A 56,571-nucleotide genomic window follows, 5' to 3' on the forward strand; every position below is an offset into this window, starting at 1 on the left:
GTGTGTCAGGCGACATCAATGTTGATTGTTGGACCGCTATCGCCAGCAAGCCGGCTCCTACAGGGGACTATGTCGATCCAACTACCCCTTCCCCGTGCATCTGCCGCAACAACGCCGCTCCGCTGTCGATGAAACCCTGCGATCCCGCCGCCCCCGCTTCGACGGCCAATCCTTCCAGCTGCTCACGCCCGTTCAGTTGGGGAAACTCGTCGATCCGCTGCAACAAGCGCCAGGCCAGCGGGCTCAGTTCGGAAAACTTCACACTCCAGTCCTCCGCCCGACGAACCAATAACAACGTCGGCTGAGCCGGAGGCGTTTCAGGCTGATAGTCCGGCCCCACCAACTGCACCGGCCAGGCATACGCCAACGGCCAGGCCAGTGGTGAAATCTGCAACGGTCGATCCAGCAGCAGCCCGACATCACTCGCTGGCAATGGCTCGGCGTCGGACTGTTGCAACACCATCTCGATCCACTCGTAATGCGCCAGTTCCACCAGGAACGGCGGCCACGCCCCCTCGTGCAACGCAGGCGGTTCTGACGCGAGAAAGTCGACAAACTCCCTGGCGATCTCACCGAATTTCGGCGTTTGTGCGCGGTGGTCCCGCAGGAACATGCGCACCAGCGAACCCCAGCGCTCATCGCCAAGAATCTTGATCAACACCGGAAAAGTACCGCTGAGCAAGATCGAGAGGTTATTGAAAACAAGGTCGCGATAAACCTGTGCCCGCGCCACGTCCATTCCGGCCGGTGGCGCGCAATGATCGGGGTCTCGCAGGTAAAGCCCCAAGGTGTTTTGCTGCTGAAACAGGCCTGAGTTATCCACGGTTCACCTCCTTGGCCTGCAAGCGGCGGATGGTCTGCAATTCAGCCACCAGTTCAGAGAACGCCGGGAAATTGAAATCCCGCTCAAGCAACGTGGGTTGCGCGCCAAACCGCGCATAAGCCTGGGCCAGCAACGACCACACCACCGGTTTCACCGAGGCGCCGTGGGTGTCGATTTTCAACGTGTCGGATTCATCGAAATGCCCGGCCACGTGCATCGCCACCACCCGGTCCGAATCGATGCCGGCCAGAAAAACCTGCGGATCAAAATCGTGGTTGATCGAGTTGACGTACACATTGTTGACGTCCAGCAACAGGTCGCAATCGGCTTCGCGCAGCACCGCATTGGTGAACGTCAGCTCGTCCATGTCCTGCTGCGGCGCGGCGTAATACGAGACGTTTTCCACCGCCAGGCGCCGACCGAGAATGTCCTGGGACTGACGAATGCGCGCGGCGACGTGGTGCACCGCTTCTTCGGTAAAGGGCAGCGGCAACAGGTCGTACAGGTGACCGTCATCGCTGCAGTAGCTCAGGTGTTCGCTGTACAGCGGCACGTTGTACTGATCGAGAAAAACCCGCACTTCTTGCAGAAAAGCGATGTCCAGCGGCGCCGGCCCGCCCAATGACAGGGACAAACCATGGCAGGACAGCGGATAGCGCTCGGCCAGCCCCCGCAGTGCCGCGCCATGAGCGCCGCCGATGCCGATCCAGTTCTCCGGCGCGACTTCCAGAAAGTCGAAATCGCCCACGCGGGCGGCTTGAAGGTCTTTCATTAAACCGCGACGCAGGCCAAGTCCGACGGTGGCCTTCGTTGATGTGTTGGAAGTCTGCATGATGTCGATCTCAAAGGTTGTCAGAACGTAATCACAGTTAACCGAAACGGTGTATCGGGCCTGTGTTGCGTTCCGGCAGAAAATCGCGGCGGTTGTATCGCCGGCGGGTCTGTACACACTTCGGTACAGAGCCGCCGTTGGGCGTTACGCCAGGTCGTATTTCTCGCGCACCAGATGGCCGATGCCGATGCGATCAAGCACGTTCATCGGGCACAGGAAGGTCACGCGCACGGTGCCGGGCAAGCGGCTGATGTCGATGGAACCGGTGATGGTCGCGCGGTTGAGCACTTCGTCATACGGCAGGCCCGTGACCGAAGCGGCACGTTTCAGGCCGTTTTCCACCGCCACGTTGAGGTTCTCGCCACTGCCGATGAAGGTGATCGGGCCGCTCTGCTCGATCTCGGTCTGGCCCCAACGCTCGCCCAGTTCGCGGACTTTCTGCCGTTGCAGGGCATTCATCGGCCGCGCCATCGGCGGCAGATCGTCGAGGTTTTGCAGGAGGATCGGGCCTTCCAGTGTCAGGTGCTTGATCACTTCGACCTGCACTTCGGTTTCCCCGGAGCAGTCGGTGGCATGCCCGGCGATCTCGCCGTTGCCCTGCTGGGCGTGCATGTCGCCCATGTACACACCGGCGCCCGGGACTTTCACCGGGCAGATCAATACGCAGCCTTCACGTATCGAGTTGGTGTCCATGTGACCGTCAGTCTTGGCCGCGTGCAGTTCCTCACGCGTCATGCCGAAACGGTGCGGTGCGCCGATCAGGTATTGTCCGAAATCGCCGCAGTTGTGCGAGTCCGGCAAGTCCCGCGACGGCGTGGTGCCGATGTTGCCGAGGAACGGCCGCATGTGCGCGGCAACGCCGGGGATGTCAGCACGGGCCAGGGACAGGATCGAATGCTGGGCGGCGAACTCCGGCAGTGCCGACATCTCGGAGGCGTTGCCCGCCAGTTGGTTGGCGATGTCCTGATTGACGGTCAGGCTGACCTGATTCTGCGCATCGAACACGATCACGTACCCGTGGCTGAAGCGGAAAGCGCTGACTTCGGCGCCGCAATTGCTGCAACGAATCGAATCTTCGCCGATGCCTTCGACGTAGCTGGCCGGGTGCTCGGTGCCGCATTTGCTACAGAATTTCGCGACGAACGGATCGCCGTTGTAGCGACCTTCAACGAAGCTCATCACGCCGGACGAGGTGGCCAGCGAGGTGACGCGCATGCTTTTGATCTTGATCGCCACGGCGTCGCCGATTTCGGCACCGGCAATGGCCACCGGTTGGGTCACTTCATGGCCGCCCTCGAAGGCCGGCGTAATCATCGGCCCCCAGCAGCCCGGCGGCGTGCCGGTGATCAGGGTGCCGCCGTCGGCCAAGGGGCCGAGCATTGGCTGGCTTGGGCCGATGAGGCCGCTGGTGTACTGGTCGACGCGCAGGCGATCGACGGGGGTGGATGTCAGGTCGGTTTCAGGCAGGAGCGTGGTCATTGTTGTCCCCTTCACGGTGTATAGGGTGCCAAGCGGCCTGTGCAGTTCATCGCAGGTTTGTATCTGGGCTGTGTTCGGCAACGCACCGGTATTGCGGGAAATGTATCGAGCAGGACGTTAGATACACTCCGATACACACACGTACCCCTGTAGGAGCGAGGCTGGCCCGCGAAGGCGGCGTAACAGTCAACGAGGATGTGTCTGAAATACCGCCTTCGCGGGCAAGCCTCGCTCCTACAGGGGGATGTGTGTGTGTGTGCGAATCAGGCAAATGCGGGCTTTCGTCGCTCCGCCCGGCAGCCCACGGCCTGCGGACTAAACTTACTGCACGCAGGACGCACTCACCGTCCTGATCATTTCCACGACCACTGCCCAGAGGTGAATGCCTCGACAAAGAATGCCCCTGGACCGTGATCCAGCCGAAGGAGCACACGTGATGGACGAGGCCAGACTCAACGATTTCATGGGCAAACTGGTGAACGACATGGGCGGCGCGGCGATGCTCGCCAACGTCATCCTCGGCGAAGAGCTCGGGCTGTACCGGGCGATGGCCGACAGTCAGTTGATCAGCCCCGAAACACTCGCCGAGAAAACCGGCTGCAACCCCCGCCTGCTGCGCGAATGGCTCAGCGCCCACGCCGCGTCCGGTTACATGGAACACCGCGACGGCCAGTTCCGTCTGCCCGAAGAACAAGCCCTGGCACTGGCAATCGAAGACTCACCGGTCTACGTGGCGGGCGGTATCGGGGTGGTCGCGTCGTTTTTCCATGACAAGGACAAGCTGGTCAAAGCCATGCGCGGCAACGGCGCCCTGCCCTGGGGCGAACACCATCCGTGCATGTTCAGCGGCACGGAACGGTTCTTCCGGCCTGGCTACAAAGCGCACCTGGTCGCCGAATGGCTACCGTCCCTTGAAGGTGTCGTCGCCAAACTGGAGGCTGGCGCCAAGGTCGCGGACATCGGCTGCGGGCATGGCGCATCGACGGTGATCATGGCCCAGGCGTTCCCCGAATCGCGGTTCGTCGGCTTCGACTACCACGCGCCGTCCGTCACCGTCGCCACCCAGCGCGCCGAGGAAGGCGGTGTGTCCGGGCGGGCGCGGTTCTTCCAGGGCACGGCAAAAAGCTACCCCGGCGACGACTACGACCTGATCTGCTATTTCGACTGCCTGCATGACATGGGCGACCCGGTGGGCGCGGCGCGGCACGCCTATGAGTCGCTGAAGCCGGACGGCACGGTGCTGCTGGTGGAACCGTTCGCCAACGACAAACTCGATGACAACGTTACCCCGGTTGGCCGGTTGTTCTACGCCGCCTCGACGTTCATTTGCACCCCGAACTCGCTGTCTCAGGAAGTCGGCCTCGGGCTCGGCGCCCAGGCCGGTGAGGCGCGGTTGCGCAAAGTGTTTACGGAAGCGGGATTCAGCACATTCCGACGGGCGACGGAAACACCGTTCAACCTGATACTCGAAGCGCGCAAGTAAACGTTGACCTTGTAGGAGCGAGCGGTGCGGCGATCCGACTTGCCCGCGAAGGCGGTATCTCAGGCACACCGTCGTTGTCTGACAGGCCGTCTTCGCGGGCAAGCCACGCTCCTACAGGTGAATCACCAAATGCTACGCTGCAAACACCCCTGGCCCATCGGAGTGTTGAACATGCTCGACAGCCGCACCCGCGAACAACTCGACCGGCTCCAGCAGTTCATGGCCGACCAGCCGTTCATGGTCCTGACCGGTGCCGGCATCAGCACCCCGTCGGGCATTCCGGACTACCGCGACCACCAGGGCGTGCGCCGTGGCCGGCAACCGATGATGTATCAGGAATTCCTCAGCGCCCCCGAATCCCGGCGCCGCTATTGGGCGCGAGCGATGCTCGGCTGGCCGCGGGTGCGTCAGGCTCAGCCGAATGTGGCGCATGAAGCCATCGCCAACCTGCAAAGCACCCGGCAGATCAGCGGGCTGATCACCCAAAACGTCGACACCTTGCACGACCAGGCCGGCAGCCACGACGTGATCGAACTGCATGGCAGCCTGCACCGGGTGCTGTGCCTGGATTGCGGGCAGCGCAGTGAGCGGGATTCGATCCAGCAGTTGATGGAAACGCAGAACCCATACCTGGCTGGCGTGGATGCGGTGCAGGCACCGGACGGCGACACGCTGCTCGACGCGGCGTTCGAAGCACGGTTTCAGGTACCGCATTGCCCGCATTGCGCGGGCGAGCGAATGAAACCGGACGTGGTGTTCTTTGGCGAGAACGTGGCGCAGGTGACGGCAGCCAAGGCAATGGCTGCGGTGGAAAAAGCGGCGGGATTGCTGGTGGTGGGGTCTTCGTTGATGGCGTATTCGGCGTTTCGTTTGTGCCGGGCGGTGGCGGATCAGGGCAAGCCGCTGATAGCGATTAACCTGGGCAAGACGCGGGCGGATGACATCCTCGATCTGAAAATCGAGGCATCCTGCGAACAACTATTGCCGTTGCTGACCCAGCGCCTGACACCTTAGCAACAACGCATACCTTGCCGGCGATGGCGGCGTAACGGATACACCGCGTCGCCTGAATCGCCGGCAAGCCGGCTCCCACAAAGACCCGTGGGCGATTACAACAGCGACAATGTGTAGTTGATGATAAAGCGATTCTGATCAACGTTGCGGCCCGCATCGGTATTCGACTTGCCGTTGCGCACGCTGAAACCAAGCCCCTTGAGCGACCCCGATTGCAGCACGTAGTCCAGGGTCATATCACGCTCCCACTCGGACTGATCGCCCGCGTTTCGAACCTTGATGTCAGTCCCTTTCAGATACGCGATCGAAGCTCTCAGGCCCGGCACGCCCAAAGGCGCGAAGTCATAGGAATATTGACCGAAGTTCGTCTGCTCGCCCGCACGTGTAAAGCTCTGGATCATGCGGTCCGTCGGCAGGTAAACACTGCCACCACCCGCCCCTTTATCAACCAGGCTACCTTGGTTGGGCTGCACGAAGTTGCTGCCGTCACCCACCTGTTGATGCCCCAGCGACACCGAGTGGCCACCGTTCACATAGGTGATCATCGCCACCCAGGTGTTGTTGTCGATTTCACCGTTGTTGTCCTCGGTGTAACCCGAGGTGCGGTAGCCTTGTGCGCGGCCGGCGGCGGAACTGTTGGCGCCCGTCGATGTGGTGTTGAAGTAACGCAGATCGGTGGTGAACGAGCTTTTGCTGTCGATCGGCAGCACGTGGGTCAGACCGAAAAAGTTCTGGTTGTAGAAGTCTTCCAACTGCGCGAAGTAATACTGCGCCTTCAGTTCCTTGGTGATGTAGTAGTCACCGCCGGCGAAGTAGAACTTGTTGCTGTCCTGGGTAGCGCCCGGCACCGACAAACCGGTCCGGTCCGTCGAGGCGCGGCCGACCGCGTGTTCAAGCACGCCACTGGTCAGCATCAAGCCATCGATGTCATTCGAGGTGACCTGCGCACCGGTGAACGACTGCGGCAATACGCGGGCATCGTTCGACAACAGGATCGGCAATTTCGGCAGCAAGGTGCCGTAGCGGAACTCAGTTTTTGAGATGCGCATCTTCGCCGTGGGGCCGAAGCTGCTCCAGGTATCGGCAGCACCGTCGCCGTCACTCGGGATCATGCCGCTGCCGACGTGGCGACCCGCGCCGCTGTCCAGCGTCACACCGAGCAACGCTTGCGCATCCAGCCCGAACCCGACCGCTCCCTGGGTAAAACCGGACTCATAGCGCAGCACAAAACCCTGCGCGGCCTCCTCGGTTTTCGACGGGTCTGCCGTGCCATCGCGGTTATCGCTGTTGAAATACAACGTGCGCATCGACAGCGTGGCTTTGCTGTCCTCCAGAAAACCGTGCGCGGCAGAATCGGCTGCCTGTGCGCACAACGAACCGGTGGCCAGCAAAAGTGCGGTGGGGATTGCTCGCTTGAACATACGGTGCTCCTGGGTCATTTTTTTATGTTTTTTTTGAGTTTTTGCCGACCGCTGTCCGCCACGGTCACTCAACCGCGGCGCGCACGATGCCGCGCTCGATGAGTGACCATGAGCCTTGAGGAAAGCGATCGGAGTGTTCGAGCTAGATCAGGTAAGAAAGACCCACGGTCAACGCGAAGGCGACCAGCGAAATAATGGTCTCCAGCACGGTCCAGGTCTTGAACGTCTGGGTGACGCTCATGTTGAAGTATTCCTTGATCAACCAGAAACCGCCGTCGTTGACGTGGGAAAAGATCACCGACCCGGCGCCGGTCGCCAGCACCAGCAACTCCGGATGCGGATAACCCAGACCGATGGCCACCGGCGCGACAATGCCAGAGGCGGTGGTCATGGCCACGGTGGCGGAACCGGTGGCGATGCGCATCAACGCGGCGAACAGCCAGCCCATCAGCAGCGGCGATAGGTGAAATTCGTGGGCCAGGCTGACGATCTGGTCGGTGACCCCGGCGTCCACCAGAATCCGGTTCAAACCGCCACCTGCGCCGACCAGCAAGGTGATGCTGGCGGTCGGTGCCAGGCATTCGTTGGTGAACTTGAGGATCGATTCACGGTTGAAGCCCTGGGCGAGGCCGAGGGTCCAGAAGCTCAGCAGGGTCGCCAGCAGCAGCGCGATCACCGAGTTGCCGATGAACAGCAAAAACTGGTTGAAGCCACTGCCCGGCGTAGAAATCAGGTTGGCCCAACCGCCGATCAGCATCAACAGCACCGGCAACAAAATGGTCGCCATGGTGATGCCGAAACCCGGCAGGCTGTCGCGCGGTTCGCGCTCAAGAAACTGTCGCTCCAGCGGGTTTTCCGCCGGCAGTTGAATGCGCGGCACGATGAATTTGGCGTACAGCGGACCGGCAATAATCGCCGTCGGAATGCCGATCAAAATCGCATACATCAACGTCTGCCCGACCGACGCCTGATACACCTGCACCGCGAGCATCGCCGCCGGGTGCGGCGGCACCAGCGCATGGACCACCGATAGCCCGGCGACCATCGGCAAACCGACCATCAGAATCGACACACCGACGCGGCGCGCCACGGTAAAGGCGATCGGCACCAGCAACACAAAACCGACCTCGAAAAACAGCGGCAGCCCGACCAGGAACGCGATGCACACCATCGCCCAATGCGCGTTCTTCTCGCCAAAGCGGTCGATCAAGGTGCGCGCCACCTGCTCAGCGCCGCCGGACTCGGCCATCATCTTGCCGAGCATCGTGCCCAGCGCCACCACCAGCGCAATGTGCCCCAGGGTCTTGCCGACACCGGCCTCGTAGGCGCCGACCACCCCGGACGGCGGCATGCCGGCGAGCAATGCCAGGCCGATGGACACCAGGGTGATGACGATGAAGGGATTAAGCCGGTAACGGGCGATCAGAACGATCAGCGCGATGATGGCGATGGCGGCATATACCAGCAGCCAATAGCCGAAGGACAGGGTCATGCGGTACTCCTCGAAAGGGTCACGTCGAATGGGTTGTGAAACTCATAAAACATTTCGAGAGGTGATTTTCAAACGAGGCGAAAGTAATTTTCGTAGAGGGATAAGGGTTGTCGTACAGAGGTATGGGGGGTCGTGTTTTTTGAAACTGGGCCAGGCGGATTTTCATCGCGCCTGAGCCATTAATGTTGAAGTACAGCTCGCGTTTGAATCGCTCTGCGCAGTCGGTGAAATGTCGGCTCGCCGCAGATGACCGATTGGCTCAGTCGTTCATTTCCGCAGCAAGCACATTCACCAGCGCAGCGGCCGGCATCTCACGAATCAGCGGCGCCCCCTGCCCCGCCCACTGCACGGCAAACTCCGTGTTTGCCTGGGCGGTGGCCGCGGCGTTGAGCGCTTTGTTGGCGTCATAGGCGCGCGGATATTCTGGCAGCGCCGCGCCAGCCTTTTCGAGGCAGGTGAAGTTGCGATTGACCATGCCTCGGGCAGGACGCCCGGAGATGACGCTGGTGACGGCAGTCTGGTGCGCGCGCGGCCCCTTCAAGGCCTCGCGATAGGCGCTGTTGGCGGAAGATTCCGGGCAGAGGATAAACGCCGTGCCCAACTGTGCGGCACTGGCGCCCAACTGCATGACGGCCTTGATCCCCGCGCCGTCCATGATGCCGCCCGCCGCGATCACCGGCAGTCGGCAAGCCGCCACCAGTACACGCACCAACGCAAACGTCCCCATTTGCGAATCCTGTTTTGGATCGAATACCCCGCGATGCCCCCCGGCTTCGTAACCTTGTGCGACCAGCGCATGTACGCCGGCGCGTTCCGCACTCTGCGCTTCGGCCAGGTTGGTCACGGAACACAACAGGATGATGCCCGCAGCCTTGAGCGCATCGATTGCCGGTTGTGGCGGCAGCCCGAAATGGAAGCTGACCACCGCCGGCCGTTCTTCCAGCAGCATCTGCAACATGTCCGGGTCTTCGACAAAAGAGGTGTAGATCTCACGCAGCGCCGTCGGTGCAGCGGCCCCGAACTGCGCAAAGAACGGCGCCAGAAATGTCAGCCACTGCGTCTCGCGAGCGCTGTCGTGGACAGCAGGCTGGTGGCAAAAAACATTCACATTGAACGGCTTGTCTGTCAGCGCGGCCGTCTCGCGGATCATGTTCCGCGCCTGCTCGACGTTGCTCGCCCCGATGCCAATCGCGCCGAGGCCGCCGGCGCTGGACACCGCTGCCGCCAGTCGGGGCGTAGAAACACCCACCATCGGCGATTGAAGGACGGGCAGTCGAATGTTCAAAAGGGACAGCAGTTGAGTGGACATGGCATCACCTGAAAGACAGTTGCACAGAGGTAAAAACGGACCCTTTGGCCCACGCGGCGAACCCTAAAGTTCGCCGGTCAGAAATTGCGCCCTTCCACGGCCGAAGGACCAGTCCGCATCGGTGTTCTCCACCAGCGAAACAATCAGGTCGTCGGGTGACAGGCCACACTCGGCTTGCAGCCTCTCGGCCAGCAAGCGGTAGAACGCAGTTTTCTGCGTCTGTAAACGTGGTCGCGAAATCACCGTCAGCAACACCACGCTGGTCGTGCGCGTGTAACCCAATCCCGTGTCGTGCAGCACCAACTCCCCCGGACGATGTTGCGTGACGCTTTGGTAGCGATCACTGTCGGGCACCTCAAAGGCCTCGACCATCGCCTGATGGGTCACGTCCAGCAGGGTCTTGAGTTGTTGGTCATTGCGCCCCTGAATGAGGTCGAACTTGAGCAGCGGCATAGCGGTTCACCTGTGCGGAAAAAAACGGGAGCGAGGTGTTCGCTCCCCCTGGGAAAAAACGATGCCGTGCAAGCCCGCGCCAACACGTCATCCACCCCAAACCTGTGGAGCAGAAAGCGGTGCTTACTTGGAGGTCGGCATGGCGAATTCCGCGCCCTTGGCGATGCTGTTCGGCCAGCGCTGCATGATCGACTTCTGCTTGGTGTAGAAGCGCACGCCCTCTTCGCCGTAGGCGTGTGTGTCACCGAACAGCGAGCGCTTCCAGCCGCCGAAACCGTGCCACGCCATCGGCACCGGAATCGGCACGTTGATGCCGACCATTCCCACCTGAATGCGGCTGGCGAATTCACGTGCGATGTGACCGTCGCGGGTATAGCAAGCGGTGCCGTTGCCGAACTCATGTGAGTTGACCAGATCGACCGCCTCGGCAAAGTCCTTCACGCGCATGCACGCCAACACCGGACCGAAGATTTCCTCTTTGTAGATTTTCATCTCGGGGGTGACATGGTCGAACACCGTGCCGCCGAGCCAGAACCCTTCGGCGCAATTCGCGCCAGCCTGGGCGCCGTCAAAACCACGGCCGTCGACCAGCAGTTCTGCGCCCTCCTCAATGCCTTGCTCGATGTAGCCGGTGATGCGTTGCAGCGCCACTTGCGACACGATCGGGCCCATCTCGGCGGCCAGGTTCATGCCTTCGAGGACTTTGAGGGTGCGGGTGCGTTCCACCAGTTTCGGCATCACTTTATCGGCGACATCGCCGACAAACACCGCCACCGAAATCGCCATGCAGCGCTCGCCGGCAGAGCCGAACGCGGCGCCGATCAGCGCGTCGACCACCTGATCGATGTCGGCATCGGGCATCACCACCATATGATTCTTCGCGCCGCCCAATGCCTGGACACGCTTGCCGTGGCGGGCACCGGTCTCGTAGATGTAATTGGCAATCGGCGTCGATCCGACAAAGCTCACCGCTTTGACGTCCGGGTGATCGATCAGCGCATCCACCGCTTCTTTATCGCCCTGCACCACGTTGAACACGCCATCCGGCAGCCCGGCTTCCTTGAACAGTTCGGCGATCAGCAGCGAAGGCGACGGGTCGATCGGGCTCGGCTTCAGCACGAAGGTGTTGCCGCAGGCGATGGCCACCGGGAACATCCACATCGGCACCATCACCGGGAAGTTGAACGGTGTGATGCCGGCCACCACGCCCAGCGGCTGGCGCATGGTCCAGTTGTCGATGTTGGTGGAGACCTGTTCGGTGTAATCACCCTTGAGCAGTTGCGGGATGCCGCAGGCGAACTCGACGACCTCGATGCCGCGCGTTACTTCGCCCTGGGCGTCGGTGAAAACTTTGCCGTGCTCGGCGGTGATCATGCGCGCCAGTGTGTCGCGGTGTTCATTGAGCAACGCCAGGAACTTGAACAGGATGCGGGCGCGACGCAGCGGCGGCAGCGCCGACCAGGCGGGAAACGCGGCCGCGGCCGACTTCACTGCCGCGTCGACTTCAGCGGCATTGGCGAGGGCCACTTTGCCGATGACGGAGCCAATGGCAGGGTTGGTGACGTTCTGCGTGCGGCCGGAAGTACCGTGCGTCACGCGGCCGTGAATGTAGTGTGCGATGTCTGCTGGCTGGTTGCTCATGGCGGGTGTCCCCTGGTGGTGGATAAGAGCCATCTCTTGTTGTTGTCGGGAGTGCGCCAGGCGGCCGATGGCTCGCCTGCCAGGGTCAAAGTAGGCCAGCCGAAGGATCATGTAAAATGATGATTAATGATCTTATGGATCAGAAATGGTGAAGGTGTTTGAGGTGTTAAACAGCGCTGGAGAATGCTTGTTTAAGCGCGCTCGTGGTTACGAGATGAAAGCTACAAAACCTTGCGCCGTTGCCTACGGGTACGCCAGAATCCGCCGGCTTGTGCGCTTTGGGGGTGCCCGGTAACTTGATTCGTGCCACTGCTCATCAGTGGTCGGGTTTAGTCGCTCGTGGTAACCCAGTTGTGCGTGCATCTGTCATGCAGGTCATACATTGCCTGTACTTGATGGTGGCTGTACGTGGGGCGCCCTCGGGCGCGCCGGATTGCTGAGTTACCCGGTCGACTAACCTGCGTACAGCTGCCTCCCCTTTCGTTTAGTCGCAAGAGGGGTGGCACTCCATTAGGTAACTCAGCATATGATCAAGCCTTCACCGAACCCACCGGATACTGATCCGGCATCCCCATACGAACCCGACTCAAACAAACTCAACGAGGCCGCCGAGCGTGCCCTCGACTACCACTTCCCGTCGACTGCCGACATCAAAGCCAAGCCGCGCACACCCAGCACCCTGTTTACTGTGGACCCAGAGCTCACGACCGAAACCCTGATGGTTTATCTGGTCGAGACGCTGGCCTCGGTCGATGTGATGGTCCATCACTTGGTGGACCTTCTGGACGGTGGGTCGCGCAATGCCCTGCTGGGCATTTCCAACAGCATCATGCTGGCGGAGATCACGGCGAACCGGGTGCTGGATCAGATTGATCCGCGAGACTGAACACCGCTAAGCGGAGCTTTTGTGGCGAGGGAGCTTGCTCCCTCGCCACAGTTGGATGTGTGTGCAGCTTCAGACCTGAAGCGATTTCTGCAGCCACTTCGCCCGCTCCGACAGGCGCCGCTTCCAGTCTTCGGCCAACCCACGGCTTGCCGCCAGCGCCAGCAGATCGTCGATCACCGGCCGGTGCGACAACTGCACCTGCCAGAATTCATCGATGGAAAAGCGCTCCGTTTGCCTTTCCAGCAACTCGATCCTGTCGCCCGCTTCAATGAAGCCCGGTTGAAGCACCCGGTAATACCAACCGGTGATTCGCTCCTTGGCGACATGCATCGACATACGCTCGGCGTCGAAACGATGATTGATTTTCCAGCACGGGCTGCGCGGTTGAGAGACCTGCAACACCGCACTGCCCATCTGGAATACATCGCCGATGTGCACGTTGCGCTCCGAGAGTTCGAGCGCAGAAATGTTCTCCCCCAGGCTGCCCGGAAGCAGCTCATGGGCGCAGTGCGCAAAGGCCTGTGCCAGGTGCTGATAATTTTCGGCCGCATAGTGATGAACAGCCTTTTCCGGACCGCCGTGAACCCTGGTGTCGCCATGCTGGTCACCGACAATCCCGTGAAGCTCGACGCGAACGGGGCCTGAACGGCGCTGTTTGAAGATGCCCGTACGCTGCCCTTCAGGCTTCAAGAGCCCCAGGCCGCCGGCGAAGACGTGGTCAATTTTCGAAATGAGTGTCATGGGTCAATCCGCATCTTTTACCGGGTTTCGGCCACTTTACTAACCACCGACAATGACCGTAAAGTGATCGTTAAATATGTCCATAATCACTTTTTATGATGGATGGTGACGATCATGGAAATGCGCCAACTGAAGATATTCTGCGCGGTTGCCGAACTCGGCAGCTTCACCGCAGCCGCCGTCAACGTGAATACGGTGCAGTCCAACGTCACCATGCGGGTGAAGGAGCTGGAAGCCGAACTGAATCGGGAGCTGTTCATCCGCAAGAAATCCGGCGTGGTGCTCACGTCGGCGGGCGAGACCTTCCTCGGTTATGCGCGGCGCATCCTGCAGCTGACAGAAGAGAGCCGCAGCGCGTTGACGGACACCGGTGTTCCGACCGGCCTGCTGCGGCTGGGCTCAATGGAAACCACGGCGGCCATTCGCTTGCCGCAGGTGCTGACGAAGTACCGCGAGCAATACCCCGAAGTGCAACTGTCGCTGCTGACTGGGACGACGGTCGAGCTGATCAAGGCGATTGAAGCCCATCGACTCGATGGCGCGTTTGTCGGTGGATTTCACCAGAACCCGGCGTTGGCGCAGGAAGAGGTGTTTCAAGAGGAACTGGTGCTGGTCAGCAGCAACCGCTTCGAGTCACTGCCCGCGCTCATCGAGAAAATCCCTCAGCAAACCGTGCTGGTCTTTCGCACCGGATGCTTCTATCGCTCCACCCTGGAAAACTGGTTCTACCAGGTCGGGCTGGTGCCTAACCAGATAATGGAACTGGGCACCCTCGATGGCATCCTGTCATGCGTCGCGGCGGGCATGGGCGTGACCTTGCTGCCCAAGGCCATCGCAGAGAATTGCAGCGTGCGGCATGCGATTCGCTGCCACACGCTACCGGCCGAATTCGCCAACGTCTCGACCGTGTTCATCCGCAGGAACGATTCGATGATCACCTCGGCGATGAGCGCGTTTATCGGTCTTGCGCAGGAGCAGATTGCCCGGCCGGCGACGTAAAACACTCAGCTCGACACTGTAGTTGCGAGCGGTGCGGCGTTCCGATTTGCCTGCGAAAGCGTCAGGACATTCACTATTGAAACTGAATGCACTACCGCCTTCGCGAGCAAGCTTCGCTCCTACAGGTTAATCGAGGAGCGACTGACTACAAGCCAAGGGCAAGCTCCGCCACACGTTCAGCAGCGGGGACGACGCTGTGGATCTTGCCAACGCCCTGCCCCGCGTACAACGACAGCTTCTTGGCCATGCGCGGTTTGTCGATTGCGCGGGCGCCACCGCCGATGAAGCGCAGCAGGTTCCACTTGTCGCGATTGGGAATCACCCGGTGCGGCGTGCCGTAGGTCCAACCGAACGAATACCCGGTCCGGTACTCGGTATCATCCGTCGTCGCCTCGACAATCTTTTGCTTGTAGAGCGGATGAGCGTTCGACTCGTCGGTGGCAATAAACGCGGTGCCCACCACCACCCCAGATGCGCCGAGCGACATCAGCGCCCGAACGTCGTCACCGTTGGTGATGCCACCGGCCGCCAGCACCGGTCGCCCCTCGGATACCGCAAGGATGGACGTCAACAAAGGCATGATGCCGATGGTGCCTCGATTCAAATGTCCGCCACTTTCACTGCCTTGCGCCACGATGATGTCAGCGCCTTGCGCGATGGCGATTCTCGCCAGCTCCACCGAGCCCGTTTGCACCATGACCACCAGCCCCGCGTCTTTGGCCCGGGGAATCATGTCGGCGGAATAGGCCTCGGCGTAAAACAAGGACAGCAGGCGCGGTTTTTCTTCGAGCACGACCTGGAATTGCGCTTCAAACACGTCAGGGCCGCCGAACTGCGGCACCAGGTTCACCCCAAAGGGTTTGTCGGTCAGCGCGCGGGTTTCCTGTATCCATCGGCGCAAGGTCAAGGGTGGCAGGCGCAAACCGCCCACCACGCCCAGGCCTCCGGCGTTGGCGACGGCCGCAACGAGCGGCGGGCCGGAAATCGCTGCCATCCCGCCGAGAAAAATCGGGTATTTCACGCCACACAATTGAGTGATGGCGTTACCTGCAAAATCGAATCTGGCTTCGTTCATGGCTCACAGCTCCACATGTTTTCCAAGCATCCGCTTGAGCGTGTTGTTCTTCAGGAGAAAGTGATTCTTGAGCGCACCGAAGACATGCAAGGCCAGGCCGGCCAGGAACGCCGACGCCCCGATATCGAACAGCACATCGACCACCTGCTTCAGCGCTGCATTGGTGGGCAACAGCGCCGGAATCGAAAAGCCTCCGGGCAGCCCCACCCCCTCGCCGGCAGCCGCCCGCGAGGCCCACACCGCGACCGGCAGCAGCACCATCGCCAGGGCGAGCGCCACCGCAACGGAACGGCTGATGATCACTTCAATAGGATTGGGCGTGCCCACCGGCAGCGGGTGGTAAGCGGTGATCCTGGCCCAGAACCGATAGATCGATACGAGAAACAGGATCAGCCCCATGAGGTTTTGCAGGTGTACCAACGACATCCGCCCGGCCTCACTGGACGCCTGGCCGATCATCACCTGCAAGCCGAGGATGGCGAGCAGCGACAACGCCACGACCCAGTGCAGCACGACCGTGATGGGGGAAAACCTTAAGCCATTGTCTCGAAGTTGCATGGCTGACTCCTTTTGCAGAGAGCACAAATCAGGGTATGGAAATGACCGGCACACCTTCATCGCGATGAAGGTGTGCCGCGTCTCAGTGGCTGACCGCTTGCGATGCGCCAAGGCCGGTGCGGGCGCGTATGAGCTGATCATCGAAACGCTCGCGTTCAAGCGCTGCCCCGCGACTGCGGTCGGTGACCGAGCCGAGCCAGGTGAACAAGAACGCTACGTTCATCGAGATGATGGCCGGGTAGTCGAAGGGAAAGATCGCGTCGGTATTGCCCAGCACTTTGACCCACACCGCCGGCGAGAGAATCACCAGGCTGACCGAGCTCACCAGCCCGGCGATGCCACCGATCAACGCCCCGCGTGTGGTCAGCCCTTTCCAGTACATCGAAAGCACGAGGATCGGGAAGTTGACCGAGGCCGCCACGCCAAAGGTCAGCGCGACCAGGAAGGCGATGTTCTGGTCCTTGAACAAAATGCCCAGCACCACCGCAACGATGCCGATACCGACCGAGGCGATCTTCGACACACGCCGCTCGTCTTTCGCATCCGCACGGTTTTTGCGGAAGACCCGGACATAGAGGTCGTGTGAAATCGCCGAGGTCCCCGCCATGGTGAGCCCCGAAACCACGGCCAGGATCGTGGCAAACGCGACGGCCGAGATGAAGCCCAATAGCAGGTCGCCGCCCACGGCTTTTGCCAGATGCATCACCGGCATGTTCCCGCCGCCGATGAGCTTTCCACCGACAATGCCGGACTCGTAGAAGGCCGGGTCTTGGCCGACGATCACGATGGCTGCCAGCCCCAACACCGCAACGATCAGGTAGAAGAAGCCGATGAAACCCGTGGCGACGAATACCGATTTGCGCGCTTGCTTGGCGTCCGGCACGGTAAAAAAGCGCATGAGGATATGGGGCAATCCTGCGGTACCGAAGACCAGGCCCAGTGACAGCGAGATGAGCGCCAATGGGTCGGCCACCAGCTTGCTGGGCAGCAGGATCCGCTCGCCATCGTGATGGGCGGCAACCGCTTTTTCGAACAGCAACTCGAACGAAAAACCGAACTTGCTCAACGCCAACACGGCGAGCAATGTCCCGCCCACCAGCAGCAATCCTGCCTTGATGATCTGCACCCAGGTGGTGGCAACCATCCCGCCAAACGTCACGTAGATCGCCATCAACAGACCGACAGCAATCACCGCGTAGTTGTAGGGAAGACCGAACAGCAACTGGATCAATTGCCCTGCCCCGACCATCTGCACCACCAGATAAAAGCAGACCACGGTCAACGAACCGAACGCGGTCATGGTGCGGATCCGGTTTTGATCGAGCCGGAACGAGGCGATGTCCGAGATGGTGATGCGCCCCAGATTGCGGATGCGCTCGGCAAACAGGAACAACAGCAACGGCCAGGCGACGAAGAAGCTGATCGAGTACAGCACGCCATCAAAACCGTTGAAGAAAATCATGCTGGTGACGCCCAGTAACGCCGCCGCCGACATGTAGTCCCCCGCCAGCGCCAAACCGTTCTGGAAACCGGTGATGCCGCCGCCGGCATTGTAGAAATCGTCCATCGATTTGGTCTTGGAGGCAGCCCAGTAAGTGATGCCCAGAGTCGTCAACACGAAGACCAGAAACATCGCGATTGCGGTGATGTTCAGCGGCTGTTTTTCCACCGCCTGCAAGACGTCGGCGGCCGAGGCGCATGTCGCGACCGCGCCCAACAGAGAAGGCGCAATGAGGTAGCGAAGAATGGGTTTCATACGATGGCCCCCTCGCGAATTTCTGCGGTGAGGTCATCGAACTCGCCGTTGGCGCGCAGGATGTACAGGCCGGTAAACAACCAGGCCCCGACGATGAAGGCGACGCCCAGCGGCCAACCGATATTGATGATGCTGGTCGCGGAGAGTTTCTGCGCTAGGAGGTGGGGCGCGAACGCCGCGACGAGGATGAACGTGAAGTACGGGACAAGGGTGGCGGCAGTAAGACAAGCGACGAATCTTCGCTGCCGTGATACCAAATCCTGGTACCGGGGATGGTTGCGAATTCTGGCTGACTCGGATGCATGGTTCACGTTGACTCCGTGTAGCAGTGGACAGTTATTGTTGTTCCACAGCCTCAAATTCGAAGACTCGATTTGCCACTGGCTGCGGTGTATTTGCACCCTCAACCTATGCCCGGCCAAAGATCATGTAAAACGATCATTAATGATGCGTATGATCTTTTTTGATGAATTCAATCGCTCCCTATGTCGGCCATTGCTTGCCTTTGCCGCACACGAAAACTAATCTGCTGAACGCTGTTTATTTGCGCTTGGTTATTGGTTTTAGAGATAGGTGAATTCGATGGATGTCACGGATCTGAAGGTGGTCGATGCGGTTGCGCGCCACGGCAGCATGAACAAGGCTGCGAGCGAGCTGAACACCGTGCAGTCCAACGTGTCCGCGAGGATTCGGTCGCTGGAAGACGAGCTCGGAGTGGCGCTGTTTCAACGCAGCGCCAGAGGGGTTCAGGTCACGCCGGCTGGACGGCGGATCCTGCCGTTCGCCGCCCGCCTTTCCCGGCTCCTGTCCGATGCATCCTGCGCCGCGCGCGATGATGGGCATCCAAAAGGTGTCTTCGAGATCGGTACGCTCGAGACGACGCTGGCGCTGCGCCTTCCACGGCTGATCGCAAAGTTTGCCAAGGCCTACCCGGAGGTTCGCCCGGTGATTCGCACCGGCACCACCTGCAGCCTCATCCAGGGCGTCATCGACTGTAAGCTCGAAGGGGCGTTTGTCGTGGGCCCGGTCAATCATCCGGAATTGATCAGTGAACAAGCCTTCCGCGAAGAGCTCGTGCTGGTCACGTCCTGTGCCATTGACACGCTGGACGCGGTCGCCGCGGTCGACAATCTGAAGACGGTGGTTTTTCGAATCGGTTGCTCCTACCGCCAGCGCCTGGATTCCCTGCTGGCCAATCTGGGCATCCTGGCGCCTGAGCCACTGGAGTTTGGCTCGATTGAAGCGATCATTGCCTGTGTGTCGGCGGGCGTCGGGGTCACGCTGTTGCCCCGAGGCGTTGTGGCGAACGCTTTGCGCGAAGGGTTGGTCAACGTGCATGAGCTCGCGCCAGACATCGCCGAGGTAGAGACGGTGTTCGTCAGGCGCCTTGATGGCTACTTTTCCAGTGCGTTATCCACTTTTCTGGACAGCGTTCGTCTGGACGGTGTCGCCCAGGTAGCGATTCCTCACCCAGCCGTTCATCAAGGCGCATAACACCAGCAATGCCGCCGTCACCAGGAACACATGATGCAAGCCGAGATGGGCGCCAATCTGGCCGCCAATCAATGGACCTATCACCTGCCCTGAGAACTGCGCCGATTGCAGGTAACCGAGGATTTTGCCGGTGTTGTGCTCTTCGACCGAATGCCGGATCAACTTGGCAATCGCGGGCAGGAGCCCGGCAATGGTCATGCCCATGACGCCGCGCAATACCGCCAGTTGCCACCATTGCGTGACGAACGCCTGGGGCACCATGACCACGGCCGTCAGCAACAGGCAACCGACAATCACGCTCCAGCCGCCCACCCGATCGGCCAGCGCCCCCAGTCTGGCGGCGGTCAGGATACTGCCCAACGCGGAACATGCCATGACCACGCCGGCAATCCGCGCCTGATGATCAACCGGTACGCCGAGGTCGCCGATGTAGACGGTGATGATCGGCTCGATCGACATGTTGGCCAACAGCACCATCATCGCAGTCATGAGCAGTGCAGCGATGACCGGCCATTTCGAACCGGCCCCCTCAGGCCGGTTTTTCCTGTCCCGTTGCCTGGCGTCCGACGCTCGGTCGAAATCCTCACGAACGAACAGGATGGTGGTCATGGCGGCGAGCGCAATCATTGCTCCACCGACGAAAAAGGTGCCGCGAATACCGACGAGCTCAGGTAAAAAACCACCAACCAGTGGCCCGATCAGGTTGCCGGACAAGGCCCCCGTGGACAAGACACCGAGTGCCCAACCCGCCCTTTCGCGCGGGACCTGCGACCCGATCATGACGATGGACGCCGATGCGTAGCCACCGATGAGCCCGGCGATGAGGCGCAGTGCAACCAGGTCGGTAACGTCGCGGGCCAGCCCGATCAACGACATCACAATGGCCATCCCGATGGCCGCTCTGACCAGCATGGGTTTTCGGCCATAGCGGTCAGCCAGGCGCCCCCACAACGGCGCGGTGATCGCCGTGCCGAAAAAAGTCGCGCCGAATGCCACGGCCGACCATTGCACCACGTCCGCCTGCGACGTCACGCCCAGTTGTTGAACGTACAACGGTAAAAAGGGCAACAACATGCTCAGGCTGACCAGGGTCGTGAACGATCCGAACACACAAACGGTCAGGTTGCGGCGCCAATACATCGCGTTTCTATCGGAGTAATTCACGGTGTCAAAGGCTCCGGGAATCGCTGGAGCTTTTCGCACCTGCGAACACATCAATCACAAACGCAAGCAGCATGGCCGAGGTCCCCATGATGAACAGCACGCTGTAGTTCCCGTCGCTGTAGGAAAACAGGAACGACAAGCCATAGGCGGCGACCGCTTGGAACAAGGCAAATCCGACGGTGGCTGTTTGCCAGGCCGAACTGTGTTGGGCGGGATGGTGGGCGAGAATTTCATGGACCCGCCCCAACACCAGCGGCACGGTCCCGGTCACAAACGCCCCGACGACAACGCTGGAGGCCATCAACCAACCGGCTCCGAGCCCAAGGACAGGGACAATGACGGCGAAGGCCTCGACGATGAACGACAGCCGCAATGCGCGACCAAACCCGATCCGGTCCGCCAGTGCGCCGGCAAGCAGTGGCCCGACAGTCGCGCCAATGCCGAAAAGAACCCAGTACTGCGCCCCCACTTGAAGACCTTCGCCCCTGCCCCGGGCAACGAAGTCCACCAGGAAAATCATGTGCGGCACCCAGCCGGCAGCGTTGAGGGCGTACTCGATGTACAGCGCCTTGAGTGTCCCGTTGCGTGCCGGGCGCGGGTGGTGCGTCGTTTCGGCGGCCGGCGCGGGTTCTTTCGGCCAGCCCCGCCAGGCAAGGGCTGTGAGCAGCAGGGATATCAGGCCAAGGCCCAGCCATGTTTCGCCCAGGCCCTGTTGAAGCAAGAGCGGCACCAGCGTTCCGGAAAGGGCAATGCCAACGCCCACGCCCATGAATATGACCCCGGCGACCAATCCGCGCCTGGACAGCGGGACATGGGCCAAAACGGTCGGAGCGGCCAACACCATCAACGCGCCACCGGCGGTGCCGGACAGGAATCGCCACGCGAAGAACCACGTGAACGACACGGGGTAGGCACACGCGAAAAACGCCACACTGGCCAGCAGCATCATTGCTCTGAGCATGAACACCGTTGAGGTTTTCGCCGCCACGGAACGGCCGAAAATGGCGCCGCCCAGATACCCGGCAAGGTTGGCGGCACCCAAGTAAGCGGCCTTGGACGGATCAAACCAGTGGGCGCCGATAATCGCTGGAAGCAACGGCGTATAAGCGAACCGCGCAAGGCCGATGCCGACCAGGCTTGCAGCAAAGCCTGCCACCGTTGCCCAGCCTGCGCTGGCTGGCCGCAACGCGGGCTGCGCATTGGCGATCGTTGTGTTCAACCTGTTCATCATCCGCCCTTCTCTACTTCAGACAGGGCAGACACTACGCGCGCGGGATATATCTCAAGAAGCGAATTAATACGATCGCGGTTATCTCCAACAGAGATACCCAGCGCTACGGCCGGTGGCGAAATTCAATCCTGCGCTTAATCCACAATGAACAATTTCGCGCCGCTGGTGGTGAACGACCGATGCCCTTCAGCATTGTTCCCCACCTGATAACTCATGCCGGCCGTCAGCGTGAATTGTCGACCGTCCTCCAGTTCCGTGTGCAACTCGCCTTCCAGGCACAACAGGATATGACCTCTCCAGCACCAATGATCGGCGAGGTATCCGGGGCTGTATTCAACCATTCGCACACGCGTCGAACCAAACTGACAGGTTCGCCAATAGGCGTTTCCGGTCTGGCCGGCATGGGTGACAGGTTCGATCGTCGACCAGTCGGTCGTCCCGAACGGGATGGCGGTGAGATCCATTTTTACCTCATCGAATACGGTGGAGGCGCAAACGTAACAACCTCGCGATGTGGCCGATAGACACAGATGGCCCGCATTTACGGGATACAGGGTTCAGTGAAGACTCCCATGCAGCCAGGTGATCTGCGAAACTGCCGAATGGCTGAACAGCCTTTGAATGGTTTAACCCTCCCGTAGAAGAGAGCGAACACATGGTCACTTGTTACCTGAAGTACGTGCTGGACCCGTACCAGATCAGCGCATTCGAACACTACGCAAAGTTGTGGATTCCACTGGTGGAAAAATTCGGCGGCCAGCACCACGGCTATTTCCTGCCGTCCGAGGGCGCCAACAACATTGCGTTGGCGATGTTCACTTTTGCGAGCCTTGCCGAGTACGAGCGCTATCGGCAGGACTCCATGAAGGACGCGGACTGCATCGCGGCGTTCAAGTATGCCGAGGATAAAAAATTCATCCTCAGCTATGAGCGGAGTTTTTTCCGGCCGGTGTTTGGGGATCAGGCGTAAACCCGTTCGGAAAGTCTTTTGCCGGGGTTCCCTCAGGCCGTCATGACGGGAACAGGTCCAGTGTGCGCTCGACCTCTTGAATGTCGATTTTGAAGCCGTCGCCCTCTGGCGTTCCGACCACGAAGCCGAAATTCTGCCTGTCGCGATCCGTCAGGAACTTGTAGTAGCTGACGAAACGGTTCGGTGGCTGCAGTGCCAGCAACGAACCGCCCGGCTGGAGCACATTGACGCCGTGCACCAGCTGACTGCCTTCGACCCCCACCACCGTCCGCGCCCCGGCGCAGGTCGCCACGATGGTCGGCACATCGGTTTTCAAAGGATCGAGAACGCGGAACCCCCTGCTCTTGCGCAGGTGTTCAGCGACCTCGAGCTCATTGCGCAAAAAGCGCAAGTCACCGTCGCCACCGCGCAGAATGAACACGCCGGGGTGAGCCTCATGTTTGACGTGCGACAGCAGTTTTTCCCCCATGGCCCGGTAACGCAGATGCCTGTTTCGATTGTTGCTCAAGTCGTCGAACAGCACGAGTTCACGAAAAAACGCACTGTGCAGGCGCACCGGTTTCATGCCAAACCAGTCTTCGTAAGCGGGAGCCTGGGTAAACAACGGAAACCTGGCGGAGGGCGCGGTGGTCACCGGCACGCCTTCATCGCAGGCCAGGGAATAGGTCGGGCAGTCTTCCATCAACCAGGTTCCAAACCAGGTATTGCCGTTTTGCGTGCAGTAGACGGCGGCGCGATCGATCTCGGTGTCCACGGTAATGCGCGGGAACATACTTGGCTTGAGCGACAGCCACAGACTGGCGTTGTCCTTGTAGAGCGCGCCATCGATCATCCAGACGTCCTTGAGCAAGTAGCCACGGGTCGGCCCTTGTTCTACGTCGCCCAGCCCCTGCATGGTGCGGGCGGGATGCTCGAAAGGATAAAAACGCTTCGCCTCCCACCCTGTCACGCGGTCCATTTGACCGGGCAGGAAGAACGCCGACGGAGAATGGGTCGTCTCGCCCGGCGCAATATCCCAACTTTTCAGCGCGATGCTTTTCAAGTTGATATCGGCTTTGCGTGCGAGTCTTTTTCTCGCCATGTTTTTGTAGGCAGCCAGGGTCCATTTTTTTTGATTGCCAGCGGTCGACGTGCTGATTGGCGAGAGATCGCTTTCCATGAAGAGTCCTCCCTGCAGGCAGGGTCAAAAGTCAGGTGCGAGCGCTGTCATTATTCAGTCCTGGAAATGGCTCAGCTGGATGGAATCCGTTCCATGACGGGTGGTGTCTGCAAATTGGCATAGCGATTGCGCAAGGTGTCGAGAAACTGTTCGCCCGAGCTCTTGGCGCAATACAGGTAAATTTTGTGCAGCCCGCCAAACACCATTTCGTGATAACGGCTGGCGACTTCCTCTTCGCTTGGCCCGTCCGGCAAGCCAAGGTGCAAGGTTATTTCCTTGCCTTCGACAGCAAACAGCGGCGTGTCCCAGAGGAATCTGGCTCTCCCGGTCTTGGGCAGCCGGACGAACATGTACGCGTGGTTTCCCAGGGAATCGATATCACCGCCGCGCCGTCTTTTCCATTTCAGCAGCCCGTCATCCGGACGGGCCACGCAAAGACCGATGTCGTAATAATCGAAGCCATTATCGATAGCCCATTCAAGTGCCATGAAGGTGGTAATCGAGTTGACCTCGCGCAGTTTTTTCGCATCTGAAAAAATCGGCTCGACGTACCCGAAACGCAGCGTGCTCCAGTAACGCTTGCCGCCACGAGTGACGACGCAACCCAGGTGGCAGGCAACCACCTCGTCTTCCAGCATGATCAGGTCGAGCCGGCCGACGGTCTTGGCGATTCTCAAGACTTCCTGAGAGGGAAACTGCGCAGCGTGGATGCCTTGCCGTGCTTCGGCATAAGGTCGAAGCATTTCCCTGTCGGCCTTTTCGATTTCGTCATCCAGCAGCGTCTGGACCATCCGGTAGCGCGGTCGGTTCTTGCGGATGTTTCGACGCAACTCGCTATCGTATTTGGCGGTGATGTCTTCGATGGGACGCCCCAGCGGTACGACGGCACTCAGGTAGAGGGGCACATTCAAGGCCCCCGGGGACGGTGCTTCACTGACTACCACCACATGATTCGACGCAGCAGGTGCCGATTCGTCGTCGACCGTATCGGACGGCTCCTGGGACTTCCCGCCGATGAGCAGCTTGGCCATTTCCCGCTGCTTTTTCCTGCCGATGTAAAGGAATTCGTAAGGACTGTCCTTCTGCAGCCTGAAGCGGGCAATCTCCCACTTCCAGAAACACGCACGCCCCAGGATGTCCCGCAGCCAGGTTGCCGCGTTCCTGATTTCATAGCGTAATGAAGGAGAAATCAGTTTTCGGATAACGGCCGCCAGCTTCTCTTTCATTTCGTCGTCATCCTTTGAGCTATCTGTCGTGAAATCAGAGAAAGATCCAGGCGGGACTTGATACTTTCGCTTAGCCCTTGATATTTAAGACATATTTGATGGGATTACGCGTCCTCCATCAGTAACTATTAAAGATCAAGGCAGGGACTTTGCAAGCGGCGTATCGGCAGCGTAACCGTATATTTCATGACGCCAAAATTTCTACTTTTCTGGACAGGCACGGGTTCAAAAATGCCCTCCCGGCAACTGCCCCCAAATACGCCAAGCCGGGCAAAGGGCAGACGCAACAGCGTCTAAACTGCAGGATACAAACACGCCTCTTTATACAGGGAACACGGGATGACCGGAAAAACCGCGCGCCCATGCGGGTCATGGGTCTTGCCCGCCCTGCTCGCCATCAACCTGGCGCTGACAGCGGGCTGCGCACGCAACACCGCCACGCCTCGCACTTGGGCCTCAAACGCAGGCTCACCTTGCTACGCCAAAGCGCTGCCCACTGTCGGCGAAGGTGGCCTGGCCTGGGGTTCCACCCTCGACATGGCCCGCCAGAAATCCATGGACAATTGCATTCGTTACGCCGGACGCTCCGGTGGCGCGCCGGATACCTGCCAGGTGGTGTTGGCAGAGTGCAGAAAATAATGCAGCGTCACTGACAGGGTCCGCACCACGCGCACTTGCCCTATCCTTCTCTCCAACCCACAACTCCGGACATCGACATGCCCGCCCCCGAATCGACCCTTCTCGATAGCTGGCACCACAACGCCCAATCCTGGATCGACGCGATCCGTACCGGCGCCATCGAAAGCCGCCTCAAGGTCACCGACCAGGCGATCCTGCTGGCAGTGGCAAGCCGTCAGCCCGAACGTGTGCTCGACCTGGGCTGCGGCGAGGGCTGGCTGTTGCGGGCGCTGGCTGAACGGGCGATCAATGGGGTCGGTGTGGACGGCGATGCGACGCTGGTCGAGGCGGCGCGGGCGGCGGGTTCTTCGCCGGTGCATCTGGCGAACTATGAACAGTTGGCGCAAGCCACAGTCGACATCGGCAGCGACTACGACCTGATCTGCGCCAACTTCGCCCTGCTGCACCAGGACATCATCCCCCTGCTCACCGCCATGAACGCCTTGCTCGCCCCCGGCGGCGCGCTGGTGATCCAGACGCTGCATCCGTGGAGCGCAGCGGCCGGCGACTATCAGGATGGCTGGCGGCAAGAGACTTTCACCGGGTTCAAGGGACAGTGGCAACCCATGCCGTGGTACTTCCGCACCTTGTCCAGCTGGCTCAATGCGCTGGACATGGCCGGCTTTCAACTGACCGGCCTGCAGGAGCCACAGCACCCGCAGAGTCCTGTGCCGCAGTCGTTGTTGCTGGTGGCTGAAGTGCGGCGGTGAGTTCGTTTGATGGATGTCGGCGGGGGGGTGTTTGGTTGAAGACTCACTAGCGGATCTCAGGTGATTGCTGCCCTTTACGGAAGGCGGCAATTGGCCAATAGCGGACGCTCGCCCTCAGATACTCGTAGCGAGCAACCAATCGACAAGCTTGCCCCTTGGTCAACTGCTGATGCGCTCACCAGTAGGCCGGTTTTTATTCACGCGGATATTCCAAGACGCTTACGTACCATTCTCAAAAGCTGGCTGGCCACATCGGACATTCCCTTGTTCTGAGCCACGACCTGCGCACCCTCGAGTAGCAGGGTCAGCTCCTGAGCTTTGTCGAGTGGGTCTGCCAGCCGCGCCTCCTCACACAATTTTGCTACTCGCTGAAACTGACGCCGTTTATGCGCCTCGATCAACAGCCGAGCAGGATGCAACTGGTCCGCGAGCTCAGCCAGGCTATTAGTGAACGGGCAACCGCGATAACCCGATTTTTCTAGATCCGCCGCGATGAATTCGGCAAATCCCAATAATTGCATAACGGGCTGACCAGGCAGTTGTTCTGCGAGATCGTCAAGTACCGCGCTGTACTGCTCAGTGAGAAGCCGCAACCACTCCAGTACCAGCAAATCCTTTGTCTCGAAATGCCGATACAGCGTCATTTTTGTTGAACCCGCCAAAGCGGCAATGGCGTCCACTGTCACTCGGGAAATGCCCTGTTCGAAAAATAGCGCGTGAGCGGCATCGATGATGCGCTCACGGGGTGGCAACTGTGCGATGCGTTCAGGACGTATGGGCTTTTCCACGGCTAACACTCTCTGGAAATCGAATTCTGCTTGACATCGATACTACACAGTATCGCATGATACTAACAAGTATCGCTCAATACCGATCAGTATAGATCACTCATCACAGGAGATATTTATGAATCTTTCCGAGTACGCTGAACATGACGCCGTGGGCCTGGCAGCCCTGATTGCCGACCGCCAAATCAGCGAAGTCGAAGTTCGAAGCGCTGCCCTTTGCGCAATAAAGGCGCTTAACCCTCACATCAACGCGGTAATCGAAACCTGGGAAGACGAGCCTCAGGCCCAGGCAGGCCCACTGCAAGGTGTGCCGATGCTGGTTAAAGATCTGGGGCTGACTGCGCGTAATCGTCGCAATGAGTTGGGTAGCCGGCTTGCACAGGGCTGCGTTGCCGATTCAGATTCAGAGTTGATGAGTAGATTCCGCCGTAGCGGTCTTCTCACACTTGGCCGCACCACCACTCCAGAACTGGCCGCCAGCACGACTACAGAAAACCGTGTGGACGGTCCGACCCGCAATCCATGGGATCTGACTCGCAGTGCCGGTGGCTCCAGCGGCGGTTCGGCGGCCGCCGTGGCTGCAGGTGTAGTGCCGGTGGCTCATGCGACTGATGGCGGCGGTTCGATACGAGTACCCGCAGCGTCCTGCGGGCTGTTCGGCTTGAAGCCAAGTCGTGGCCGTTTACCCATGGGCCCTGATGTAGATGAAGTGTGGGCTGGGCTCGCTGTGCACGGTGTCCTGAGTCGTTCGGTTCGGGATACCGCCAGCTTGCTGGACGCTTTGCACGGTCCAGCTGTGGGCGATCCTTTCCACATTGCACCACCGAACCAAGCCTACATGTCGCTGCTGAATCGCGAGCCCGGGTCTCTGCGCATTGCCGTGCAAGAACATGCCCTGAACGGTCTGTTGACATCACCCGAAGTGAGCGCCAGTTTAAAAATGGTCTGCCAGACACTTGAAAACCTAGGCCATCATGTCACGCCCGTAATCGCTGATATCGGTCTGAGCTGGGAAGCGTTTGTGGAACTCAATGCACGATTCTGGTCCAGCAACACAGCTGCTTGGGTTGACGCGATTGCGGCTGTAACTGGCCGAGGCATTGATGAGTCCACACTTGAGCCCGCAACACTCGCTCTATACCGGCTCGGCCAGGAATTAAGCGCGACCGAACTGTTGGACGCGATGTACCAACGCAATATCGTGACCCGGAACATGGGCCAACTGTTCAGCAACTACGACGTGCTTCTAACCCCGACACTACCCAATGCTCAGCCAGTTATTGGCCAATACAATGCAGGCCAAGAAACACTTGATGGGCGCGGCTGGATGACGAGAGTGTTCGATCACTCCCCATTCACCGCAGTTTTCAACGTCAGCGGATGCCCAGCCATGTCGATGCCTCTGGCGCACGACTCGACGAATGGCTTGCCTATTGGTATGCAGTTCGGGGCAGGCTATGGCCGCGAAGATCTGTTACTGCAACTGGCTGCGCAGTTAGAGCGTGCTTTGCCTTGGAATGCCCGGCGTCCAGGAATCTGGGCAGGGAACTACTAATCGTCGACCCTAGACATTGCTAAGAACCCGAGAGCGCAGGCCGCATACGGGGTATGCGGCCGACATTCGTTGTGCCGTAAAGAGGTGAAACTCCAAACGCCATCCCTGTTAATTGAGCATGATTAAAGAGTCTCACCGATTCGGCGGCTGACCTGAACGACCACTTTTGGCCGATTTCCTGTCTACCGCCACGGTCTGCTTTGGGTCGTTTTCTGCCCATCGTGACAGGAAGAAATCGGCCAAGAATGGTCACCGGGATGCGCCGGGAAAAGTTGTTGGTTTAATGGGCATCAGAAATGCAGAAATGACTGTATGCCGACGCGATGGCTGATATCTTTCCCGCGCTCCAAATCGCGTCCAATCGACGCCGACCCCATCAAGGAAGATAAAAACAATGAAAATATTATTCATCGCTTCGCTAGGAATTTTATCGCTGACTCAAACATCACTATCCTTCGCGGATAATGCTAATGGAAAAAATCTCTATCTACAGCGATGCAGCATGTGCCACGGAATGGATCTCAAGGCAACAGGACCGCTGGCCAATAAAAGCAATCCGCCTACACCTGATCTAACAACGTCCGCTTTCAAAAAACGATTAAATGATTATCCGGGCGTGATTGTATCTTCGATAATACTTCGCCCAAATGGCGACTTAATTCCAAGAACCTTGCATGAGAATGGAGTAAAGCTATCGCCGCACTCATGGAGCGTTAAGGATTTTCGCGATTTAAATCAATACATGGGTGGTGTTATTTCACAAAACCAATGACCTTTGAAGTGCCTGGTCCTGTGCCGTCACCTTCGATTGACATGACGCCAGCGCTTGACTCTGCCCCTTGGGGCAACCCGTAACTGCCGTGGCGCTGAGGGCCCAGCAGGCCCAGTTGCTCATACAAACGAATGGCTTTGGGAGTGCACCCCGACAACCTGGCAAGTTCACCTATGCACATATGACGCTCCTCCCCGATCCAGCTCCGGCCCGCAGTTTACTGGCTGTGGCCGGATGCTGTCCTGGTGCTCACGGTGTTCATGCAGAGTCGGTCAGCGACACCGCGACAGGCAGAAAGCGGCCAAAAGCTGCCTCTAGCCCTTATCCGCGCATGCGCCGCCCGCTGCCTGATGTCCCTCACGGAGAGAGTGATAACAATCAGCGCTGATGCAGACGGTCGCGGCGCACATTCAGCCAACGCATCGCGGATAAATCCGCTCTTGCAACAGCGCGTGCAACTGCCGATCAGGCAGAGCAGCTGTCTTGCGACTAGCTTTACCTCGAACACTAAAATCTCAGTCCACAGCTCAATCAGGTGAAGGTTCGTTATGACAAAAAAAATCGATCTGACGATTACCCACGATTACCTCAATCCGTTTGCCTCGCCGGACAACCCCAAGCTAAGCCCCGAGCTGGTGGACTACCTGTCAGATAGCGCCTGGTACCACTCCGAACTGTGTCTGCACATTCGCTGCCCGGAAGATGAGCGAGAACGCCTGCAGCAAGCCATCAGCAATACCTTTGCGGAAAAGAGCGAACAACTCAGAGGGGATATTCGCACCCACCGGCTGGTAGCGCTGACACTCCTGGGCTTGGCACTAGCCTTGGTGCTGGCAGGCACGGCTCTGGGCATTGAAGGCACCATCCCCGTGGGAGTCGTTACCGTCACCGCGTGGATGCTGCTCTGGCGTAGCGCAGAGATATTTTTTCTGGATATCCGCAACATTAACCGACAGCTGCGTAAGTACCAGCGCATTGCCAGCGCATCAAAGCAGTTTTGATTGAGGTTGATCGTTCTCACGCTACGCGTGGAAGTCATGCCTGAGTTCTGGCGGGCTGAAGATCCGACTTTTTCAACTGATGACCCATTGCTGCCCTGCATGAAGGGCAGCAATGGGTCGGCTGCTGCCCTTCGTAACTGGTCGTTATCGACCTGACGATGCCAGCCGCTCGACAGAAGTCGCCATTCAATCCCGAGCAATCTTGTCATTTGCCAAGGCTTAAGGCAGGGTCGATACCACGGACATCTCTGCCAAAGGAGTCACTCCATGTCAAAGCTATATCCCAGTATCGATCCTGAGGGGCTGGTCGAGTACTCAGTGGTCTACACCGACCGCTCGCTCAACCACATGTCGCAGTCATTTCAAGGCGTGATGAAGAACATTTCCAAGACCCTGAAACAGGTCTACAACGCCCAGGCTGTTGCGGTGGTCCCGGGCAGCGGCACATTCGGCATGGAAGCGGTGGCGCGACAGTTTGCCACCGGCCAGCAATGCCTGGTGATACGCAACGGCTGGTTCAGTTATCGCTGGAGTCAGATCCTTGAGATGGGCAACATCCCGGCGGCCACCACGGTGCTGAAAGCCCGACCGGTCGACACGGGTCGCCAGGCTGCGTACGCCCCACCCCCTCTGGACGAAGTGCTGGCAGCCATTGCGGCGCAGAAGCCGCAGATTGTCTTCGCCCCCCACGTTGAAACCTCATCAGGGATTATCCTGCCCGACGAGTACCTGCGGGCCGTCGGCGACGCCGTGCATGCGGTGGGTGGCCTGTTCGTGCTGGACTGCATCGCCTCAGGCACGATTTGGGTTGATATGCACAAATGCGCCGTCGACCTGCTGATCAGCGCACCGCAGAAAGGCTGGAGCGCCTCCCCTTGCTGCGCCCTGGTGATGCTCAGTTCCCTGGCCCTCGAACGCATCGAGCAGACGCAGAGCAGCAGCTTCGCCTGCGACCTGAAAAAGTGGCTTCAGATCATGCAGGCCTACGAACAGGGCGGACATGCCTACCATGCGACCATGCCCAGCGATTCCCTTGCGCGATTCAACGAAGTGATGAAAGAGACGCAAGCCTACGGTTTCGACAAGGTCCGCGACGAACAACAGGCGCTGGGCGATCGGGTGCGCGCCATGTTGACCGGCAAAGGCATCAAAAGCGTGGCCGCAGCCGGCTTTCAGGCCCCTGGCGTCGTGGTGAGCTACACCGATGATGCCGACATCAAGAACGGCAAGAAATTTGCCAGCCACGGCCTACAGATCGCCGCCGGAGTGCCGTTGCAATGCGACGAGCCGGCCGACTTCCAGACCTTCCGCATAGGCCTGTTCGGACTCGAAAAGCTGAATAATATCGAGCGCACGGTCAGCACCCTCGAACAGGCACTGGATGAGGTGATGGTGAACTAAGCCTGCATCTTGCCTGGGCACTGCCGGCCCATGGCGTTGATCTTCGACGAATATGACGCTGGTCGTCCGGACGTCATGTCAGAACCACAAGGGAAAGCCCGTGCACGCGTCTTACTGACGCGTGTGCCACGGTGGAAGAGCCCCTTCGAAAAGTGAAAAGGCTCGACTCAGGAAACTGTTGAAACGAGCAGCATCACGCCGCAGCCCTGCCTGTTGACCACCAATCAGGCACAGATGGGCCACTCGACCAATCACTTCTGCTTCGCCTGGCATAGGGACCAAGCGGCGGCACGTCCGTATCGCGAAGTCCAGTCGTCTTGTGTCAACACGCTGCTGAAACTCGCCTACCAACGGATCGTGCAGCGACCAGGCGCGGATGGAAACTTCCCGCCCAGGTTGTTTCTCAGCGGCAATACTCAAGTAGCGTTTCAGGATTTCGCCCGCGCTACGACCCTGCGCCGCATAAGTGAGCATGCGCTCCGTGTAGTCTTCTTCCCAAGCGGCCAGCAAGGTGCGGACAAAGTCTTCACGATTGCGAAAATGGTGATAGAACGATCCGCGGGTCACATTCAATCGGCGCGATAGACTCTCGGCCGAAACACCACTATGTCCTATTTGGTCGAGGGCCTCAAAACCAGCCGCGATCCAATGGTTGCGAGTTAATTTTCCCACCCGTTATTTCGCTCCATGTTTAGCGCCATACAGACTGTGTATGGCGCGCAACCGATTGATACGCTGCGAACACCAGCAAAGATAGCCGTTGCGTTTTGCACGCTAGCACTTTTCATGGAGCTCGCCTTGAAGAAAATCGTTCTGGTTGCTTTCGACCAATTCACTGATATCGACCTATTCCTGATGTGGGACATTTTGGGTCGCAACACTGAGGACTGGCACGTCCGGATATTGGGTTCCAGCGCTATCGTGCGATCGGCGCATGGCCTGCCTGTTTCGGTGCACGGTCCGCTTTCGGAGGCCAATAGTGCCGATGCGGTATTGTTCGTCAGCGGCAAGGAAGGGATACCCGCTGCACTTGCCGACCCGGATTTCCTGCCGTCGTTTGAACTTGACTCCAGACGCCAGCGAATCGGCTCGATATGCGCCGGAGCGTTCATTCTCGAACGGCTTGGGCTACTCAGCGGCCAAGCAACTACACATCCGGATGCACGATCGAGCTTGCAAGCTCTGGGACTTGAACCCGTGGACCAGCCTCTTGTTTGCCAGGGGAACGTTGCAACGGCTGGCGGATGCCTTTCGGCGCTCTATCTGGTGGGATGGTTGGTTGAATCCTGGTTTGATGTCGGCAAGCGCCGTGCGACGTTGCTCCCTGTTTTGCCAGCTGGGCAGCAAGAGCTCTATGATGCGTTGATCGGGCTCAGCATCCGACAAGGAGCGTTATACGACAAACCATCGCAACAAGAAACGCGACATGGCATGTCATCTAATTGGTAGTTGGAACTCAGGAGAGATCCCCGATGCCCCGAGAATTTGAGCTCATTATGTCCGTGCCAGTGCCTTCGAGGTCCGGCATCACCCACCTTTACAAGTCGATGAACCTGGCGGACGCTTTTGCGATTCGGCTCCCGGCGGGCACCTCCAGCAATCCGGATGTGCTGGCTCGATTCATCCTTTCCCACCAGCCATCCTGGATCGGATGGCTCATGAAAGTCCGAGACACTATCGTTGCCTGTTTTGGTATCAAGACAGCCAGACATTTGGCAACGCTTGCTGATCGGATTCAAATCTTCAAGGTCTACAGCTCGAACCAGACTGAAATCGTGTTGGGAGAGGACGACAAGCATCTCGACTTCCGGATATCGATCCTGTGTTCTGGAGAGGCAGAGCCAGAAGGCAGTCGCCAACTCGTTTTTTCAACCGTGGTCCAGTGCCACAACCGCCTAGGCCGGGCCTACATATTCGTTATTGCCCCATTTCACCGCTTGGTTGTTAAGGCCAGCCTCCTCCGTGCAGCGCGCATCGGTTGGCCTCTGGCTACCGGCTCCGAAGGCTGAGAGCAAGGTCGCGTAGTAGTACTGGGTGGCAAAAAGGCAGGACGACGCTATAGAAAGAACGACACCTTTGAACAAGGGGGCGTCCACTTATCAGGGGAGAATTGAAGATCAGCCAGTCAAATGGCCCAGGGGGGCACTGGGATGAACTTTGACTCGATCCATTGTTTGAAGGCGACGACCACGGCGCTGGGAAATTTGGCCGATGGCCTGACCAAGTAGACTCCACCAGCGGTGTCCAATTGCCAGTCAGGAAGAACATGCAGCAGTTTTCCGGCTGCAATATCACTACTCATCAACCAGTCACCGGCGCCCAGTATTCCCGCATCCGCTCGGGCCGCCGCAAGTAACGACTCGCTATCATTGGCCGTCAGGTTTCCTTTGGGTGAAACCGTCTGAAGCTCATTACCTCGATGAAGTCGCCACTGAGGAAAAGACGCAAGGCCGCTGAAGCGAAGGCAATTGTGCTTGACCAGATCCTGAGGCGTTTCAGGCATGCCATGCTCTCTGATGTAAGCAGGCGACGCACACAATATGCGGCGATGATCACTCAGTTTCCTGGCGATCAACCTGTTGTCTTCCAACTCTCCAATTCGGATGGCAGCGTCAAAACCTTCATCAATGATATCGACCAGCCGCTCGCTATAGTCTGCAAGGATTGAGACGTGAGGGTAAGCCTTGAGAAACTCCGGCAGCATCGGGCCAAGCCAACGCCGTCCCATGGCTGCGGGCAGCGCAAGCCGCAAAGTTCCTCGAATTTCGCTGGCCCCCTCCGCTGCTTGCTGCTGCGCTTCATTCATCAGTTCGATGGCGGAGCGAAGACGCTGCTCCAGCTTGGCACCTACTTCAGTAATTCGAACCTGCCGGGTTGAACGCTCCACGAGCCGAACGCCAAGGCGCTTTTCCATTGAGGCGAGTCGTTTCGAGACGACCGTAGGGTGTCGCTGCAATAGCCGACCAGCCCCGACAAATGAGCCTTGCGAGGCAACGGCCAGAAACGCAGCGATTTCGTCACTGTATTGATTATTCAGAACATCAAGATTCATGGTTTTAGAATGATCGCCCCGGATGAACGCCCCGACTCCAGGTCGGCATGCGCCAATGCTGCGTCAGCCAATGAATAGCTCGCCCAGATCCGGGGTTTGATAATACCCGCAGCTATGGCGGCCAAGACATCCTTTGCTCGTTCCTGGTACTCAGCGGCACTTGCCGTATGGGCTGCCAACGAAGGACGCGTCAGGTACAGCGAGCCTTTGGAATTGAGTGTTGATAGCTCCACGGCAGACGGTGCACCGGTTGAAGCTCCAAACGAGACCATCAAACCCCGTGGCCGCAGACTATCCAAAGACGCCTGGAAGGAAGCGCGCCCTATGGGGTCATAGACCACGTCGACCTTTCTACCCTCGGTGATACGAGCGACGTCCGATGCCAGGCTGTCAGCGTCAAACACCAAGACTTCATCACAGCCCAACGCCTTGGCTTTTTCGACACTGGCCGACTTTGAAACTACGCCGATTACGGTCGCACCTAAATGCTTTGCCCACGGCACCATAATTTCCCCCAGTCCTCCAGCCACACCATAGAGGAGGATGGTTGTGCCATGCCCTACGGGATAGGTGGTCTTCAAAAGGTACTGTGCTGTGAGGCCCTTGAACATGACGGCTGCGGCATCATCAAACGACAGGGCATCCGGAATTTTGACCAGTCGCGCCGCCGGATAAAGACGGGCCGAAGCATACGAACCAATAGGCCCGGTGGCATAAGCGACGCGATCCCCAACTTGCACATTGCTGACACCGGCACCCACAGCGGCGACACGCCCGGAGCCTTCCAACCCGAGTCCAGATGGCAACGCGATGGGCACTGCGCCCTTACGTTGGGTTACGTCGAGAAAGTTGACACCAATCGCTTCTTGCTCAAGCCAAACGTCACCTTGCCCTGGCAATTGTTCGCTCAGGGTCTCCAGGTTCAGTACTTCAGGATTGCCAAACTGGTTAAACCGGATCGCAGATACCATGGTCATTTCCTCTTCATCCAGAAGCTGCCTTCACATTGATGCCTCTAGTGTGAGAACTGCCCCCGCGATGAACAAGACTGGTTTATTGCAGATCATTAATGCACAGATTGCAGCAATAAAAGCGATAACACCATGCGCTTTTCGCGTAGATCGATGGGGGGTGTGTAGCGGTTGTAGAGACGCCAAAGGTCATTGCAGAGCGTCTGCTTCGGGAAAACGTGGTCAGACCATGTTTAGGCCGGTTTCCCCACGGGGCGCATGATTGGCGGCTGTATGATTTGGATCGACTCAAAGGTGACTGTGGGGACAGGCAGAAATCGGCCAGAAGCGGTCGGTGAAACAGGGTCGCTACGATCTCCATAAATGGGGAATTACACCCACGCAACCGGGCGTTTACCACCTGATTTGAGGATTATTCCCCACTCACCTTTTCTCTAACTCGAAACGCCCGGAAGCAGTTTATTAATTAAGTTGAACTTTTTTCGCTCTATTGAAATGGCTCATTAGTTGCACCGCCCCCTCGTACCCGCAATAGCTGTCGTCCCGGACATCATGCAGACGACAGGGCTTGGCAGATTCGGCATGACAGGAGGGGTGAAAAATGAAACGCGCGACACCACCATGCCGCTCCGTCGCCTTGCTGCTCGGGTCAAGCCTGCGCTGTCCGATGCGCCTTACCCTGACCACCGCCAACGCCATGCCGCTGGATGATTTCGGTCCGCCACCACCGACGGCCCCTTCGGCATCTACTAACCCGCCGGCCGCCCCCAAGGCCGCGCCGGATGCCTTGCTGACCTTGCTGGCCGGACATCATCCCGCCATCCGTCAGCCTGTGGGCGGCGACATCACCGGCCACCAGTTAGCTGTTCACCTTGATTGGCACGCTGTTCATTCTGCCGGTGATTCTGATGTACACCTTCAGGAACTTTGGGTGTTCTGCGCAAAAGTGAGGATTGGTGATGTCTTCCACTGTTAAATCAATTGCTCGAATCACGAATAGGCCGATACCCCGTTACAAGCAGGTCGCTCATTTGAGCCTAATGTTTATAGCGTTGCTGATTATGTTGGCGTTGAGCACTTTCGTAGCGATGGAGTTGCCCCTCGGAACGCTCTGACGGTGGATGAGGCCGATCGCCCTCCGGACTGAACCATAGTGTTACCCGTAACGACCCGAACCGAAGTGAGAAAATCCCACTTCGCTCAACCAGAAAGCCCCCACACTTGAGCCGAGTGCGGGGGCTTTTCTTCGAGCACGAAAACCAGTCGCGCCTACCCGGTCTACCTAGACCTGCGTCACTAGTTTGAGACCTTGAGCTCAACACGCAGCTATCGGCCAATTTGAGCCAATGCTGACCGACAGCCTGGGCTGCTTGAAGACATTCGGGTATGAGCAAAGCGTGGCACAGTTTCCGGGGATATTTCGACGTCGTAGCGTCGCCGCGGCAAGGAGTTTTAGTGAGTTGGCATGGCTGGGGGATAGCAGTTGCGAGAGAAATAAATCTCATTCGCCATTTTTATGACGCTCGTCTGAAAATCGTCGGATAAATGGCGCTCCGCGTTGAGCTTTTACCTTCCTGACCTAGGCTCAAGCCATGTGGGAGGAGGTGCAGTCCATGCGCAAATTATTGATTGGCTCGTCGATGCTGGCCTGTCTGATGGTGCTTGGCGGCTGGTTGAGTCGACCACAGCCGTTGCCGGTCAGGCTGCTAGAGGTTGAGCGGGGGCCGGTGGAGACGCTGGTGGCCAACACTCGCGCGGGTACGCTGAAGTCCTGTCGACGCTCGCATCTGTCCTTCAATGTCGGCGGCCAGGTTGCCGAGTTGCTGATCGGCGAGGGCCAGCGGGTTCAGCCGGGGCAGGTGCTCATGCGCCTGCGACAGGACGAGCAACAGGCCCGGCTGCAGGAGGCCGAGGCGCGGCTGGAGGCCCAACGCAACGCCCGCGAACAGCGCTGCCAGCAGGCTAATCTGGACCGGCGCGACCTAGATCGCCTGGGCCTTCTGGCCGACCGCAAGTTGGTTGCCGCCGATCGCCTCGATCAGGCCGAGACCAAGGCTCACCTGGCGAAGCTGATGTGCAGTGCCACTGCCGTGCTGATCCGCGAGGCCGACGCCAGCCTGCAGTTGCAGCGTTCACTGCTGGAGCAGACGACCCTGCGTGCGCCATTCGCCGGCATAGTCGCAGAAATCAACGGCGAACTCGGCGAGTTCGTCACCCCTTCGCCGCCGGGTATTCCCACGCCGCCGGCGATCGACCTGATCGACGACAGCTGCTTGTATGTCGAGGCGCCGATCGATGAGGTGGACGCTGCCCGGGTTCGCCCCGGAACCGCCGTGCGGATCAGCCTGGATGCCTTCCGTGGCCAGCATTTCGCCGGCCGCGTCAGCCGCATCGCGCCCTATGTGCGTGAACTGGAGAAGCAGGCGCGCACCGTCGATGTCGAGGTGCGCTTCGACCAGCCGCCGGCCGATCTGGTCCTGCTCACCGGCTATAGCGCCGATGTCGAGATCCTCTTGGAGCAGCGCGCACGTGCTTTGCGCATCCCCACCGAGACCCTGCTGGAGGGGCAGCACGTGCTGCGATATGACCCGACCACCCGGGTGTTACGCGAGGTGGAGGTGCAAACCGGGTTGAGCAACTGGCGCTGGACCGAGGTGCTCGCAGGGCTGGACGAGGACGCACGTATAGTCGCCAGCCTCGAGCAGGAAGGGCTCAAGGACAACGTGGCGGTGATCCCGGTGGATGCGGCGGAGACTGAGCAATGATCCGTCTGCGCGGCGGTAGCCGCAGTTTCCAGTTGGGCGAGCAGCAGGTGATGGGGCTGGACGGCCTGGATCTGGACATCGCCGCCGGTGACTACATGGCGGTGATGGGCCCGTCGGGCTCGGGCAAGTCGACCCTGCTGAACATCCTCGGTTTGCTCGATGCGCCGAGCGCCGGCGAATACTGGCTGCAGGGCGAGGCCACGGCGACGCTGAGCGAGGCGCGGCGCGCCCAATTGCGCAGCCAACTGATAGGTTTCGTGTTCCAGTCCTACCACCTGATCGCACGGCTGACGGTGCTGGAAAACATCGAGCTGCCGATGGTCCTCGCTGGCATCGGCGCGGCGCAACGGCACAAGCGCAGCAGCCAATTGGTGGCGCGCCTGGGGCTGGGCGAGCGCATTGCCCACCGCCCTGCCGAGCTGTCCGGTGGTCAGCGCCAGCGCGTCGCCATCGCCCGGGCGATGGTCATGCAACCGGCGCTGTTGTTGGCCGACGAGCCCACCGGCAATCTCGATAGCCAGGCCGGCGCCGAGGTCTTCAGCCTGCTGGAGGAGCTCAACGGCGAGGGCCTGACCCTGATAGTGGTGACCCACGACGCCAGCCTGGGCGCCCGCGCGCAGCGCCAGTTACACATGCGTGACGGGCGGATCCACACTGCTGCGCCGCAGCGGGCGCTGACCTGATGCGCGCTGCCGATGCCCTGGGCTTCTGGCTCGGCGCCTTGCGTGGGCATCGCTCGCGCAGCTTGATGCTGCTGCTGGCCATCTCTATCGGAGTGGTTGCGGTCAATCTGCTCACCGGTCTCGGCGCAGGGGCGCGGGCCTTCGTCCTGAACGAGTTCTCGCTGCTCGGGCGCGACATCCTGATCGTTTTCCCGGGCCGCAAGGAAACCACGGGGCGCATGCCGCCGCTCACCGGCCTGACGCCGCACGAATTGACCTTGCAGGACGTCCAGGCCATCACCCAGTTGCCGGGCATCCGCCGGGTCGCGCCGCTGCAGGCCGGGCAGATGGAGGTGATAGTCGGCAACCGCAATCGTGAGGTGCTGACCCTGGGCACCACCCGGGACTTCTTCGCCATTCGCCAACTGACGGTCGTCCAGGGCCAACCCCTGCCGGCGCTGGACCCTGAGCAGGCCGAGGCCGTCTGCGTGATCGGCGGCAAACTCCGGCGCGAGCTATTCGGTGCGCGCCCGGCCCTGGGTGAATGGTTGCGCGCCGGCGACCGGCGCTTCCGGGTGGTCGGCATCCTCGGTGAGCGGGGCGAATCCCTGGGGATGGATTTCGCCGAGATGTTGATCATCCCGGTGGCCAGTGCCCAGGCCTTGTTCAATCGCGAGGGGTTGTTGCGGGTGTTTGTCGAGGTGCGTGGTCCGAGCTTTCTCGACCGTAGCAAGCGGCTGATACTCGCCGCGCTCAAGGAGCGCCACGAGGGTAAGGAAGACATCACCCTGATCAGCCAGGACAGCCTGCTCAGCGCCTTCGACGACATACTCGCGGTGCTGACCCTGGCGGTCGCCGGGATTGCCGCGATCAGCCTGCTGGTGGCAGGCATCCTGATCATGAACGTGACCTGGATTGCGGTGAGCCAGCGCAGCGCCGAGATCGGCCTGCTCAAAGCCATAGGTGTGACGGCGGCGCAGCTGCGCCTGCTGTTCCTCGGCGAGGCGGCGTTGCTCGCCCTGACAGGGGCGCTAGCGGGGCTACTTCTGGCCGAAACCTTGCTCTGGCTGGGGCGCCTGACGTTCGATTTGCCGCTCTATGCACCCTGGTGGGCGCGGGCTAGCGCAGTGCTGCTGGCACTCGGCACGGCGCTGCTGTTCGCCTGGCTGCCGGCCGCTCGGGCCTCGGCGCTGGAGCCGGTGGCAGCGCTACGCACGCCGGGAGCGCACTGATGCGCTGGCAAGATGGTTTCCGGCTGACCAGCTCGGCGCTGACCTGTCGACCCTTGCGCAGCCTGCTGACCCTACTCGGGGTAGCGATCGGGATAGCCGCCGTGACGCTGCTCACGGCCATAGGCGAAGGCGTGCGCGGCTATGTGCTGGAGAACTTCTCGCAGTTTGGTACGCGGATCATCACTGTGCGCCCGGGCAAGACCCAGACCAGCGGCCTCGGCGGTCTGCTCGGCAGCGTACGGCCACTGACTATCAGTGATACCGACGCCCTGCGGCGCTTGCCGCATGTCGAGGCGGCGGTGCCGATCATTCAGGGCAGCGGGGATATCCAGTTCGGTCAACTGAGCCGGCGCAGCGACATTCTCGGTGGCGGCCATCAGCTGGCGCAGGCCTGGCGCATGCAACTGAGCCTGGGCGAGTTCCTGCCCGTGGCCCGTGACGGTCGTTCGCCGCCCTATGTGGTGCTCGGCCATCAGTTGCGTGTCGAGCTGTTCGGTGAACGCAATCCGCTGGGCGAGCTGATCCGCGTCGGGGGCGTGCGTTTCCGGGTGATAGGCGTGATGGCGAAAAAGGGCCAATTGCTCGGCTTCAACCTCGACGATATCGCCTACATCCCGGTGGATTGGGCCGAAAGCCTGTTCAACCGCACCGGGGTGGTCAAAGTCCATGTGGTGTTCGGCGCCGGCACCACTTCGCGGGCGTTGAGTCGGCAGATTCGCCAGGTGCTCGGCGAACGGCACGGCGTGGAGGACTTCAGTCTGAGCACCCAGGACGACATGCTGCGCAGCTTCAACCGCGTTCTCGGCACCCTGAGCCTGGCCATCGGTGCCTTGGGGGGCATTTCCCTGTTGGTCGGCGCCGTCGGCATTCTCACCATCATGACGACCACTGTGGGCGAGCGCACGGCGGAAATCGGCCTGTTGCGGGCGATTGGTGCCAGTCCGCGGCAGGTGCTCGGGCTGTTTCTCGCCGAAGCGACACTGCTGTCCCTGGCCGGTGGTCTGCTTGGTCTGCTGTTGATGGGCCTCCTGCTCGGGCTACTGCACCTGGCCATGCCGAGCCTGCCCTTGGCGCTGCAGCCGCTGTTTCTGCTACTGGCGCTGCTGCTGGCGGCGGTGCTCGGCATTCTCGCCGGCATGGCTCCGGCACTGCGGGCAGCCCGCCTGCATCCGGTGGCGGCTCTGCGCAGTGAATAGCGGCCAGGCCAATGAGCCTGACGGGCTAGCTGTACGCTGCGTGACGATAACGCCGGCGCTGGGCCGGTGATTTTAATTGGTTGGCAGCGGCAAAAACTGAGTGCAACACCTGACCGCTTCGGTAGGGTGTTGCCATGTTTTATCACGAACTCAGCGTTGAAGAGCGCGTCACGATCCATTTCGTTAACCTGGGCGACATTTCCTATTGGTTTGCCTTGTGGTCGGGTAGCAGTGTTTGATAAAGCAGGTAGACAGTGGGGGGCGAGTCCATACATAAATAAGGGCAGGATTTTCACCCGCCCTCCTCCGGTTGCCTAACCTCGCAGGAATGCGAGCAAATCGGCGTTGATCGTATCGGCGTTCGTTGTAGGCATTCCGTGTGGGTAGCCCGAGTAGGTTTTCAGCGTGCTGTTCTGCAAGAGTCTGGCTGACAAGGGCCCGGAGTTTTCATAAGGCACGATCTGATCATCATCACCATGCATCACCAGCACGGGGATCTTGATGCTCTTCAGATCGTCGGTAAAGTCGGTCTGGGAAAAGGCTACGATCCCGTCGTAATGTGCCTTTGCACAGCCCATCATGCCTTGGCGCCACCAGTTCAGGATGATGCCCTCAGACGGTTTGGCGCCCGGGCGGTTGTAACCGTAGAAAGGTCCCGCTGGAACGTCGTGGTAGAACTGTCCACGGTTGGCTTTGAGCTGTGCCTGCAAGTCATCGAAAACCGACTTCGGCAAGCCACCTGGATTAGCCGGGGTCTGAACCATCAGCGGAGGCACGGCGCTGATGATGGCGGCCTTGGACACTCGGTCTTCGCCGTGGCGAGCAATGTAATGAATGACTTCACCACCGCCGGTGGAGTGCCCCACATGGGCTGCGCCCTGCACGCCAAGATGGTCGACTACGGCCGCGACGTCATCGGCATAATGATCCATGTCGTGCCCGTCCCAGACCTGGCTGGATCGCCCATGACCGCGTCGGTCGTGTGCAACCACCCGGTAGCCGTTCGCCAGGAAAAATAGCATTTGCGCATCCCAGTCGTCCGCGCTGAGCGGCCATCCGTGATGGAAAAAGACCACGGGGGCATCGCGTGGTCCCCAGTCTTTATAAAAGATCTCAACACCGTCCTGCGTAGTGACATAACCCATGTTCGCATCTCCCGAATGAAATGGAGGCCATGACCAGAATCGTGTACTGATCGTGCCCCTTGTTGAGCAAGTGCAGCCCACCCCATAGGCGGTTCTGAGACGGGTCCTGGTCCGGCTTTCGCCTATCCCTGCATTCCATGGCGTTTGAGCAACGCATGACATCCGCGCCGCTTGGCCACCAAATCACTTTAGGTTTAAAGTCAACTTTAAGGTCAATGGTTTTCTGGGGGGAATATGAGAATAGGCGAACTGGCGAAAATCAGCGGATTGGCGCCTTCACGTATCCGTTTCTACGAAGCGAGCGGCCTGATTAAATCTGTCGTGCGCAAAGCCAATGGGTATCGGGACTACGCACCGGACACGGAGTGGGTTCTGGAGATCATCACGGGCGCTCAGGCGGCGGGGTTTTCATTGGAAGAAATCCGACAATTGCTGCCGATGAATGCGAACGGTTGGCAGCATGAAGAGTTGCTCAGCGGGCTCAAACGCAAGGTTGAGGAAATCGAAGTCCTGCAGCAACGGCTGGCCCAGAATAAAGCGCAACTTCTTCTGGTTATCGAGGGCATTGAAAGCAAGCCGGAAGGCATGGGTTGCGTGGACAACACGCAGTTGTTATTGCATCGCCTGCGCGAGGAAGGTGTGGCGGCAACGCCGCGCGGCCGTGATACCGCATCGTCCAAGTAAGGCGTCACCTGTCAGGCTTTTGAGGCCTGACAGATTTTTGCCGGCCGGTTAAATCAGTGCGTGTCAGCCAGTGCCGCTAATGGCTTCGGCGCGTAGAGCGCACTTTGGAACGCTGGCACGTATTCGTACTTCATCATTTTCCCCAGCTTCAAGGAGCGGATGTAGTTCGACAGGCTGCCGTCGCCCAGCGTGAGAGTTGCCGAATCCTCGTTTCTGCTGGAGCCGTGGCTGAGCTGGCGGGAAATCGCATACCCATAGGCTAACCGGCCTTGGTAATCGAGATTGGTGAAACTGCTGGTGACGATATCGACGTCACTGGACAGGTCGTCGAGCTTCTGCGCTTTGAAGGACACGTCCACTTTGCCCGTCTCGCTATCGGTAATGTCATAGACCACCGATTGGGCATCTTCTTTGCGGTCAATCCCCGTCAGCCATTTCGGCAGGTTGTAACCGACGACACCACGAACCCTCGCAAGCTCTGTATTGACCGGTAACTTGAGTACATAACCCCAGAAGTCTCCAGACATCGACTGGCCAATCAGCGTAACCGGCCCCAGATTGGCTTTGCCCGGTTTGTTGGTGATGATCGACACCGCGACTTCGTTATAGGCGTCGTTATCGCAGTGCTCATAGGTGTAAGCGGTAAACGCAATCAGGCCTCGACCAGGCCAGATTTGCAGAGGCTGGACGGTTGCCAACACTTCGGGTGGCATCAGTGCCCGGAGCTTGTCCAGATCTGCCGTATAGACAGCCGTTACGCGACTGTTCTGGTAGTAAAAGTTTGGCGAGAACGATTCGAAGCCTATGTCGACCTTGTTCTTCTCCAACCCTTTGAACCAACTCAAATCAACGCCCGGTACTTCTGCTGCAATCACCGACAAAGGAGGGTTGGAGCGAAAGCGATCGTACAAACCGCCCTTGACGACGGGCACCTGGTGACCGGCGATATCGATCATGGCTGTGTCGGTCGAGCTGGGCATTTCAGGCATCCCCGCCAACGCATGGTTGGCGAACGTGTTGAATAGCAATCCTGTTAAAACGGCGCTTGCGAGTTTCAATCTGTCTCTCTCCAGGTGATTGCATCTGCTTGATGGCGTCGGCCAGGGCAGGCTTCTGAGGCCGGCTTGAAATCACCTTAACGTTAAACTGAACTTTAAGGTCAAGCGTTGGAAAGGCAGATTTTCAGTTTGTTCGCAGCAGCGTTTTCAACGTGACATCGAGCAGGATTCAGCGATTCGAGATTGAGGGTTTTGACCCTTCATCGGTGATGGCAAAGCTCACCCTCCTGTCCTCAAATGAGTCCATATACGGTCACCCAGAAGCTCAACCGCGGACCAAATAGGCCCCTGGCGGAACCCGATGTCGCAGCTTCTTGCATTTGCCGGGTGCGGGCTGGTGCCCCGGTGGGCGATCCGGGAACCAGATTCGGCATTTGCCCGGCGGCGGCCAATGGCCCCGGGGAATCTCGACCGCATCGTTTGTACCCGCAGGCTCGGTGGAAGCCATTTGCATGTTTCCTTCGGGTCCCGGCCTGCCAACCATAGGCGAGTCCAATACCGGCGCAGCCTCTGCGCGAGCGAAGCTGCCAGCGTCGCGCCCAGCATTCTGAGCGGGGTGTTCAGCAATGCTGCTTTCTTCTTCGCTGCGCCTTTGGGTCTCCACTTCCGGCTTGTTCAGTACGGCGACCCTGTCTGCGTTGGCACTGGGTGGGATACCGGTAGCCTGGGCCCGCTGCGCAGCCTGTATCAATTGCAAGTTGCGGTTACGTAACTCGACGTTACGCCCCACCCGAATGTTCGAGCGCATCCCCAAGGTTTCAGCCTGCTGGTACTGCCCCTGCTGAAGACGCAACACACCGAGGTAATGCAGCGTCGCGGGATTGTTCGGCTGAATATGCAGGGCCCGCTCCAGCGTGGCAGCAGCCTGATCCAACTGGCCATTTTCATACTGCCGCGAAGCCGTTTCGATCAAGGTGGTTGATGCGCTGTTGCTTTGCGCTGTCGCTCTTCGCTCAGCAGCCACCGAATAAAGCGACGCGCTGGCGCAGAACACCAGAATGAAACCTGTCAGAAAACGTTTGGCTGGCATCAGTGGGCGAACTCGATTGATCTCTCGTGGCACGATCGTACAACCGACCACAGCACTCGATACAGGGCTCCAACTGACCTGCCCGGCCCCCTGAAGTTCCCGCTGCAACGACCAGCGTAACCCGTGTTTTTTTTGCCACCCCATCACTAAGCGTGAGGGTTGATGCAACTTAAAAGCGCTGGTGATATCGATCTTGAACTGCGCACCGATCCCAGGGGGCGGCACCTAAAGCGGACTGGCTACCTAGACATGACACCAATCCCTTGTAGGAGCTGGCTTGCCGGCGATGGACGTCAACGATAACGCGGGGTGTCTGAATGAACGCGTTGTCCGGTCGTTTTTCGCGGGCAAGCCTCGCTCCTACAGGGAATCACGTACGCTTTTGATTCCCACCACTCATCAGGCCGAGCGTTAGCTCGCCTTCCGCTTTTGATCTAAGCGCCCCCTCGAGAGGCCGAGCGCAGGTTCTGCGCAGTGGGCAACCCGGCATGGATGCCGGGTTAGCCGCCCCCGGCCATGGATGGCCGATGGCGGCGGGCCCACGGAGCAGGACCGGAGCGAGGGCATGCCGAGCATTAGCGAGGCACCGAACGAAAGGGGCAAGAGCCCTTGGTTACTTGGGGCTCTTCCAAGTGACTCGCCGTAAGGGCGAAACCACTAGCCGCCATCACCGCAGCAACGGATATGCCCCCATCCAATAGACAAAGCTCACCATCAAGCCACACGCTCAACCGTATCCGAACCGCTCTTCTTGCCTGCGCCACTCCAGCGCACCAAAACGAATCGAACAACTTTGTTCCACCCATACGCGACCCCGATGCCACCTACAACGGCAAAGACCACCGCGAACACAGGCAGGTCAACAATATGCCGGGCCAGGGACTGGAATTGAAAATGCGTCAGATAAATAAACAGCGTTGACGATGCAACTAGCGCAAGCCCCCGGGCGATGAGACCCGGCACCGGAATTGACTTGACCCAAATCAGAGAGAGAACTGCAGGGATGGCGATATCAACATAGTCCTTCGCAACTTCCTGCGCCCCCGTCCCGAAGATTGCCAGAAGATCCTCCCCACCCATCACAACCACAGCAACCGCACTGACGATCCACTTCTGGGCACTTGAATGGGCATAGTGAACGGCCATTCCAAGCACCATGACCGCAAGATAATGCTGTGGCACGCGGTTATAGAGCGGTGACGCGTCAAACAGAAACGCACTGATCACAACGTCGGCCACGGCCAATGCACATGCCGCCAGAACAAGGCACCGAAACGGGTTCGCAACAATGATGTTCCTGACGCGCTCGAACGACAGAACAAACCCGATGATGACAATCATCTGCAGGAGCACTTCGACATACCAGTAGGCAAAGCCGCCCATCATCGTCGGTGGAAACCAGTTGGAGATCAGCAACATCGTTTGCCAATGAACCTGGCCGAACAGTATCTGATTCAAAAGTGTGTAAAGGATGGTCGGCACCGCAATAAAGACCACTGACCTGACCAGCGTACGCACATTGCCGCGTTCATTGATGGCTTGAAGCTGGAACCTCGCCAGACTGATACCCGAGATCAGAAACAATACCGTCGTCTCCCCGACCACTGACCAGGTCGAGAACAGATGAAGATGCCCAATGACAATCAGGATTATCGAGATAACACGTAAAAGGACAGGGACTTCCATTGCCCTGATGGACAGCTTTGAACTGCTGGTTTTACCGGCCAACCCACACAGTTCATGTACCGGTGTCATTTCCCATTGATCGGGCAGATGGCCGATCAGTTCTTCAAGCACCATTGAGGCCTGAACGAACGACAGCGAATCCCCACCCAGTTCGACAAACGTCAGGTTTGCGTCGATGCGCGGGACCTGGAGTATTTCGGCCCAAGCCTGCGACAGTTTTAACGCCAGCGGCGATAGATCCTGATCGCAATGGTTGGACGCCGCCTCCGTGTTGGCGGCTATCCGCGGCAGCGCCCGCCTATCGATCTTTCCGTTCGGCGTCAGTGGAATCGCATCCAGAAAGACGAACAACGCCGGCACCATGTATTCCGGGAGCCGAGTGTTGAGGTGCTCACGCAGTTCACCCGTTGAAACAGCGTTGATTGAAACGCAATAGGCCACCAGCCTGACCTGCGCGTTGTCATTGACGGCAAGCACAACGCACTGCTTGATCAGCGGATGTTTCGAAAGTGCGCCTTCGATTTCAGCCAGCTCAATACGATGTCCGCGAATCTTGACCTGACTATCGCCCCGCCCCAGAAAGCTGACTCTGCCATCTGAAAGATAAGTCCCAAGGTCGCCGGTTCTATAACAAATGTCGTTCTCGACATTCGTAAACGGATTCACCACAAACTTTTCCCGGGTTTGCGCGATGTCCTCCCAGTAACCCTGCGCCAAGTAAGGGCTGCGTATCAGGATTTCTCCGACCTCACCTTCATGCACCAATTGACGGGTGTCATTCACGACCAGCAATTGCGCGTTTTTAATGCCTCTACCCAGTGGAATCCTGGAATTGTCGGCTTCAGGGTCGACGTGGTGGTACGCCATTGCCTGAGGCGTTTCCGTCGTACCGTAAAAATTGACACTGACGGCATTGGGGGCGATCACGCACATTTGCTCGAACAGCGAAATGCCTAATGCATCGCCACCCCAGAACAAGTATCGAAGCGCGTTGAATCTTGCACCCTGAAGTGTTGCGCCGGTTCCTATCAGCCTTCCCAACGGCGGCGTCAGATGAATAATCGAAATGGCATTTTTTTGTATCCACGCCGCCAATGCCACAGGGTCTATGACGGTCGACTGTGCGGGAACGATAACTTTTGCGCCAATCGACAGCGGGGTAAATACATCCCGGTACACAGGGTCATGCCCCAGCCCGGACAGCAGCGAAAAGCAATCGTCTTTTGACAAGGAATGGCGCTGGGTATGCCACTCAATGAAATGCACCAACGGCGCATGAGTGGCCACGATGCCCTTCGGTTCGCCGGTGCTGCCCGATGTGAAGCTGATATAGGCCGGCTGCGCAGGGTCGACTTGCGGCAAGGCATGTTGATGAAAGGCGAACTCACGCAATGAGTCGGCGGGGTTTTCCGCAATGCTGACGATCCGTGGAGCCGAACGCCCTGCCTCCAGGTGTTCGGAATCGAGATCGACGGTGGCCCCACCGCAAAGCAGGACAAAGGAAGGTTTTAGCATTCGGATGATTTGCCCGATGCGCGCAGGTGGATACGCGACGTCGGCAACGGTGAACGTCGACCCGGCACGCAAGGCGCCGAGCATTGCATAGACCAACCCCGCACAGCGATTGGAAACAATAACCACCCGGTCGGATTCAGTCGCGCCATTGGCCTTCAGGAAGGACGCAATGCCATGGCTTATCTGTTCAAGCTGACGATAACTGCACGTCGCGTCGTGAGAGACGACCGCAATGGCGTCAGGCGAGCGCTGCGCCTGTTGCAAGAAGTCCATGAATATCGGGCGATCGGCACAATACTCCAGATTAAGCGTCGGATTTGGGCGATGATCCTGCATCTTGGATTTATGCTCCGCATGATCTGTACGAGGTTAACGTCGTGATCCGGAAATGCAGACTGAGGTTAGTCCCCCTCACCTCAGTCTGCTACCTTTCCCCCGTTCATTGCGTACCCGGAATTCTGGAGACATCGCATGCGCCCTCTTCGCACCATCGCCCGCCCCTGGCTGCAATCGCTGCTGTTGCTGGGCAGCGTCCTGGCGGGCATGTCCAGTGCCGAGCAGCGGCCGGGGCACATGGTCTATCTGCGCACGACTGATCCGAGCATCGAGCAAGACATTCGCTACGCCAGCCCCCACAACTTCACCGGTCACCCACTCGACGGTTATGCCGCCGCCGAATGCCTGTTGACGCTGGACGCTGCCAGGGCGCTCGCCCGGGTACAAGCGTCGTTGCGTGCGCAAGGCTACGGTTTGAAGGTGTTTGATTGTTATCGACCGAATCGGGCGGTGGCCGATATGGGCCGCTTTGCCACCGAACCGGGCGACCCACGCAAGGCCGAGTTCTACCCGCGTGTGGACAAGCAGGACTTCTGGCGCCTGGGGTATGTGGCGCGGGTGTCGAATCACTCCAGAGGCTCGACCGTGGACCTGACACTCACAGGGCCCAAGGCGTTGCCCGCCAGCGCCTGGACGCCCTCGGCCACGCAGGTCGATTGCACCGCCCCCTACGATCAGCGCTGGCATGACGGCGCACTCGACATGGGCACCGGCTTCGATTGCTTCGATGAGCGGGCGCATACCGCCAACCCGACGATCAATGCGACCGCGCAGGACAATCGCCAGCGGCTCGGCAGCGCCATGGCAAAAGAGGGTTTCTCCGGGTACTCGAAAGAATGGTGGCACTTCACTTATGGCAGCGCACAGGCACCGAACAACGTGATGGATTTCCCCATTACGCCGCTCGACGCCAACGCAGCACTCGACGCCAGCCATCAGCTGATTGTGGTCACCACAAAAAACTGGGATGACCTGCAAGGCAGCGCCCAGCGCTATGAACGCGACGGGAACAGCTTCCGCAAATATGGCGAGGCGTTTGCGGTGGTGGTCGGCAAAAACGGCATGGCCTGGGGCAAAGGGTTGGACAACGTTGAGCCAGGCGCAGAACCCGTCAAACACGAAGGCGATGGAAAAGCGCCGGCCGGGATTTTCAAGCTGGGAACAGCGTTCGGTTACGAGACCAGCGCCGACACGAAACTGCCCTACCTCGCCCTGACAGCGACCACCGAATGCGTGGACGACAGCCATTCCGGACACTACAACACCCTGGTCGACGGCGCCGCGATGCCCAAGGACTGGAACAGCTCAGAACGCATGCGCAGCGAAGAAGGCTATCGCAAAGGCATTGTCATCGAGCACAACACACCGGCATCCCCCGCCTCGGGCTCGTGCATCTTTTTCCACATATGGCGTAGCCCGACATCGCCGACGGCGGGTTGCACAGCCATGGATCAGGCGGACATCAGCCGATTGTTCGACTGGCTCGATCCGCAGCAGTCTCCCCTGCTGGTGCAAATGCCCGAGGCGCAATACGAGCACGTTCGCGAGCGCTGGAACCTGCCGGAACGGTGATCGCTCAGCCCTGCTTCAAATCCAGGCAATAGGTGTAGTAACCCGTATCGCGCACATAGCCCAAGGCTTCATACAACCGCTGCGCACCGTGATTGTCCGTGGCGGTTTCCAGCACCAGGCCTTTGGCGCCGCTCAACACCGCGAAGTCGCGCGCGGTGTTCATCAGCCGCGTTGCGACCCCGCGCCCTCGGGCGGCAGGCGCGGTAAACAGGTCACCGAGCAGCCAGGTGCGATGCGCGTCGATGGAAGAAAAAGTCGGGAACAACTGGACGAAACCCAGCGCTTCGCCGGCGGCGTCCCGGGCGAAGAAGATCACGGATTCATCCCGGGCAATGCGCTCGGCGATAAAGTGGCGGGACTGATTCAGGTTCGAGGGCTGGCCATAAAACCCCCGATAGGCGTCGAAGAGGCTGGCGACTTGATCGATGTGCGTTGCGTCGGCGCGATGTACCTGAACATCCATCTCAATGGTCTCCGTGCGGTTCACGACTCATGGTAGTAGTACAGTTTGTTGATGATGACCCAGCGATCATCGATCTTCAGTAACGACAGGTAATCGGTAAACCTCATCCCCGCATAATCATCGATGATTTTTACGGCGGCGGCGTCGCCTGTTATATCCAGGTCAATCACCTCCCAAAAAGGCTTCACCTCTTTTGCCGCCGGGCCTTCGGTTTTGATCGCGTCGATAAACTCATCAAGGGACAGCCATTCAAGCGCTTTTTGGAAGTGACCGATGATGCGACACGACGGATGAAATGCCTTTCGCAACGAGGCTTCGTCAGCGAAGACCATACCCTCGACATAAAGTTTGACGGCTTCTTTGACAGACTCTTTTTCTGCGGAATCAATTGTCATGTCTCACCTCCACTTCTGCTAACGCATTCTGGATTGTTCGCAAGGGCGCTCGCGAACGATCAGGTCGTTTGGTCGAACGGATCTTGCGGGCGATGTCCACAAACGGCGTGACGATCAGGCTGTAAACCGTCAGGTAACGCTCAGAATCCTGATCACCGGTGCCGAACCGCAGGGCTTCGGGTTTCGACGTGGTGACGTAGAGCGTGCCGAACATCCAGTCCCACAGTGACAGGTTGATGCTGAAGTTCTTGTTGAAATGGCGCGGTGCGTCGCTGTGATGAATCTGGTGCTGGGCCGGGCTGTTCAGCACATGTTCGAACACCGGGCCGAACGACAGCCAGACATGACTGTGACGCAAGTTTCCCACCAGCCCGTTGAGGATGAACACCAGCCAGGTCACGCCGAACAAAGTATAGCGGCTGATCTCGCCGCCGCAGGCGTACCAGAAGACGCCGGCATAGGCGCCGATGCCGATGATCGTCGAGAGTTTTTCGACAATCTTTTCCACGAAATGAACCCGGCTGGCGGTCGCTGGAACCAGCACCGGCGCCGAATGGTGGACTTTGTGGAATGCCCACAGCCATTTGGAATGGAAGGCGCGGTGCGCCCAGTAGGCCATGAAGTCTTTCACCAGGAAAACGCCCAGCCCGTAGAGCAAGGACAGTGAAAGATTCTGCTCCACTTGCACCCGCGCGCCCCACAGGTTGGTGAAAAAGGCAATGTAGTCTCCGGAGCGCAGGACGAGCGGGTCCACCAGACCGACAATCGGCAACACCAACGCCACTTTCAGAATCGCCCGCACGAAGTAGTAGCGGTAATCGAGCAACGCCGAACGATGGAAATACACCCGACGCCCGCCGATGAACTGCCCGAACGACTGCGCGTCGGTGAGACCTCGATGTTTCCTGAACCGGAACAGGGCGTAAGCGATGCTGTAAGACGAGAACAGAAACAGTACACCCATGCGCCCATTCAGATCGAAAAGGCCCAGGAACTGGCGAGTGACGGGCTCGATCACCCACTCGGTCAGGCCGTTAAAAAGCAGCACAAGGGCATCCACCAGGAGCTTGCCTCCCTCAAAGAAAAGGTATTGGAATTTAACCGCAACAGAGAACGGTTCTTAAGTGTAGATTGAGTTCAAGCCTCTGCACATCCCCCCACTCAGAGATTGGATCTGCTTCCTCGCCACAGGCTTTGCGGCTGACGTAAAGTCGCGGGACTTTCCGGAGGCCAACATGAGCGAACCCACCCCCACGATCTACCTGTCCGATACATCCGACCGGGCGCTGTTCGACCGGATCGCCGATGAATTGCAGCAAAGCCTCGACGGGACGTGGGTCGTACAGGCCAGCGGGCTGGATCAGCGTTATTGGGACCTGGAGGTCGAGGGGCAGCTCATTACGCTGCATCTGGAACACTACCTGGGGATCATGCTGCTGGTGGACGACGCGGATCCGGCCTGTGTGACGTCGGAACGCTTTCAGGCGTTGGTGCAGCGGTTGCGGGTTTTCGATCAGGAACAATCGATGGGTACGCACCCCAATCCGTAGGAGCCAGGCTTGCCGGCGATGGCGTCCGTGAAATCGCCATCGCCAGCAAGCCGGCTCCTACAGGGTTGGGCAGGGCCCGTCATCATGGGTGCTAGAACGTGATGTCGGCGGCGGGTATCACGTCGATTCGCGCCACTGAACCGGTCAAATGCGCCAGGTCCTTGTTGTGCTCGGCGATGATGTCTTCGGCGGGGATGTTGCCGTTGTCGACCGTGGAGTGAGCGTCAGCCGCCAGCACCACGTCGTACCCCAGTTGCAGCGCCTGACGCACCGTGGCGTTGACGCAATAGTCGGTTTGCAAACCGCAGATGACCAGGCGTTCGAAATCCTGCACCGGCAGCAGCTTTTGCAGGTTGGTCTGGTAGAACGAATCCGGTGTGGTCTTGCGTACGTGCCAATCCTTGGGCGAGGTTTCCAGCCCTTCGGCCAGTTGCCAGCCGTCAGCGTTATACGCCAGCGGACTGCCTTCTTCCTCATGCTGAATCAGCACCACCGGAATGCCGGCCTTTCGGGCACGGGTGCTGAGCCCGTTAATGGTGTCGATGACACGTGAGATTTCGAAGCACTCGTACTCGCCCGTGCAAAGTGCTCGCTGGACATCGATGATCAACATTGCGGTGGTCATGGTTCCATCCTTGATCTGTCGTTGGATCTGGGGACAGAAACTAAATCCGTCCCCCTCCAAACACAACCCTCAATAACCGAGAGACAACCCGGTGTTACGACGCGGATCGTTCGCTCCGTAGAAACGGTTTTTGCCCACCGGTTTACCTTCCAGCGACGGCGCGCCGACCAGAATCGCGGCGATATGGTTGGGATCCTGCGGCCCGGCAAACTTGTGGCCCCAGCTTTCAAGCAGCTTCACTGTGTCCGGACTGGTGGTGAACGCCTCCAGGTTGGTCTCCTCCGGCAACCACTGCTGGTGGAAACGCGGCGCATCCACCGCCTCCTGAATGTTCATGCCGTAGTCGATCACGTTGAGGATGGTCAGCAAGGTCGCGGTGATGATGCGGCTGCCGCCGGGGGTGCCGACGACCATCACGACTTTGCCGTCCTTGGTGACGATGGTCGGGCTCATGGACGACAGCGGCGCCTTGCCCGGCGCGATGGCGTTGGCCTCCCCTTGCACCAGACCGTACATGTTCGGCACGCCGATTTTCGAGGTGAAGTCGTCCATCTCGTCGTTGAGGATGACCCCGGTTTTGCTGGCCATGACACCGGCGCCAAACCAGTCGTTCAAGGTGTAGGTCACCGACACCGCGTTGCCCCATTTATCGACGATGGAGTAATGGGTGGTGTTGCTGCCTTCGTGCGGCGCGACGCCGGGTTTGAGCTCGCGGGACACACCGGCCTTTTGCGGATTGATGGCCGCGCGGATTTTGCTCGCGTAGTTTTTATCCAGCAAATGGGCGATCGGATTTTTCACGAAGTCCGGGTCGCCGAGGTAGCTGTTGCGGTCGACATACGCGTGGCGCATGGCTTCGATCTGGTAATGCATACCCTGCGCCGAGCGGTAACCCAGGTCTTTCATCGGGTAGCCGTCGAGGATGTTCATGATCTCGCAGATCACTACGCCGCCGGAGCTTGGCGGTGGTGCCGAGACCACGTGGTAGCCACGGTAATCGCACTCGATGGGGGCCAGTTCGCGGGTCTTGTATTTGTCGAGGTCGGCCTGGGTGATGATGCCTTTGTTGGCCTGACTGGAGGTGACGATCGCGTCAGCGACCCAGCCCTTATAGAAACCGTCGGCGCCCTTCTCGGAGATTTCCCGCAGGGTTTTGCCCAGGTCTTTTTGCACCAGTTTCTGGCCGACCTGCATCGGCTCGCCGTTGCTCAGGAAGATCGAGCCGGAATCTTTCATGTCCTTTTTGAAGACGTCGGTGGCGTACTCCAGCAAATCGACATCGCCCTGCTCCAGCACAAAGCCGTCTTCAGCGAGTTTGATCGCCGGGGCGATCACTTCCTTGCGCGGTTTGGTGCCGTAGGTTTTCAGCGCCAGTTCCATGCCGGACACGGTGCCCGGCACGCCGACCGCCAGATGACCACGGGTGCTGAGGTCCGGGACGACGTTGCCCTCTTTGTCGAGGTACATGTCGGCAGTGGCGGCCAGCGGGGCTTTTTCGCGGAAGTCGAGGAAGGTCTTGCGCCCGTCCGCCAGTTGGATGGTCATGAAACCACCGCCGCCGAGGTTACCTGCCGCGGGATACACCACCGCCAGTGCATACCCGACCGCGACGGCGGCATCGACGGCGTTACCACCGTTCTTGAGCACATCGACGCCCACATGGCTGGCCAGATGCTGGGCCGTGACCACCATGCCGTTTTCGGCGGCGACGGGAGCGACGGAGGCGGCGTGAGCCGCCAGGCAACTGAGTGCCAATGAAGTCGCGATGAGCGATTTGGCAAAAGGTTCGAACTTCATGAGTCGGTCTCTTTTTGTTTTTAGGGTCGGTAAAAAAAACAGAGAAAACGTTTCAAGAGCAGTACGCAGTATGGTCGGGATTGCGTATTGCGCCTCCCCGTCGAGGCAGTATGCTTGCCGCCTGCTCACCTGTTTTCGGAGTCCGCCCGCATGAGTTACACCTTCACCACCATGGCGTCGCCGGTCGGCGAGTTGAAGCTGGTCGCGAACGGTTCGAGACTGGCGGCCATCCTCTGGGAAAACGACAAACCGAATCGCGTACGGCTCGGGCCGATGAGTGAGGCGGCGGACAACCCGGTCCTGGTGTGCGCGGTTCAACAGTTGCAGGAATACTTCGCCGGCACACGAAACCGCTTCGACCTGGAACTGGATTTCGCCGGTACGGACTTTCAGAAAAAGGTGTGGCAGGCCCTGCTGACCATTCCGTTCGGCGAAACGCGCAGCTATAGCCAGATTGCCGAGCAGATCGGCAACCCGAGCGCAGTGCGTGCAGTGGGTGCGGCGAATGGCAAGAATCCGATCTCGATTATTGCGCCGTGCCATCGGGTGATCGGCGCGTCGGGGAAATTGACCGGGTTTGCAGGTGGGCTTGAGGCGAAGGAATTGCTGCTGACGCTGGAAGGCGGCCGAGGTAAAACCGGACGTTTCGAAGGCTTTTGACCTTGCTTTATGTAGGAGCGAAGCTTGCTCGCGAAGGTGTGTCAGCAACGGTGCTGTCGCCTGACA

The 56,571-nt window shown here is 59.3% G+C and carries 54 protein-coding genes and 1 pseudogene; 23 read left to right on the forward strand and 32 right to left on the reverse strand.

All coding sequences use genetic code 11. The features are described from left to right. Nucleotides 1-67 precede the first annotated feature (67 nt). The 3 genes from KGA82_RS00005 to KGA82_RS00015 form a co-directional block, all read right to left on the reverse strand. Nucleotides 68-823: a DUF2063 domain-containing protein gene (locus tag KGA82_RS00005; protein ID WP_223449209.1), complete on the reverse strand. Its 756-nt coding sequence runs from the start codon at nt 821-823 to the stop codon at nt 68-70. After that, the gene (locus KGA82_RS00010; protein WP_223449211.1) at nt 816-1,655 is read right to left on the reverse strand and encodes a DUF692 domain-containing protein; all 840 of its coding nucleotides are present in this window, start codon (nt 1,653-1,655) and stop codon (nt 816-818) included. The genes KGA82_RS00005 and KGA82_RS00010 overlap by 8 nt, the downstream gene beginning before the upstream one ends. 144 nt (nt 1,656-1,799) lie before the next feature. Further along, nucleotides 1,800-3,134, reverse strand: a complete 1,335-nt coding sequence (locus KGA82_RS00015) for an acetamidase/formamidase family protein (RefSeq protein ID WP_223449213.1) — start codon at nt 3,132-3,134, stop codon at nt 1,800-1,802. 436 nt (nt 3,135-3,570) lie between these two features. On the opposite strand from KGA82_RS00015, the gene KGA82_RS00020 reads away from it, so the two are divergent. Further along, entirely contained in the window at nt 3,571-4,617 is a 1,047-nt protein-coding gene (locus KGA82_RS00020) for a class I SAM-dependent methyltransferase (protein ID WP_192418619.1), read from the forward strand. A 171-nt stretch (nt 4,618-4,788) separates the two neighbouring features. Next, entirely contained in the window at nt 4,789-5,631 is an 843-nt protein-coding gene (locus KGA82_RS00025; RefSeq protein WP_223449215.1) for an NAD-dependent protein deacetylase, read from the forward strand. 95 nt (nt 5,632-5,726) lie between these two features. Here the strand turns inward: KGA82_RS00025 and KGA82_RS00030 are convergent, their stop codons facing one another. The 5 genes from KGA82_RS00030 to KGA82_RS00050 form a co-directional block, all read right to left on the reverse strand. Beyond that, a complete protein-coding gene (locus KGA82_RS00030; protein WP_223449216.1) occupies nt 5,727-7,052 on the reverse strand; it encodes an OprD family porin in 1,326 nt (441 codons plus the stop codon). A 142-nt stretch (nt 7,053-7,194) separates the two neighbouring features. Next, on the reverse strand, nt 7,195-8,544 hold the full coding sequence (locus KGA82_RS00035; RefSeq protein ID WP_192227665.1) for a gluconate:H+ symporter: 1,350 nt from the start codon (nt 8,542-8,544) through the stop codon (nt 7,195-7,197). 259 nt (nt 8,545-8,803) lie between these two features. Further along, entirely contained in the window at nt 8,804-9,853 is a 1,050-nt protein-coding gene (locus KGA82_RS00040) for an NAD(P)H-dependent flavin oxidoreductase (RefSeq protein ID WP_223449218.1), read from the reverse strand. A 63-nt stretch (nt 9,854-9,916) separates the two neighbouring features. Next, nucleotides 9,917-10,306: a tautomerase family protein gene (locus KGA82_RS00045; RefSeq protein WP_223449219.1), complete on the reverse strand. Its 390-nt coding sequence runs from the start codon at nt 10,304-10,306 to the stop codon at nt 9,917-9,919. Between the two features lie 123 nt (nt 10,307-10,429). Then, a complete protein-coding gene (locus tag KGA82_RS00050) occupies nt 10,430-11,947 on the reverse strand; it encodes a CoA-acylating methylmalonate-semialdehyde dehydrogenase (protein WP_008029395.1) in 1,518 nt (505 codons plus the stop codon). Between the two features lie 526 nt (nt 11,948-12,473). Between KGA82_RS00050 and KGA82_RS00055 the strand changes: the two genes are divergently transcribed. Continuing rightward, entirely contained in the window at nt 12,474-12,833 is a 360-nt protein-coding gene (locus KGA82_RS00055; protein ID WP_207285903.1) for a DUF6124 family protein, read from the forward strand. Nucleotides 12,834-12,902: 69 nt separating this feature from the next. Here KGA82_RS00055 and KGA82_RS00060 read toward each other — a convergent pair whose 3' ends face one another. Next, nucleotides 12,903-13,574 carry an MOSC domain-containing protein gene (locus tag KGA82_RS00060; RefSeq protein ID WP_223449221.1) on the reverse strand — a complete coding sequence of 224 codons (672 nt, stop codon included), beginning with the start codon at nt 13,572-13,574 and terminating at the stop codon, nt 12,903-12,905. A 114-nt stretch (nt 13,575-13,688) separates the two neighbouring features. Between KGA82_RS00060 and KGA82_RS00065 the strand changes: the two genes are divergently transcribed. Further along, a complete protein-coding gene (locus KGA82_RS00065) occupies nt 13,689-14,573 on the forward strand; it encodes a LysR substrate-binding domain-containing protein (RefSeq protein WP_223449223.1) in 885 nt (294 codons plus the stop codon). 145 nt (nt 14,574-14,718) lie between these two features. Here KGA82_RS00065 and KGA82_RS00070 read toward each other — a convergent pair whose 3' ends face one another. The 4 genes from KGA82_RS00070 to KGA82_RS00085 all read right to left on the reverse strand — a co-directional run bounded on the left by KGA82_RS00070 (nt 14,719) and on the right by KGA82_RS00085 (nt 18,273). After that, the gene (locus tag KGA82_RS00070; protein ID WP_192229017.1) at nt 14,719-15,648 is read right to left on the reverse strand and encodes an NAD(P)H-dependent flavin oxidoreductase; all 930 of its coding nucleotides are present in this window, start codon (nt 15,646-15,648) and stop codon (nt 14,719-14,721) included. A 3-nt stretch (nt 15,649-15,651) separates the two neighbouring features. Next, complete coding sequence (locus KGA82_RS00075) at nt 15,652-16,206, reverse strand: cytochrome b (RefSeq protein WP_223437325.1); 555 nt, start codon at nt 16,204-16,206, stop codon at nt 15,652-15,654. Between the two features lie 82 nt (nt 16,207-16,288). Beyond that, entirely contained in the window at nt 16,289-17,962 is a 1,674-nt protein-coding gene (locus KGA82_RS00080) for a cation acetate symporter (RefSeq protein WP_223449225.1), read from the reverse strand. Further along, entirely contained in the window at nt 17,959-18,273 is a 315-nt protein-coding gene (locus KGA82_RS00085) for a DUF485 domain-containing protein (protein WP_223449227.1), read from the reverse strand. Before KGA82_RS00085 ends, KGA82_RS00080 begins: the two co-directional genes overlap by 4 nt. A gap of 271 nt (nt 18,274-18,544) precedes the next feature. Between KGA82_RS00085 and KGA82_RS00090 the strand changes: the two genes are divergently transcribed. Further along, the gene (locus KGA82_RS00090; protein WP_223449229.1) at nt 18,545-19,456 is read left to right on the forward strand and encodes a LysR family transcriptional regulator; all 912 of its coding nucleotides are present in this window, start codon (nt 18,545-18,547) and stop codon (nt 19,454-19,456) included. Here the strand turns inward: KGA82_RS00090 and KGA82_RS00095 are convergent. The 3 genes from KGA82_RS00095 to KGA82_RS00105 form a co-directional block, all read right to left on the reverse strand. Then, a complete protein-coding gene (locus KGA82_RS00095) occupies nt 19,373-20,620 on the reverse strand; it encodes an MFS transporter (RefSeq protein WP_223449231.1) in 1,248 nt (415 codons plus the stop codon). The genes KGA82_RS00090 and KGA82_RS00095 overlap by 84 nt on opposite strands. A 4-nt stretch (nt 20,621-20,624) precedes the next feature. After that, on the reverse strand, nt 20,625-21,848 hold the full coding sequence (locus KGA82_RS00100; RefSeq protein ID WP_317851265.1) for a YbfB/YjiJ family MFS transporter: 1,224 nt from the start codon (nt 21,846-21,848) through the stop codon (nt 20,625-20,627). 137 nt (nt 21,849-21,985) lie between these two features. Then, complete coding sequence (locus KGA82_RS00105; RefSeq protein ID WP_008029418.1) at nt 21,986-22,315, reverse strand: DHCW motif cupin fold protein; 330 nt, start codon at nt 22,313-22,315, stop codon at nt 21,986-21,988. Between the two features lie 191 nt (nt 22,316-22,506). Here KGA82_RS00105 and KGA82_RS00110 point away from each other — a divergent pair, with 191 nt between their 5' ends. After that, nucleotides 22,507-22,821, forward strand: a complete 315-nt coding sequence (locus tag KGA82_RS00110; RefSeq protein WP_223449235.1) for an NIPSNAP family protein — start codon at nt 22,507-22,509, stop codon at nt 22,819-22,821. Between the two features lie 40 nt (nt 22,822-22,861). On the opposite strand, the gene KGA82_RS00115 is transcribed toward KGA82_RS00110, so the two are convergent. Together KGA82_RS00115 and KGA82_RS00120 are read right to left on the reverse strand one after the other, a co-directional pair. Continuing rightward, nucleotides 22,862-23,980 (reverse strand): glycosyltransferase 61 family protein, encoded by a 1,119-nt coding sequence (locus KGA82_RS00115; RefSeq protein WP_192418656.1) that lies wholly within the window; start codon nt 23,978-23,980, stop codon nt 22,862-22,864. Nucleotides 23,981-24,051: 71 nt separating this feature from the next. Next, on the reverse strand, nt 24,052-25,206 hold the full coding sequence (locus KGA82_RS00120; protein WP_223449237.1) for a GNAT family N-acetyltransferase: 1,155 nt from the start codon (nt 25,204-25,206) through the stop codon (nt 24,052-24,054). A 339-nt stretch (nt 25,207-25,545) separates the two neighbouring features. Between KGA82_RS00120 and KGA82_RS00125 the strand changes: the two genes are divergently transcribed. Together KGA82_RS00125 and KGA82_RS00130 are read left to right on the forward strand one after the other, a co-directional pair. Then, the gene (locus KGA82_RS00125) at nt 25,546-25,845 is read left to right on the forward strand and encodes a hypothetical protein (RefSeq protein ID WP_008039747.1); all 300 of its coding nucleotides are present in this window, start codon (nt 25,546-25,548) and stop codon (nt 25,843-25,845) included. A gap of 77 nt (nt 25,846-25,922) precedes the next feature. Next, complete coding sequence (locus KGA82_RS00130) at nt 25,923-26,594, forward strand: class I SAM-dependent methyltransferase (RefSeq protein WP_223449239.1); 672 nt, start codon at nt 25,923-25,925, stop codon at nt 26,592-26,594. A gap of 197 nt (nt 26,595-26,791) precedes the next feature. Here KGA82_RS00130 and KGA82_RS00135 read toward each other — a convergent pair whose 3' ends face one another. Then, nucleotides 26,792-27,382, reverse strand: a complete 591-nt coding sequence (locus tag KGA82_RS00135; RefSeq protein ID WP_223449241.1) for a TetR/AcrR family transcriptional regulator — start codon at nt 27,380-27,382, stop codon at nt 26,792-26,794. A gap of 118 nt (nt 27,383-27,500) precedes the next feature. Between KGA82_RS00135 and KGA82_RS00140 the strand changes: the two genes are divergently transcribed. Both KGA82_RS00140 and KGA82_RS00145 read left to right on the forward strand, forming a co-directional pair. Next, nucleotides 27,501-28,937, forward strand: coding sequence for an amidase (locus tag KGA82_RS00140; RefSeq protein WP_223449243.1), 1,437 nt, complete (start codon nt 27,501-27,503; stop codon nt 28,935-28,937). Nucleotides 28,938-29,331: 394 nt separating this feature from the next. Beyond that, nucleotides 29,332-29,709, forward strand: a complete 378-nt coding sequence (locus KGA82_RS00145; protein ID WP_223449245.1) for a cytochrome c — start codon at nt 29,332-29,334, stop codon at nt 29,707-29,709. Here KGA82_RS00145 and KGA82_RS29400 read toward each other — a convergent pair. After that, a complete protein-coding gene (locus KGA82_RS29400) occupies nt 29,690-29,890 on the reverse strand; it encodes a MerR family DNA-binding transcriptional regulator (RefSeq protein ID WP_263290597.1) in 201 nt (66 codons plus the stop codon). The genes KGA82_RS00145 and KGA82_RS29400 overlap by 20 nt on opposite strands. 367 nt (nt 29,891-30,257) lie before the next feature. Between KGA82_RS29400 and KGA82_RS00155 the strand changes: the two genes are divergently transcribed. Then, complete coding sequence (locus KGA82_RS00155) at nt 30,258-30,710, forward strand: hypothetical protein (protein WP_008039739.1); 453 nt, start codon at nt 30,258-30,260, stop codon at nt 30,708-30,710. A 267-nt stretch (nt 30,711-30,977) separates the two neighbouring features. After that, complete coding sequence (locus KGA82_RS00160) at nt 30,978-32,111, forward strand: aminotransferase class V-fold PLP-dependent enzyme (protein ID WP_223449246.1); 1,134 nt, start codon at nt 30,978-30,980, stop codon at nt 32,109-32,111. Between the two features lie 111 nt (nt 32,112-32,222). On the opposite strand, the gene KGA82_RS00165 is transcribed toward KGA82_RS00160, so the two are convergent. Continuing rightward, entirely contained in the window at nt 32,223-32,783 is a 561-nt protein-coding gene (locus tag KGA82_RS00165; RefSeq protein WP_192229004.1) for a TetR/AcrR family transcriptional regulator, read from the reverse strand. A gap of 126 nt (nt 32,784-32,909) precedes the next feature. On the opposite strand from KGA82_RS00165, the gene KGA82_RS00170 reads away from it, so the two are divergent. Together KGA82_RS00170 and KGA82_RS00175 are read left to right on the forward strand one after the other, a co-directional pair. After that, nucleotides 32,910-33,560 carry a DJ-1/PfpI family protein gene (locus tag KGA82_RS00170; protein ID WP_223449248.1) on the forward strand — a complete coding sequence of 217 codons (651 nt, stop codon included), beginning with the start codon at nt 32,910-32,912 and terminating at the stop codon, nt 33,558-33,560. A gap of 23 nt (nt 33,561-33,583) precedes the next feature. Next, nucleotides 33,584-34,120 carry a DUF2867 domain-containing protein gene (locus KGA82_RS00175; protein WP_192229002.1) on the forward strand — a complete coding sequence of 179 codons (537 nt, stop codon included), beginning with the start codon at nt 33,584-33,586 and terminating at the stop codon, nt 34,118-34,120. Between the two features lie 116 nt (nt 34,121-34,236). Here the strand turns inward: KGA82_RS00175 and KGA82_RS00180 are convergent, their stop codons facing one another. Both KGA82_RS00180 and KGA82_RS00185 read right to left on the reverse strand, forming a co-directional pair. Further along, complete coding sequence (locus KGA82_RS00180) at nt 34,237-35,163, reverse strand: LysR family transcriptional regulator (RefSeq protein WP_223449250.1); 927 nt, start codon at nt 35,161-35,163, stop codon at nt 34,237-34,239. Beyond that, nucleotides 35,160-36,134, reverse strand: coding sequence for a quinone oxidoreductase family protein (locus KGA82_RS00185; RefSeq protein WP_223449375.1), 975 nt, complete (start codon nt 36,132-36,134; stop codon nt 35,160-35,162). Before KGA82_RS00185 ends, KGA82_RS00180 begins: the two co-directional genes overlap by 4 nt. Nucleotides 36,135-36,934: 800 nt before the next feature. On the opposite strand from KGA82_RS00185, the pseudogene KGA82_RS00190 reads away from it, so the two are divergent. The 5 genes and pseudogenes from KGA82_RS00190 to KGA82_RS00210 all read left to right on the forward strand — a co-directional run. Then, nucleotides 36,935-37,110 (forward strand): annotated as a pseudogene (locus KGA82_RS00190) (ubiquinol oxidase subunit II); the annotation flags it as partial. A 637-nt stretch (nt 37,111-37,747) separates the two neighbouring features. Further along, entirely contained in the window at nt 37,748-38,899 is a 1,152-nt protein-coding gene (locus KGA82_RS00195) for an efflux RND transporter periplasmic adaptor subunit (RefSeq protein ID WP_177318176.1), read from the forward strand. Then, complete coding sequence (locus KGA82_RS00200) at nt 38,896-39,582, forward strand: ABC transporter ATP-binding protein (RefSeq protein ID WP_008033381.1); 687 nt, start codon at nt 38,896-38,898, stop codon at nt 39,580-39,582. The genes KGA82_RS00195 and KGA82_RS00200 overlap by 4 nt, the downstream gene beginning before the upstream one ends. Further along, nucleotides 39,582-40,793: an ABC transporter permease gene (locus KGA82_RS00205; protein ID WP_223449252.1), complete on the forward strand. Its 1,212-nt coding sequence runs from the start codon at nt 39,582-39,584 to the stop codon at nt 40,791-40,793. The genes KGA82_RS00200 and KGA82_RS00205 overlap by 1 nt, the downstream gene beginning before the upstream one ends. Then, nucleotides 40,793-41,989, forward strand: coding sequence for an ABC transporter permease (locus KGA82_RS00210; protein ID WP_223449254.1), 1,197 nt, complete (start codon nt 40,793-40,795; stop codon nt 41,987-41,989). Before KGA82_RS00205 ends, KGA82_RS00210 begins: the two co-directional genes overlap by 1 nt. A 314-nt stretch (nt 41,990-42,303) precedes the next feature. Here the strand turns inward: KGA82_RS00210 and KGA82_RS00215 are convergent, their stop codons facing one another. Continuing rightward, nucleotides 42,304-43,134: an alpha/beta fold hydrolase gene (locus KGA82_RS00215; RefSeq protein WP_223449256.1), complete on the reverse strand. Its 831-nt coding sequence runs from the start codon at nt 43,132-43,134 to the stop codon at nt 42,304-42,306. Between the two features lie 234 nt (nt 43,135-43,368). Between KGA82_RS00215 and KGA82_RS00220 the strand changes: the two genes are divergently transcribed. Further along, nucleotides 43,369-43,818 carry a MerR family transcriptional regulator gene (locus KGA82_RS00220; RefSeq protein WP_223449258.1) on the forward strand — a complete coding sequence of 150 codons (450 nt, stop codon included), beginning with the start codon at nt 43,369-43,371 and terminating at the stop codon, nt 43,816-43,818. 53 nt (nt 43,819-43,871) lie between these two features. Here the strand turns inward: KGA82_RS00220 and KGA82_RS00225 are convergent, their stop codons facing one another. From KGA82_RS00225 to KGA82_RS00235, 3 genes are all read right to left on the reverse strand, one after another. Beyond that, nucleotides 43,872-44,876: an acetoacetate decarboxylase (ADC) gene (locus KGA82_RS00225; protein ID WP_223449260.1), complete on the reverse strand. Its 1,005-nt coding sequence runs from the start codon at nt 44,874-44,876 to the stop codon at nt 43,872-43,874. Nucleotides 44,877-45,141: 265 nt separating this feature from the next. After that, nucleotides 45,142-45,906: a tetratricopeptide repeat protein gene (locus KGA82_RS00230; RefSeq protein WP_223449262.1), complete on the reverse strand. Its 765-nt coding sequence runs from the start codon at nt 45,904-45,906 to the stop codon at nt 45,142-45,144. Between the two features lie 714 nt (nt 45,907-46,620). Further along, nucleotides 46,621-49,443: an amino acid adenylation domain-containing protein gene (locus tag KGA82_RS00235; protein WP_223449264.1), complete on the reverse strand. Its 2,823-nt coding sequence runs from the start codon at nt 49,441-49,443 to the stop codon at nt 46,621-46,623. Between the two features lie 135 nt (nt 49,444-49,578). On the opposite strand from KGA82_RS00235, the gene KGA82_RS00240 reads away from it, so the two are divergent. Beyond that, nucleotides 49,579-51,015 (forward strand): M15 family metallopeptidase, encoded by a 1,437-nt coding sequence (locus tag KGA82_RS00240; protein ID WP_223449266.1) that lies wholly within the window; start codon nt 49,579-49,581, stop codon nt 51,013-51,015. A 4-nt stretch (nt 51,016-51,019) separates the two neighbouring features. Here KGA82_RS00240 and KGA82_RS00245 read toward each other — a convergent pair whose 3' ends face one another. From KGA82_RS00245 to KGA82_RS00255, 3 genes are read right to left on the reverse strand one after another with little or no spacing between them, the layout of a single operon-like run. Next, nucleotides 51,020-51,478 (reverse strand): GNAT family N-acetyltransferase, encoded by a 459-nt coding sequence (locus KGA82_RS00245; RefSeq protein WP_223449268.1) that lies wholly within the window; start codon nt 51,476-51,478, stop codon nt 51,020-51,022. 20 nt (nt 51,479-51,498) lie between these two features. Then, nucleotides 51,499-51,873 (reverse strand): nuclear transport factor 2 family protein, encoded by a 375-nt coding sequence (locus KGA82_RS00250; protein WP_223449270.1) that lies wholly within the window; start codon nt 51,871-51,873, stop codon nt 51,499-51,501. Then, entirely contained in the window at nt 51,863-52,933 is a 1,071-nt protein-coding gene (locus KGA82_RS00255) for a sterol desaturase family protein (RefSeq protein WP_223449272.1), read from the reverse strand. Before KGA82_RS00255 ends, KGA82_RS00250 begins: the two co-directional genes overlap by 11 nt. A gap of 175 nt (nt 52,934-53,108) precedes the next feature. Between KGA82_RS00255 and KGA82_RS00260 the strand changes: the two genes are divergently transcribed. Next, complete coding sequence (locus KGA82_RS00260; protein ID WP_223449274.1) at nt 53,109-53,423, forward strand: DUF3630 family protein; 315 nt, start codon at nt 53,109-53,111, stop codon at nt 53,421-53,423. A 91-nt stretch (nt 53,424-53,514) separates the two neighbouring features. On the opposite strand, the gene KGA82_RS00265 is transcribed toward KGA82_RS00260, so the two are convergent. Continuing rightward, nucleotides 53,515-54,048, reverse strand: a complete 534-nt coding sequence (locus KGA82_RS00265; RefSeq protein ID WP_223449275.1) for a cysteine hydrolase family protein — start codon at nt 54,046-54,048, stop codon at nt 53,515-53,517. Between the two features lie 69 nt (nt 54,049-54,117). Continuing rightward, nucleotides 54,118-55,845: a gamma-glutamyltransferase gene (gene ggt, locus KGA82_RS00270; protein WP_223449277.1), complete on the reverse strand. Its 1,728-nt coding sequence runs from the start codon at nt 55,843-55,845 to the stop codon at nt 54,118-54,120. Between the two features lie 150 nt (nt 55,846-55,995). Between ggt and KGA82_RS00275 the strand changes: the two genes are divergently transcribed. Beyond that, on the forward strand, nt 55,996-56,505 hold the full coding sequence (locus tag KGA82_RS00275) for a methylated-DNA--[protein]-cysteine S-methyltransferase (RefSeq protein WP_223449279.1): 510 nt from the start codon (nt 55,996-55,998) through the stop codon (nt 56,503-56,505). Nucleotides 56,506-56,571 lie beyond the last annotated feature (66 nt).

This window comes from Pseudomonas sp. BF-RE-22, from assembly GCF_019956155.1.
Classification (GTDB): domain Bacteria; phylum Pseudomonadota; class Gammaproteobacteria; order Pseudomonadales; family Pseudomonadaceae; genus Aquipseudomonas; species Aquipseudomonas migulae.

Bases quoted from the DNA above. Each gene is read 5' to 3' on its own strand.
- KGA82_RS00035 (WP_192227665.1), bottom strand. From the start codon at position 8,544: ATGACCCTGTCCTTCGGCTATTGGCTGCTGGTATATGCCGCCATCGCC.
- KGA82_RS29400 (WP_263290597.1), bottom strand. From the start codon at position 29,890: ATGTGCATAGGTGAACTTGCCAGGTTGTCGGGGTGCACTCCCAAAGCC.
- KGA82_RS00100 (WP_317851265.1), bottom strand. From the start codon at position 21,848: ATGAACAGGTTGAACACAACGATCGCCAATGCGCAGCCCGCGTTGCGG.
- KGA82_RS00160 (WP_223449246.1), top strand. From the start codon at position 30,978: ATGTCAAAGCTATATCCCAGTATCGATCCTGAGGGGCTGGTCGAGTAC.
- KGA82_RS00215 (WP_223449256.1), bottom strand. From the start codon at position 43,134: ATGGGTTATGTCACTACGCAGGACGGTGTTGAGATCTTTTATAAAGAC.
- KGA82_RS00025 (WP_223449215.1), top strand. From the start codon at position 4,789: ATGCTCGACAGCCGCACCCGCGAACAACTCGACCGGCTCCAGCAGTTC.
- KGA82_RS00180 (WP_223449250.1), bottom strand. From the start codon at position 35,163: ATGAATCTTGATGTTCTGAATAATCAATACAGTGACGAAATCGCTGCG.
- KGA82_RS00050 (WP_008029395.1), bottom strand. From the start codon at position 11,947: ATGAGCAACCAGCCAGCAGACATCGCACACTACATTCACGGCCGCGTG.
- KGA82_RS00060 (WP_223449221.1), bottom strand. From the start codon at position 13,574: ATGACACTCATTTCGAAAATTGACCACGTCTTCGCCGGCGGCCTGGGG.
- KGA82_RS00175 (WP_192229002.1), top strand. From the start codon at position 33,584: ATGCCCCGAGAATTTGAGCTCATTATGTCCGTGCCAGTGCCTTCGAGG.
- KGA82_RS00155 (WP_008039739.1), top strand. From the start codon at position 30,258: ATGACAAAAAAAATCGATCTGACGATTACCCACGATTACCTCAATCCG.
- KGA82_RS00040 (WP_223449218.1), bottom strand. From the start codon at position 9,853: ATGTCCACTCAACTGCTGTCCCTTTTGAACATTCGACTGCCCGTCCTT.
- KGA82_RS00240 (WP_223449266.1), top strand. From the start codon at position 49,579: ATGCGCCCTCTTCGCACCATCGCCCGCCCCTGGCTGCAATCGCTGCTG.
- KGA82_RS00125 (WP_008039747.1), top strand. From the start codon at position 25,546: ATGACCGGAAAAACCGCGCGCCCATGCGGGTCATGGGTCTTGCCCGCC.
- KGA82_RS00235 (WP_223449264.1), bottom strand. From the start codon at position 49,443: ATGCAGGATCATCGCCCAAATCCGACGCTTAATCTGGAGTATTGTGCC.
- KGA82_RS00275 (WP_223449279.1), top strand. From the start codon at position 55,996: ATGAGTTACACCTTCACCACCATGGCGTCGCCGGTCGGCGAGTTGAAG.
- KGA82_RS00080 (WP_223449225.1), bottom strand. From the start codon at position 17,962: ATGAAACCCATTCTTCGCTACCTCATTGCGCCTTCTCTGTTGGGCGCG.
- KGA82_RS00230 (WP_223449262.1), bottom strand. From the start codon at position 45,906: ATGCCAGCCAAACGTTTTCTGACAGGTTTCATTCTGGTGTTCTGCGCC.
- KGA82_RS00070 (WP_192229017.1), bottom strand. From the start codon at position 15,648: ATGAACGAAGCCAGATTCGATTTTGCAGGTAACGCCATCACTCAATTG.
- KGA82_RS00265 (WP_223449275.1), bottom strand. From the start codon at position 54,048: ATGACCACCGCAATGTTGATCATCGATGTCCAGCGAGCACTTTGCACG.
- KGA82_RS00075 (WP_223437325.1), bottom strand. From the start codon at position 16,206: ATGCAACTTCGAGACAATGGCTTAAGGTTTTCCCCCATCACGGTCGTG.
- KGA82_RS00020 (WP_192418619.1), top strand. From the start codon at position 3,571: ATGGACGAGGCCAGACTCAACGATTTCATGGGCAAACTGGTGAACGAC.
- KGA82_RS00140 (WP_223449243.1), top strand. From the start codon at position 27,501: ATGAATCTTTCCGAGTACGCTGAACATGACGCCGTGGGCCTGGCAGCC.
- KGA82_RS00205 (WP_223449252.1), top strand. From the start codon at position 39,582: ATGCGCGCTGCCGATGCCCTGGGCTTCTGGCTCGGCGCCTTGCGTGGG.
- KGA82_RS00010 (WP_223449211.1), bottom strand. From the start codon at position 1,655: ATGCAGACTTCCAACACATCAACGAAGGCCACCGTCGGACTTGGCCTG.
- KGA82_RS00210 (WP_223449254.1), top strand. From the start codon at position 40,793: ATGCGCTGGCAAGATGGTTTCCGGCTGACCAGCTCGGCGCTGACCTGT.
- KGA82_RS00200 (WP_008033381.1), top strand. From the start codon at position 38,896: ATGATCCGTCTGCGCGGCGGTAGCCGCAGTTTCCAGTTGGGCGAGCAG.
- KGA82_RS00185 (WP_223449375.1), bottom strand. From the start codon at position 36,134: ATGGTATCTGCGATCCGGTTTAACCAGTTTGGCAATCCTGAAGTACTG.
- KGA82_RS00115 (WP_192418656.1), bottom strand. From the start codon at position 23,980: ATGGAAAGCGATCTCTCGCCAATCAGCACGTCGACCGCTGGCAATCAA.
- KGA82_RS00260 (WP_223449274.1), top strand. From the start codon at position 53,109: ATGAGCGAACCCACCCCCACGATCTACCTGTCCGATACATCCGACCGG.
- KGA82_RS00015 (WP_223449213.1), bottom strand. From the start codon at position 3,134: ATGACCACGCTCCTGCCTGAAACCGACCTGACATCCACCCCCGTCGAT.
- KGA82_RS00090 (WP_223449229.1), top strand. From the start codon at position 18,545: ATGGATGTCACGGATCTGAAGGTGGTCGATGCGGTTGCGCGCCACGGC.
- ggt (WP_223449277.1), bottom strand. From the start codon at position 55,845: ATGAAGTTCGAACCTTTTGCCAAATCGCTCATCGCGACTTCATTGGCA.
- KGA82_RS00065 (WP_223449223.1), top strand. From the start codon at position 13,689: ATGGAAATGCGCCAACTGAAGATATTCTGCGCGGTTGCCGAACTCGGC.
- KGA82_RS00055 (WP_207285903.1), top strand. From the start codon at position 12,474: ATGATCAAGCCTTCACCGAACCCACCGGATACTGATCCGGCATCCCCA.
- KGA82_RS00120 (WP_223449237.1), bottom strand. From the start codon at position 25,206: ATGAAAGAGAAGCTGGCGGCCGTTATCCGAAAACTGATTTCTCCTTCA.
- KGA82_RS00045 (WP_223449219.1), bottom strand. From the start codon at position 10,306: ATGCCGCTGCTCAAGTTCGACCTCATTCAGGGGCGCAATGACCAACAA.
- KGA82_RS00030 (WP_223449216.1), bottom strand. From the start codon at position 7,052: ATGTTCAAGCGAGCAATCCCCACCGCACTTTTGCTGGCCACCGGTTCG.
- KGA82_RS00245 (WP_223449268.1), bottom strand. From the start codon at position 51,478: ATGGATGTTCAGGTACATCGCGCCGACGCAACGCACATCGATCAAGTC.
- KGA82_RS00110 (WP_223449235.1), top strand. From the start codon at position 22,507: ATGGTCACTTGTTACCTGAAGTACGTGCTGGACCCGTACCAGATCAGC.
- KGA82_RS00105 (WP_008029418.1), bottom strand. From the start codon at position 22,315: ATGGATCTCACCGCCATCCCGTTCGGGACGACCGACTGGTCGACGATC.
- KGA82_RS00130 (WP_223449239.1), top strand. From the start codon at position 25,923: ATGCCCGCCCCCGAATCGACCCTTCTCGATAGCTGGCACCACAACGCC.
- KGA82_RS00195 (WP_177318176.1), top strand. From the start codon at position 37,748: ATGCGCAAATTATTGATTGGCTCGTCGATGCTGGCCTGTCTGATGGTG.
- KGA82_RS00220 (WP_223449258.1), top strand. From the start codon at position 43,369: ATGAGAATAGGCGAACTGGCGAAAATCAGCGGATTGGCGCCTTCACGT.
- KGA82_RS00250 (WP_223449270.1), bottom strand. From the start codon at position 51,873: ATGACAATTGATTCCGCAGAAAAAGAGTCTGTCAAAGAAGCCGTCAAA.
- KGA82_RS00145 (WP_223449245.1), top strand. From the start codon at position 29,332: ATGAAAATATTATTCATCGCTTCGCTAGGAATTTTATCGCTGACTCAA.